The following is a 57,671-nucleotide window of genomic DNA, read 5'->3' on the forward strand; positions in this document are numbered from 1 at the left end:
GGCACTCAGTGCCTGGGCACTGCCCGCCAGACCAGCCATGCTCACTAGCAGACTGCCGGAGACAAGTAGGGTTTTCCACTTCATCTTGATGTCCTTTTTTGTTGATATTGTTATTAATACGTTGTTGATATTTTTGTTGATGTCTTTGTTGATAAAGCGATGCTCTTATTGGAACGGAAGGACGCAGATTCGTTCCGTCCTTTTGTACTTCATTCGCATTGGACTTACGGACTTACACAGAAACTAAAACCTCTCACCACAAATGTACGGAGACACAGAGAAAAGACAGGAGTAAGCGACTTCATGGAATACCGATTAAAGGGCTTTTAGAAATTCACAAAACGAATCCGCAAGCAGAATGCGCCTGTTGGCGCAAAAACCCTTGGAAAGCCCCATCCAGCCTACGGATTCAATGTATAGGGTGGCCAGCAAGCGGTCATTTTGCATAAATCCTCACCTGGTAAAGATTGCGTGTCTAGTCGTCAGTCATCCAAAAAAAAACCATGGTCAGGCGTTTGCTCTGGTCGTCATGACCAAAATAACGGGTCGCGCTGTGCACCAGATTGGCTTTGTACACGATCAGCCTGTTGTACACATTCCTGACACGCAAATCCTCTTTCCAGGCTTGTGGGGGTAAAAACCTGACGTTTAGGGCATCGACCAAGTTCCTGTGCGGTGCGGGACACAGATTACCGCTCAGAGTACCGTCGGGATAACGCAAGCGAAATACACTGGTACCAGCATCCTCCGGCGCATCGGGATTGAGATAAATGACCGCGGCATAGCGGCAAAATACCCGGCTATCCGTATGAGGACGGGCCACGCTCTCGGTCTCGCCGACCATTTGCGCGACATTGTGATCCAGCTTGAGTCCGCCCGGTGCTGTGGTGACCCACAATTTGTCTTTGCCTGTCGCGGCTTTCACCCAATTTTCGATGCCATTAATTTCATCCGGCAGCAGCGCCTCATGTACGCGTTTGCCCGGCCAGGTCTCTTGCGCGTAGGGTAAACCCAATTGCCAGTCATCGCGCGCCAGAATACGCGCCCTGACCGCGTCGGGATTAGCCAGCGCGTTGTCTAATATCCAGTAATCCCGCCCCTCTTCTAACTGGACATACGGTAAAGAAGGACGTGGGAGCAAAGAACTCATGTGCAGCATCTGCCTTACAAGTGAAGAAAGAAAACCATGTGGAGCACTTCCCACAATACGCAATTTGGTAACGCTGATGAAAATCCAGTGCCAGAGTGTCAGCGAGAGTGCGGACGATTATTTCAGAGCAGTAACTAAATGGCAATGTTTATCTTTATCTAGTTTAGGTAATTGATCCACGTTACCTGCACTTTCGCAACAATTCGCGTCTTTTATTCGACGTATTTGTTGCGACGCAACACATCTAGTTTCAGCCGCTTTTACCGGCATGTTAAGCTACGCGCCGAATTGACTCAATTCAACTCATTTACAAGCTTTTAATGAAAATATTTTTGCGAACAACGCAAATTCTTTATCCAAAATAAATCACGGAGAGCACTTTGAACAAAATTCAAACGCCAGGTGCGCACACTATCCTGGGGCATCCAGATAGTCTGTTTGTCCTGTTTTTCACAGAAATGTGGGAACGGTTTTCTTACTACGGTATGCGCGCTTTGCTCGTGCTGTTTCTGGTCACGGAAGTGGCAAAAGGCGGCTGGGGTTGGACCCGCGCTGATGCGACAGCCTTATATGGCTGGTACACTGGCCTGGTCTATCTGACACCGATTTTGGGCGGCTATATCGCCGATCGTATCCTCGGTAGCCGCAGAGCCGTCGTTTTGGGTGGCTTCGTGATTGCTGCCGGTCATGCGTGTTTGTTGTTTGATACACCGACCATGTTTTATACCGGTCTGGGTCTGGTGGTTGCCGGTACAGGTTTGTTTAAACCAAATATCTCGGCGATCGTTGGTCAGTTGTACACCAAGGACAATGAAGGCGGCCGCGACGGTGGTTACACACTGTTCTACATGGGCGTGAACTCCGGTGCATTCTTCGGTATTTTGTTGTGCGGTTATATTGGCGAAAAAATCTCCTGGCCACTGGGCTTCGGTCTCGCCGGTGCCTTCATGATGCTGGGCGCGGTACAGTTCTATTTTGCTCAGGGCATTTTCGGTCAGATCGGTTTATCCAAATCGCAAAAAACTGAAGAAGTCGTGCATGAAGAAGCCGCACCACATATCGTTGCCGATCGCCTGAAAGCTATTTGCGTCTTTTCATTCTTCACGATTTTCTTCTGGTTTGCGTTTGAGCAATCCGGCGGCTCGATGACGATTTTTGCGGCGGACTACACAGATCGTACGTTAGCCGGTACCAGCGGCATGACTTTTAAAATCATCAATACGCTGATCACGATCATCCCGACTTTCATCCTGTCCTGGTTACTGGTGAAACTATTCGGTGGTACCGCAAAAAAATACCTGATGTCCAACATATTGCTGGTGATCTGTATGGCCTTGATCTGGTCGCTGGTGATCTGGATGTTGTCACGTGAATTTTCTCTTGATCAGTCTAGCGTACCGGCCACCTGGTTCGGTGTACTGAATTCGTTCTTTATCGTGATTCTCGCGCCGATGTTTTCTAAAATCTGGGAAAAATACTGGAACCCTAGCGGTCCTGTTAAATTCGGTACTGGCTTGATTTTGCTAGGCTTAGGTTTCGCGGCTTTGTCCTACGGTTCTGCCAGCATTCCTGCCGGCGCGAAGACAGCGTCGGTAAGTATGGTGTTCCTGATCGTGGCTTATCTGTTCCATACCATGGGCGAATTGTGCATCTCCCCTGTCGGCCTGTCCTATATCAGTAAACTGGCACCGCCGCGTCTGCTGGGCCTGATGTTTGGCGTCTGGTATGTGAATACAGCCATCGCGAATAAACTTGCTGGTTTTACCGGCAGCTACATCGATCACATTTCTGAGACTTACTCCCTGTCGACGTTCTTCCTGATTTTTACCATCATCCCGATTACAGCGGGCCTGGTATTCATGCTGCTGAATAAATGGATGCATAAAAAAATGCACGGTATTCACTAACGCCATCTATCAGCTTTTGCGTTTGACATATCCTCGGAGATACCGTCTGACGCATAAAAAAATCCCCGCTTAGTTTATGGCGGGGATTTTTTTATGTCTGATCAGCATTCAGCTGACACTAAACAAGATACATAAGCAACGATAGGCTAAGCAATACTGAACCGTGTTGTACAAAATTCAGCTGCTGAAATCAACGCTCGATTGCCAATGCCACGCCCATGCCACCGCCGATACACAAACTTGCCAGGCCTTTTTTGGCGTCGCGACGTATCATTTCATGGATCAGGCTTACCAGAATACGGGCTCCTGATGCGCCGATAGGATGACCGATTGCAATTGCACCGCCGTTGACATTGATCTTACTGGTGTCCCAGCCCATTTCTTTGTTCACGCCGATTGCCTGTGCAGCGAAGGCTTCGTTAATTTCCATCAGATCGAGGTCTTGATGACTCCAGCCAGCCTTGCGCAGGCAGAGTTGTGCTGCGGGTACCGGGCCCATGCCCATGATGGTTGGATCGATACCGGCGGAGGAGTAGGCTTTGATACGCGCCAGCACTGGCAGACCCAGCTCTTCTGCTTTGCGTGCAGACATCATGATGACAGCGGCTGCGCCATCGTTGAGGCCGGAGGCATTGCCTGCGGTGACGGTGCCGTTCTTGTCGAATGCGGGGCGCAGCGCCGCCAGGGATTCCAGCGTTGCGCCGTGCTTGATGAACTCGTCGCTATCGAACACGGTCGCACCTTTTTTGCTGGCGATTTCCAGCGGAATAATTTCATCCGCAAACTTACCCGCTTTTTGTGCAGCTTCTGCCTTGTTTTGTGATGCCAGTGCGAACAGGTCTTGTTCTTCGCGAGTCACGCCATATTTCTTGGCGACGTTTTCGGCAGTGATACCCATGTGGTATTGGTTGTACACGTCCCACAAACCATCAACGATCATGGTGTCGACCAGTTTGGTGTCACCCATGCGGAAACCATCGCGCGAGCCATTCAGTACGTGTGGCGATGCGCTCATGTTTTCCTGTCCTCCGGCAATAATAATATCGGCGTCACCTGCCTTGATCGACTGGGCGGCGAGATGTGTCGCCTTGAGGCCGCTTCCACAGACTTTATTGATCGTAAATGCAGGCACCATATTCGGCAAACCCGCTTTGATGACGGCTTGACGCGCCGCGTTTTGCCCTACGCCCGCAGTCAGAACCTGACCCAGGATCACTTCGTTAATCAGATCAGCGCTCAAACCCGTTTTGGCTAACAAGCCTTTGATAACATGCGCGCCCAGATCGGATGCGGCGATTTTTGCCAGTGAACCACCAAATTTGCCTACTGCGGTGCGACCTGCAGCAACGATGACGACGTCTTGCATTTGATTCTCCTAGTTGAAATGCTCTTTTTAGAGCCTGATGTGTGACTGTATTTTAATGCCAGCGCGCAGATAGCGCCTGTAGGATCGGCGTTTTAGGCAAAAAAATAGGCCCGACGTTTCCGTGGGCCTATTTTTTGATGCAAGCTGTCAATGACGTAACGATAATTTGTGCTTACCTAGACTTGTGCTTAACTAGGTATCAGCAGTAATTAGCGCAACCAATTAACGCAGCACATTCACCTGACAGTCATGACTTGCGTCAGATTACTTCTTGCTGCGTGTAGTTTTTTCAGCAGCTTGCGTAAATTGCTGAGTGGCTTTCGCCAGATTGTCTTCCAGAGTCTGTACTGCTTGTTTGCTAGTTTTAGACAATTGCTCGTAACCTGCATTGATGTTACCGACAACGGCTTTCAGTGCAGTCACTGCCTGCTCGGAACCCGCTGGTGCATTTTTTGTGACTTCGTCGATCAAGGCGACAACTTTCGTGTTTGTTTCAGCAATATGCGCTTCAACTGCTTTGGTGAATTCCGCTTGAGTAGCAGAAGTGATCGATGCCAGGTGACGGCCATAAGCCAAGGCTTTTTCTGCACTCGGTTGTGCTTGAGCTGCTGTCAAAGAAAAGAATTCTTTTGGATCTTTTGCGCTGACGAGTTGCTTAGCAGCGGCAGTACCTTCTTCGATACTTGCTTTAGCCGCATTGACGTTCAAAGCAACGAGTTGCTCCAGACCTTCAAATGCTTTTTTGTTCAATGCTGTCAAAGAAGCGAATTGCGCTTCGAGGCTGGATTTAGTCGCAGCGATAAATTGTTCTGGTGTTGTAAACATGGTGTTCTCCTGAGGAAAAATGATAAAAAATGAGGATTTTCACAGCGCTTTCCATCTCATTTACCAAATGGTGCACCGCAACAATTCTTATTCTACACGCTTATTTTTAACGGTCAAGCAGTTTTTTGTGCACTGCACCAAAATATTTGTAACAGCGTCTTCTGACCGAAATCCCTGCTGACATGCGAAAATATTGCTATGAATACAAATACCTTACATAGTCCTGGCGATCACTCTGCCAGTACCTCTGCCACCTTATTCTCTACCCACTGCGCCGATCTACCCTGGGTGCGCTGGGCGATGCCTGGTGCACAATTCAAATTGCTCAGCGCTGATCCGGACAGCGGTCGTTTTTCGCTGATGATCAAAGTCGAAAAAAACAGCTTGGCTCCCTTACATCGCCATGTCGGTGCCGTAGAGGGCTATATTCTCGAAGGCGGCTTCCATTACCACGACGACCCGGCGACTTGCTTTATTGCAGGCGATTATCTGCTGGAAAAAGATGGCGCAATACACCGGCCTGTCAGTCCGGAAGGCGCGGTCATGTTTGCTGTATTTCATGGTCCTGTAGAGGGCATCGCCGAAACAGGCGAAGTCATCGGTACAATCGACTGTCAGTGGCATATGCGTACCTGGCAATCGGCACTAGATAAAATCACCAGTCAAGACGGGCAGAAAGCGCTCACCTCGCAGCCAGTCTAATCATTTTCTGAAACCAGAATCAGGCAGCTATGTTCTCAACCCGTAGCAAAATCACGACCGGTATTGCATGGCTGCTATTTACCCTGCTGATGGTGCTGGTCGCTATTCAAGACTATCGCCGCGAGGGCGGCAGCACCATCTGGCAACCTATCTTATGGGAAAGCTCCTCTGCAGTGGTCGGCCTGTCGCTGTGGCTGACGCAAAGATACTTCACGCAAAAGTATGACTATCTGCTGACGACGCCGTGGCGCTGGTTCGGCGTGCAATTACTGTGCATGCCACTGATGTGGCTAAGCTTTGTACCGCTGACGTTCGGGATACGCCATCTGGTGTATTACTGGATGTCCACCACGTATCGGCACGACTCCTGGCCGCAGTTATTTTTTTATGAGTCATTAAAACTGTCTATATTTCTTGGATTGTTTACGGTGATCCTGTTCGGGATTTTGTCTTACTTTACCCTGATCAAAGAAAAACTCGCCGCCGAACGCTCAAACGCTTTATTCCGCCAGGCGCAACTGCAAAGACTGTCGCAGCAGATGCAGCCGCATTTCTTATTCAATGCCCTCAACACGATCTCCTCCTTGATGCATACCGATGTCGAGCGAGCCGATGCGACCTTAATCCAGTTAGCCGATGTATTACGCGCTACGCTGGAAGTCAGTGAATTGCACGAGGCACCACTGGCTACAGAATTACGGCTGGTGCGCGGCTACGCTCAGGTGATGGCAGAACGCTATGCAGACAGAGTAGCTATCACGTGGCAGATCGACGAGGACACACTGGCCTGCACGTTGCCGGTCATGAGCCTGCAACCCTTGCTGGAAAATATTTTCAAACACACGGTAGAGCAATGCCGCCAGCTTACGCAAATTCAGATTGTGGTGCAGCGCGAAGATCAGTCGCTGCTAATCAGATTAAGTGACGATCAGGGCACGCTCAAAGCCAGCAGCGCCAATCCGGGATTTGGATTGCGCAATATACGTGAACGGCTGGCGCTGATGTACGGTGATGCCGCCAGCCTCGCCCTCGTGCAACTTGAGCCTGCAGGTGTGCAAGCGGAAATGCGTTTGCCATGCGCATACTGATCGTTGATGACGAGCGTCCGGCCAGAGAGAAACTGCGCAGACTATTGAATCAGGAAACTGATATCAGCGCCATACAAGAAGCTCGGGATGCCTATGAAGCGCTACACATCATTGCAGAATTTCAACCGGATGTCGCCTTCCTCGATATCCAGATGCCCGAAGTGACAGGCATTGAGCTGGCGGCATCTCTCCCCTCACCTGCACCGCTGATCGTCTTCGTCACGGCCTATGATCAATATGCGATCCGCGCATTTGATACCAATGCGATTGATTACCTGCTGAAGCCCTTTGATCAGGCACGTTTGCAGCGTGCCTTGCTGAGAGTGCGAACCCGGCTGCAAGAGCGTATGCCAGATGACAAGCTCGCTTTGAGCGCACCGCTAACACCCGCAACGGCGGCGGCATACCCGGTACAACAATTACTGATCACAGAGCGCGGCGTCACCCGTGTGGTCCGTACCGAACAGATACGCTGGATAGAAACTGCCGATAACTATGTGGTTCTACATTGTGAACATGAGCATCCCCTGATGCGCCAGACCCTGAGCAGCCTGCTCGACACTTTGGGTGCGCAGTTTGCCCGCTGCCATCGCCGCGCTGCAGTGCAGTTAGACTGGATAGACCGGATTATTTCGCTGGAAAAAGGCGATGCAGAAATCGTACTGCGCTCTGGTGAACATGTCGCTTGCAGCCGCCAGTACCGGCTAGAACTCATCGAAAAAATACAGGCGAATCCGTCTCGCCCCGGCTAGCACCCGTTTCGCCCCATTCCGCTAGATCAGACGCAACGTGTCACTTATTCTGAAATCCGTTCTCATCTTTCAGAAGTGATCACCATGGATCAACACACTACACCGTTATCGCCAACACCGGCATCCCGTCTGTACTTTCTGGACTGGGTGCGGATTTTCGCCTTTATGCTATTGATCGTGTATCACACAGGCATGTATTACGTGACCTGGGGTTTTCATATCAAAAGTGATTTTGCCAGTGACGCGATAGAGCCGCTGATGATGCTGTCGTCGCCGTGGCGGCTTAGCCTGCTGTTTATGATCTCAGGTGTGGCGTCGGCTTTTATGCTGAAAAAGCTGAGCGCCAGCCAGTTCATGCGACAACGCAGCAGCCGCCTGCTGATTCCGCTGCTGTTCGGCATGCTGGTGATTGTGCCGCCTCAATCCTATTTTGAAGTGGTAGAGAAAGTTGCATATCAGGGCAGCTATCTCGACTTCATGCAACTGTATCTGAAAGGCTATCACGGCTTTTGCGACAAAGACGGCTGTCTGCGCCTGCCCACCTGGAATCATCTCTGGTTCGTCGTCTACCTATGGACGTACAGCATATTACTTGGTGCACTGATGCTGAGCCTGGGTAAGCGCTTTGACGCGATCTCAGAGTTTCTCGGGCGCTGGCTGAGTGGCTGGAAAATTATTCTGATTCCACTGGCAATCCTGGCACTGGAACGGATCACCTTGTTTTCGCAATTCCCGTCTACCCATGCGCTGGTGAACGACTGGTATAACCATGCGAACTATTTTGTCGTGTATTTACTTGGCGCGCTCATGGCGACGCAGACCAAATTCTGGGCCAGTGTCGATCAGCAACGCTGGATAAATCTTGGTCTGGCCCTGAGCTGCTGGAGCTTGTTGATAGTGTATTACGCCATCGGTGACAAGATCATCCCCGCTGCGCAAATCGAATTCTGGCGTCATCTGCAACGTGTGGTGTATGCGCTATGCCAGTGGAGTGCCATCCTCGCCGTATGCGGCTTTGCCCACCGGCACCTGCAATTCGACAGCAGCAAACGCCGTTATTTAACCGAGGCTGTTTTCCCTGTGTACATCCTGCATCAGACGCTGATCATCGCGATGGCGCATTTCTTCAAACCAGCCAAACTCAATCCCGTACTTGAAGGCATGATCCTGATTACGCTGACGATAACGCTGAGTTTTGGCTTGTTTGAAATCGTACGCAGAATCGCGGTCTTGCGTCCGCTATTTGGTCTGGCAAAAATCAAACAAGCTCAGTCACAGGTGCAGGATGCGAACCAAGCGGTTAGCCATTCCGATCAAGCTGCTGTGCTCAACCTACCGCGAGTGCCTGATAGGCAAGGCGTTTAAACTCAAACGAAAACGGATGCCAGAAACTCATCTGACGCTGCGTCATCAGCAAACCCGCAATCTGATGATGCGGAGAAATCCACCAGTGTGTGCCAGCGATACCGCCCCACTCGAATTCTCCGGCAGAACCAGCGGGATCAATCGACGACGGTTGCAGAGTCACTGCGCCACCAAGGCCAAAACCTTTACCCGGGACATTGCCAACGCCGGGAAAAGCAATGCCACTGCCCTCCGGTAAATGATTCTGCATCATCAGCGCCATGGTCTCGTCACTTAAAAGACGCGGACCGCCTTTCATCAGGCTGCGCATCAGGGCGACCATATCGTGCAAACTGGAGACCAGTCCGCCGCCACCCGATAAGCGGGGTACGGACGTGACGAAAGCACCGGGGTAAGGCGACTTTTCCAGACGTTTCAGGCCACGCTGCAAAATATTGGCCGGATCGCTGCCAGCGTAATAAGCAGTCAGCCTGTCCAGCTTGTCGGCTGGAACGACAAAGCCCGTGTCATGCATACCCAGCGGGTCGAAAATAGATGCTTTCAGATACGCATCAAAACGCATACCACTGACCACCTCGACCAGACGCGACAAGACATCGGTTGCAATCGAATATTCCCATTTAGTACCAGGATGAAAAGTCAGAGGCAAATCTTCCAGCACATCAATCATCGCCGATAGCGGTGTCATCGCATTCATGACTTTACGCTCGACATACGCTTTATAAATCGTACTGCCGTGATCGAGTAAGCCGTAGCTCAAACCAGACGTATGGCTGAGTAACTGACGTATCGTGATCGAAGAGTGTGCCGGTTCCGTATCATCAATACTCGTAGCACCAGGACGCAATACGCGGCGGCGCGCTAATTGCGGCAGATAGTGCTCGATGGCGTCGTCCAACTGTAATTTGCCGTCCTCCATTAACTGCAGTACGGCAATTGAGGTCACCAGTTTACTGTTTGAAAACACCCGGAATAAATGATCCTCGCGCAAGGCAATCTGATTCTCTTTATCCGCCCATCCGGCGCAATGCACATCAAGCAGATCCTGTCCGGCCAGGATCGCCGTTGACACTCCTGCCAGAATGTCTTTATCGATGTAACGCTGCATGGCATGGTGCACTTTACTAAAATCGTGCTTAGTCTGATTTGTCATGGTTTGCCTTAATTTATCTCTCTTAAAATTTTTTGATTATTCTGATTGATCTAGATTCTTTGGGTTTTTTGATTCTTATTCTTATTTATCCTGCTCTCACAGAATTGAGTCCTTACTTGTGTCCTTACTTGCGTGCTTACTTAATTCATTCATCTCTTCGCCATCCTACCTTGTGCAGAAAAATCGTGTCCGATCCGCACGCTTGCAACCGCACGGCTTACGCATTACCACATCGCTGATCATGTTTAGAGGTGACACACTAAATCAACGCAGAGTGTTTGTGAATAAAGCTTTCGTCAAAAATAGTCCTTTTTTCTTCTGGTTTTTGTTGCATTGCAAATTGACAACATCGCTCTTTCGTTTCGATACTTGCCACCGATTAGAGACAAATGCACGTTCAATCAAATAAAAATTTCATCACTAAGAAGACGCATTTCCTGATCATTTTTCCTGTTTCTGTTCTACGGTTTTACCTGGTTTTTCTTTCCATGGTTTACACGCAGGAGCCTGATAATGAAGCTGATACGTCTTTTTACAAGAGCACTGTTCATCGTATTCCCGGTCACATCCAGTAAGGCCTGTGCAATTGCTCACCCGCCCGCAAGCGCTACACAAATTATCCCTGGCAAGAGCCTTTCTCCATAACGCGGACCACTAGCTACGTCGACGAGCCACGTCGACATGCAGCCGGTCTATATCACCGCGTTTCAAAAAAGTATTACCTAGCCAGATGCCGGATGATTGTCGTACTTATATCCGTCTCTGTAGAAAATTTTACCGCGCTACAGACATACTAAAAATTGAAAGGAGAGCATCTTCAACAACTAAACCGCCAGCAAAAAATCATACGACATAACGATAAAAATCCCCCCCAGAGATTCACTCAAAGGAGACACAACATGAATAGGAAATTCCGTACCGCACTACACACATGGTTGCCCGCACTTGCCTTGCCTGCCCTGCTTGCGTTTGGCTCAGACGCGATGGCCAGTACTCTGAACCAAAACGTTTCCTGGACCATTGACCGGGCTGGCACTACCTCCAAATACCGCGTAGTGGCCTATGGCGATTCTATCTACGCCGGTTACAACGGGTCGATCAGCAATGCGGCGAAATATTCCGCACCGACAGTCGACGCGGAATATCTCTCTGCCTTGTGGAACGCCGACATCGAGAGCGTACGCCGCACCAAGTCCGGAGCGATTGCTTCAGATGTTTATCAAAATAAGATCGTCGCAGAAAAGTCCTACATGCAGGCCAGTTCTACCCGCGTCGTCACGTTCGAAATGTGCGGCAACGACGGTTTGCAGGCACGCACCAGTTTCAAGGGCCAGACCGGCACCTGTGATTACACCGTGCTGACGACAGCGGAAAATAACTGCAAAGCGAATGTGGCGGCAGCAATGGATTACATCAACGCCAACGCCTATGCCGGTGTCAAGCTCAAGGTCGTCTCGAACCTGCATTATCCTGGCTATGCTGCGGACAATACACAGAGTTCATGCAAAGACGCGACAACCGGCGCAACGGTAAAAATGCAAGATAAATTCTTACCAGTGCTCGCGCGGATGAACTTCATGATGTGTGACACTGCACGTCAAAAAGGTTTCCAGTGTGCGGATAACTTTGCCCAATACATGGGTGCAGATTACGACAGCAATGGCGACGGACAGATCGACTCCGATGCACTGCGCTATGTGAATGGCGAAAGTCAGGCAAGTTACGTCACTCGTATTACCTCAACACTACGCTCTACTATCCGCGACGCCAACACACACTTTGTTTCGGCCAGCAGCAGCTACGACTACATCCAGTCTGACGACACCCATCCAACTTACAACGGCAGTACGGTCTCCGCCGGTCTGTTTAGCAGTACCACTGGCACGGGTGCGCCACGCTACACGACATTTACCGGCGGCAAAAATCCGATCTGGAACCAGTATGGGCATGAGCGTATGGGCTGGGCAGTATCGACGTTTAATCCGGCGACACCTTAATCAGCCGGAGCCAATCATCCCATGAACGCACCGCGCCGTTCTGGCCCGCCATCACCCAAACAGGGCGCTGGCGGGCGCACCTGGCGACCATCCGTCGCCTACCTCGCTATCGCCATTGCGCTGGCGCTGGTCGCTGGCGGACTGGTGTTTTTGCTGCTGTCGTCGCCAGAAGATCCCGCCGATCTTGCCGCCAGGATGGCCGCTCAGCCAAGCTCAGCAAGCGGCATGGCTAGCTGGCCGCCGCCGATGCCAGTAACCCCAATAACGTCGGCGCAAGATATGTCGAAAACTTTACCGGAAGGCGATGCCGATCCGACGCGTGATCTGTCCAGCTATGTAATGCGCGGTGAAAATCCGACCATGCCCGAAGTCATCGAACGTCTGCATCAGGCTGGCATCCATTCCGGTCTGGGTGCTTTTTCTTTGCCGGGCACCCGTCCACCGATGATCGGACTTGCGGTGCCGGAGGACTTCGTGCTGCCTGCTGGCTACGTGCGCCATCATCAGGCCACCGATGACGGACAGCGCATTGAAGCGATTCTGATGTTTGCGCCTGATCACCAGTTTTTTGACGCTAATAAACAACCCGTCGTGATTCCAGCGAATCGCGTGGTACCAGCCGAACTCGCACCGCCCGGCTTCCCTATCCGGCATATCGTTATCCCTGCACCTGTCGAACAACAAAAATCCGGACACTGAACTCCATGATCTTATTTTCGTCTCCCATCGTACGTATTGCCACAGGCATTTTCGCGAGCGCGCTTCTGTCTGGTCTGTATGCACTTGGCGGCGCTGGCTGGCTGCTTGGTTTTATTCTTTTCGTGCCATGGCTATTGACGCTAAACGGCCAGCAGACACTGACCGGTACGCTGGTGTCTGCCTATGTGATGTCGGTCGCCTATACCGCAGCAGTATTTGCCTGGTTTGGATTTGCTATCGGCAGTTATACGCAGCTCGGCGCGCTCACTGGCCTGTCGGTGCTATTACTGGCAGCGCCGCTATTTCAACCGCAGTTCCTGGCCTTTGCTGTAGTACGTTATCTGGCTGGCCGCCAGCATGGTCCGGTGCTCCGCGCGTTTGCAGCGGCCGCGGCGTGGGTAGCGACGGAATGGCTGGTGCCCAAGCTCCTCGGCGACACACTCGGATATGGACTTTATCCATCCCGGCTGCTGCGTCAGGCTGCCGATATTGGCGGTGCGGCAGGTCTTACGGTCATGCTCTTACTGGCGAATGAAGGCATCGCCGCCGCCATCGCAGGTCGTACGCAGGGCTGGCGCGCCATTGCTAAACCCCTCGCACTCAGCGCGCTGTTACCACTACTGCTGGCAGGCTACAGCCTGAGCATACTCTACGCAATATCCACCCCGGCAGCCACTAGCAAGCCGCTGCGCATGGGATTGATCCAGGCAAATATCGTGGATTACGAACGTCAGCGGCAGGAAAAAGGTGCTCATGCCGTGGTGAGAGAGGTACTCGATAAACATTTTGCGATGACTTACGACGCGGTGGTTCGCCAGCGCGCAGACGCGGTAATGTGGTCGGAGACCATTTATCCGACCACGTTCGGCCATCCCAAAAGTGAGGCGGGCGCCGAGCTGGATCAGGAAATTCTGGGCATCGTGAATGCGGCCGGGGTACCGTTCGTCTTCGGCACCTATGATCGTGATACTGCCGGAGAATACAATGCGGCGGCGTTCGTGGTACCCGGAACGGGACTGTTAGGTTTTTATCGGAAAACCCGGCTGTTTCCGCTTACCGAATACGTTCCTGCATGGCTTGACAGCACAGTGCTGCGGCGCTGGCTGCCATGGACGGGTAACTGGCGCCCTGGCAATGGTGCACGCGTCTTTCCGTTGCGTCTCGCTGATGGTCGAGATATTCCGGTATTGCCCTTGATCTGCCTTGATGATGTCGACACTGGCCTCGCCATCGACGGCGCACGGCTCGGAGCACAGGCCATCCTATCGATGTCCAACGATGCCTGGTTCACCAATTATCCACAGGGTGCAGAGCTGCATCAGTCGGTGGCGGCCTTCCGTAGTATCGAAACGCGGCTCCCCCAGTTTCGGGTTACCACCAACGGCTATAGCGCCGTGATCGATACCAGCGGCACCATCCTGGCCGGTGCACGCATGGGCGAGCGCACGCTAGTGATTGCCGATGTCCTGGTACCTGTGCCACCGCGCACGCTGATGGTGAAGTGGGGTAACTGGGTGGGATTGGCAGGCAGCGTTTTTCTCATGCTGCTGGCTGTGTTGGCGGCGTTCTCCTCATGGCTCAGGCACAGCACACAAGAGCTAGCAAGCGCATCCGACACGAACGAGGTTATGCGCTTTCCAGCGAGGGTGACGGTCTTGCCGCCTGCTGCTCGTGTGACCGCCGGAGTATTTCGCTGCATCGCGCGTGGTGGGTTGTTACTCATGGGCGCCGTAATGCTGTTCAGCGATACGTTGCAAGGAAATACCTTGGCACAAATTCGCGTTTTTACGGCGATCTTCCTGCTCCCCGAGGCCATTGCCTGGTGTGTCCTGTTCGCCTTTGCCGCACAGCTCACTATCGAAAACAGCATGCTGGTGATCACGCGCGGTGCACAGCGACTGGAGATCGCGGTTACCGATATTGCTAAAGCCGACGCCTGGCGCTTGCCCGTCCCCAGCGCGGGTATTTCGCTTTGGCTAATCTCCGGCCAGCGCTGGCATTACGGGCTTGCGCTTGCCAATCCATCTGCCTTTATTCGTGCCCTGCGGCTAGCTGGCAGTACCATGATGCAAGAGGACAAATCCTCACGCGGGACAATGTATGCACAAGCCCGGTTTGCGATGCGGCGCGGACGTCTGGATCAGACGCTGGTGAAATTCGTCCTGCTCCCGTTGGTGCTCGTGCTTCCGGCCTTTCATCTGCATCAGCACATCGCTTACGGCAGTGGTTTCGGCGAATACTATAGCTTCGGCATGAAAGCCTATCTCACAGGTTTCGCGCTTTGGTGGGCCGCCTGGACTATCGGCGTGGCGCTGGGCGGTGCCGCGCTGCGCACCTCGATTGAAGCGCTAGCGCTGCTCGGCGCATTTGTACGACCAGAGCAGGCAATCAGCGTCCGCCGCGTGCTCGAACGATGCGGGCTGGCGATACTCTATCTTGGCCTGCCAGCCTGGTTATTTCTGCGGATCTATAACAGCTAGGTGCAAAATTCAGTTGTTCAGCAACGTAGCGGCACTCACATATAATTTTTGTGGATTTACATATTGAATCCGCAGACTGGGTGCGGCTTTCCAAGGCATTTCAAGCCAGCAGGCGCATGTAGATTGCGGATTCGTTTTGGGAATTTCTATAAACCTCCAAATTAAAAATCACATGGATAACTTGATGCAAAAACCAAGACCTCTCACCACAGAGACACTAAGGAACTGAGGCACTGAGAAAAACAGGCGTTTTAGGAATCCTCTTTGGGAAGGCATATACACGCTTATTCCCGTTCATATTCACACCGGGATTCATCTCGCTGACAAAACACGCAGCAAGATGCTTGGCTTCAGGTACGTGACAGTTCATACCGGGTTTGGTTTATGATGCTTCGTCTGATGTTGTATTGAATTTTGACGCCACTGTTCATCCTGTTCTTGCCGTATTGAGCGTGCGCATCCGCCCCCACCCTGACCAAAGCCCGCGATGACGATTACCGATCCCGACTCTTTTTTACGCTCTCTGTACCAGGTTGCGGTTGACGCTGTCAGTGCAGAAAAATGCCTGCCTGCTTTTTTGCCCTCACCGCCCGTCAATGGCCGCACGCTAGTGATCGGCGCCGGTAAAGGTGCGGCGGCGATGGCGCGAGTCGTTGAACAGCACTGGCAGGGTCATGCATCGGAGCTGTCGGGCCTGGTCGTTACCCGCTATGGGCATGGTGCTGAATGCCAGTACATCGAGGTCATTGAAGCAGCGCATCCCGTGCCGGATGCCGCGGGTCAGCAGGCAGCCGCACGTATTTTGCAGATGGTGCAAGGCTTGACGGCAGACGATCTGGTGCTCTGCCTGATCTCCGGTGGCGGTTCGGCTTTACTCGCCTTGCCCGCCGCGGGGATTACACTGGAGCAGAAACAGCAGATCAATAAAGCCTTGTTAAAAAGCGGGGCCAGCATCAGTGAAATGAATTGTGTACGCAAACACCTGTCGGCAATCAAAGGCGGTAGACTGGGGCTGGCCTGTGGCGCCGCTACAGTCGTGACCCTGCTGATTTCGGATGTGCCAGGCGATGAGGCCGGCGTCATCGCCAGCGGCCCGACTCTGCCCGATGCGACCAGCTGCGAACAGGCGCTGGCGATCCTGCATAAATATGCGATTGCCATCCCCGACGCAGTTCAAATGCACTTACGCTCTGATCAAGCGGAGACACCGAAACCCGATAATCCCTTATTCGCCAGTCACCGGCATCACATCATCGCCACCGCCCAAGATGCGCTGGAGGCAGCGGCGGCGACGGCACGTGCTGCTGGTGTTGCTGCCTACATATTGTCAGACGGGATCGAGGGAGAAGCACGCGATGTCGGCATGGTGCATGCGGCACTGGCCAGGCAGATTGCCGATAAAAATCAGCCTTTCAGCAAACCTTGTGTGGTCCTGTCCGGCGGTGAAACCACCGTCACCGTGCGTGGCACAGGTCGCGGCGGGCGTAATGCCGAATTTTTGCTGAGTCTGGTCAACTCTCTCGACGGACATCCGGGAATTTATGCGCTGGCCTGCGACACCGACGGTATCGACGGTTCGGAAGATAATGCCGGTGCAATCTGCTCCCCAGATACTGCGAAACATGCAGCCAGTCTGGGTTTGCGGCCAGCAACGATGCTTGACAATAATGACGGCTATAGTTTTTTTGAAGCGCTTGGCGACCTGATTGTCAGCGGGCCAACGCTGACCAATGTGAATGATTTCAGAGCGATACTGATCACTTAATCATCCTATAGAACGACGCAGCTCAATGATGCTGCACAATGACGCTGCACGACGGAGAGCAGGATTGATTGACAGGCGACAGCGATGATCGCTCTGATTTTTCAGAGCAAACAATATCAGCGCGATATGCGCAGGTATTGTTCGCTGTTGGTGATGTTAACTACATCGGTGATGTGAACGATGCGGACCCTAATTATTTAGGTGCAGGCAAGTTGAATTTTGCACGGCAAGTGGTGCGCATTTGTTTTTCTTCTTTCATGCTCTGTTCCAGCGGCGGCGGATTGCCAGCGTTCTTGGCTGCGCGCGTCGCTCTCTCGGTGAACAACTCTGAAAAACATTCGCAATATTCCTGAAGCTTAGGATTTCCCTTCAGGTCCGCTTCGCCGCCATATTCAACAGGCATCTTGATCCCTTGTGTCATGCACATTTCTGCATAAGGACTAGGCGATTTTGGCGCAGGAGTGGCCGCTTGGGACGTAGTCGTTGCCAGTAATAAAGTCGCGAACAGCGTGGTAAGTAAAGAGATCTTCATAAGGGTCCGTGAGTGGTTAAAAAGGCCGTATCCGGCGGTTAAATAATATGAATGTGTCATTTTAGCAAAGATCATGTCTATTTATTATTTTTTACACTGTACTCACTGCGCTCATTAACATCTTGCATCGCATTCTGGCGCAGATCTTGCGTCAGCAATTCGTAGTTTCTGTCGATCAGCACTACTTGTTAGCACGGCTTATCAGCACTGTGTAGAGTACGAAAAACCTTAGCGGCAATTTATAATGCCAGCAACCGATTTTTGTTCATTCCCTTATTTCGCTTCAGAAAGCTCACCTTGATATTGCCTGAATCCGCTATCAGCACGCCGCCAGTAACACCGCTAAGGCTGGAACTGACGGGGATTTCCAAGCGCTACCCGGCGGTCATTGCCAACGATGATGTTAACCTGCAAGTCGCCCCCGGAGAAATCCATGCGGTACTCGGCGAAAACGGGGCAGGTAAATCAACACTGATGAAGATCATCTTTGGTGCAGTCAAACCCGACGCTGGTGTGATGCGCTGGAACGGGCAGGAAGTCCACATCCGTCATCCGCAAGAAGCCCGGCAGCTTGGCATCGCCATGGTGTTTCAGCATTTCTCCCTGTTTGATACCTTGACCGTAGCAGAAAATATCGCGCTCGGTTTGCCATCCGGTATCGATATGGCTGAACTCGCGATGCAAATACGCCAGACGGGCGACAACTATGGACTGGCGCTGGAGCCGCACCGGCATGTGCACACGCTGTCAGTTGGTGAAAGACAGCGCGTAGAAATCGTGCGTGCCTTGTTGACCAGGCCGCAGTTATTGATACTCGATGAACCGACCTCGGTACTGACACCTCAGGCCGTACAAAAATTATTTGTGACGCTGAGAAAAATTGCGGCCGAAGGATGCAGCATTTTGTATATCAGCCATAAGCTCGATGAAATTCGTGAACTTTGTCATCAAGCGACCGTCATGCGCGGCGGCAAAGTCACAGGCACTTGCAACCCGCGTCAGGAGAGCGCTGCCAGTCTGTCACGCCTGATGATCGGTGCGGAACCAGAACAGCATCCACGCAGCACCACCCAAAGTTTAGGTGAACTGCGCTTAAAAATCACTCAGCTCAGTTTGCCGAAAGCACATGCCTTCGCCACGGCATTAGACAATATTACGCTCGATCTGTTTGGTGGAGAAATCGTCGGCATCGCCGGGATATCCGGTAATGGTCAGCAAGAATTGCTAGCCGTGCTATCCGGTGAAGACCGACGCGCCAAGCCCGATATGGTGCGGCTAAAAGCTAAGGCTGTCGGGCATCTCGGCCCCAAAGCCCGCCGCTCATCAGGTCAAAGCCTGGTACCGGAAGAACGTCTGGGACGCGGTGCGGTACCTGAGATGAGCCTGGCCGACAATATGCTGCTATCGCATCAGACCGCACCGCTGGTCAGCCATGGAATGATCCAGTTCCGTCAGGTGACGCAGCTTGCGGCACAGATCATTGATCGCTTCCGCGTCAAGTCTTCCGGACCGAGTGCATTAGCAAAAAGTCTGTCCGGTGGCAACTTGCAAAAATTCATTGTCGGTCGCGAGATCATGCGCAAACCCGATGTATTTATCGTCGCCCAGCCTACCTGGGGCGTCGATGTTGGTGCCGCCGCACAAATTCATCAGGAGATCCGTCTACTCAGAGAATCGGGTTGCGCCGTTCTGATCATCTCGGAAGAACTCGACGAGTTGTTTGCCTTATGTGATCGCCTGCACGTGATCGCTAAAGGCAAGCTCTCTCCCTCGGTTCCGACAACGGACGCAACACGAGAACAAATAGGATTGTGGATGAGCGGTTTATGGAATGAACGAATCGATGCGACGAACAACAGACTAACGACGCATAGCGCCGGCGGGGACTCCGTATGAGCAAGCCTTTGTTCGCATTGGAATTACGCGCGACACCGTCCAGACCGTGGGCCTACTTATCGCCACTACTGGCGCTGACGTTGACACTGCTACTCGGCGCACTCTTGTTTATCGCTTTAGGTAAAGATCCTGTGAGCGGGTTACAGGTATTTTTGCTGGAGCCGATTAAAAGTAAAGCGGCGATTGCAGAACTCTTGCTCAAGACAACACCGCTGGTCTTATGCGCATTAGGTCTCTCAGTGTGTTACCGGGCCAACGTCTGGAATATCGGTGCAGAAGGTCAGTTGATCGCTGGTGGAATTGCAGCAGGCAGTACGATCCTGATGTTTGATAATGGCCTGCACACACTGTCCGGCGGCATGGTCTTGGTGTTGGCGACAGGTGCAGGAATTGTGGGCGGCGCATTATGGGCGTCTGTCACGGCCTTACTCAAGGACCGTTTTCATGCTAATGAGATTCTGGTATCGCTGATGCTGACTTACGTTGCGCAGCTCCTGCTGATGTATCTGGTGAACGGTCCGCTGAAAGATCCGCATGGTATGAATTTTCCGCAATCGAAGGTCTTTTCCAGCGACTACATTCTGCCGACCTTGTTTGCAGGAAGCCGTCTGCATATCGGCTTTATCGTGATGCTAGTCGCGACGGCGGGCATGACGATTTATATCTACCGTAGTTTTGCAGGCTATCGGCTGACCGTCGGCGGACTCGCGCCACTGGCGGCACGCTATGCCGGTTTTTCCGGCCGTAAAGCGCTGTGGACGTCGCTGCTGATCTCGGGCGGGTTTGCCGGACTGGCGGGGGCATTTGAAGTCGCCGGTCCTATCGGCCAGGTCTTGCCATCGATTTCTCCCGGTTACGGTTTTGCCGCGATCATCGTCGCCTTTATCGGGCGACTGAATCCCATCGGCACTGTTTTTGGCGGCATCATTTTGTCGCTGTTTTATCTTGGTGGTGAAATGGCGCAGTCACGTCTGGGTTTGCCGTCTGCGATCACTGGCTTATTCCAGGGGATGCTGCTGTTTTTATTGCTGGCTTGCGATACCTTGATTCACTATCGCCTGCGCTGGAAATAGGGCAGGCTCTCCCCTCGTCCGCTCACCGCTCAATGCGTACAAGAGCGGATGAAAAATAGAAACCACATAGAGGTAAGGATGGAAAATTTTGCTGCACTGATTGCTGCGTCAATCAACTCAGGCACACCGCTCTTAATCGCTGCGCTGGGCTTACTGATCAATGAGCGAGCCGGTGTCTTAAATCTAGGAGCCGAAGGCATGATGCTGGTCTCGGCCATCGTTGGTTTTGCGGTTGGTTACCAGACTCATAGCCCTGTCCTCGGGTTTATTACGGGTGCCATTGCTGGCATGGTGATGGCAAGTCTGTTCGCCTGGCTGGCACTGATGCTGGCGACAAACCAGGTAGCAACCGGACTCGCTTTATCGATTTTCGGTGCTGGTCTGTCGGCCTTCATCGGGCAGTCTTTTGTCGGGATGTCGATTACCAATCAAGTCACGCCTTTGCCGTATTTATCGGCACTGCCTTTTGTCGGTGTGGCTTTTTTCAGTCATCACTGGATGGTGTATTTCAGCTTCGCCTTATGCGTTGCGATTACCTGGTTCTTATATCGCAGTCGTGCTGGCTTGATCTTGCGCTCTATCGGTGAATCACCGGAGTCGGCTCATGCGCTCGGCTATCCGGTACGCACATTACGCTTCGCTGCACTGCTATTTGGCGGTGCATGTTGTGGCCTCGCCGGTGCATATTTATCGCTGGTCTACACGCCCATGTGGGTGGAAGGTCTGGTTGCCGGTCGCGGCTGGATCGCACTGGCGCTGACAACCTTTGCGACCTGGCGTCCGGCACGGGTCTTGCTCGGTGCTTTACTGTTTGGTAGTGTCACGATTTTGCAATTTCATTTTCAGGCAATCGGGATCGCCATCCCTTCGCAAATTTTATCGATGCTGCCTTACCTCGCAACGATTGTGGTGCTGGTGCTGATCTCGCGTAATCCTGACTGGATACGCTTGAACATGCCCGCCTCGCTAGGTAAACCGTTTCGCCCGGGATCTGCGTAACCCCCATTTTGAATTATTCTGTTATTTTTGATTTTTTAGTTTGTCGTTCACCTCATGTTATTCATGTCATTCACTTCACTAAGCAAGGAAAGCATCCATGAAATTTACACGTAGACATACACTGGCAGCCGCCTTGTCTGTGGCTATGCTGAGCCTGTTTGGCTGTGGCAAAAAGGCCGAAGTCGCCTCCGTTGCATCTGCGCCGGTACCTGCCGCAGAAGCCAAAGCCGAACCCTTAAAAGTCGCCTTCGTCTATGTCGGCCCGGTTGGCGATGCAGGCTGGACGTTTGCGCATGATGCGGGACGCAAAGCGATTGATGCCAAGTTTGGTGACAAAGTTAAAACTAGCTTTGTTGAAAGCATCCCAGAGAGCGCCGCCGATGCTGAACGTGTATTCCGTGATCTCGCAAGCCAGGGCAATAAGCTCATCTTCGGCACGACCTTTGGTTATATGGAAGCGATGCTGAAAGTCGCTAAAGATTTTCCTGATGTGAAGTTTGAACATGCAACTGGTTTTAAGACCGCCGACAATATGGCACAGTACGACGTCCGCACGTATGAAGGCGCGTATCTGGCAGGCGTAGTTGCGGGCAAATTGAGCAAGTCCGGCAAGCTCGGTGTCGTAGGCTCATTACCGATTCCTGAAGTCCTGAGAAATATCAATTCCTTCACGCTGGGTGCACGTTCGGTCAATCCCAAAGCGACAACTAAAGTCGTCTGGGTGAACAAGTGGTTTGATCCGGGCAAAGAACGTGAAGCTGCGATCACCCTGATCGGCCAGGGTGTTGATGTATTGATGCAAAATACCGACTCCGCCGCCGTCGTACAGACCGCTCAGGAAAAAGGTGTTCTGGCATTCGGCTGGGACAGCGATATGACGAAATTCGGTGAAAAAGCGCATCAGGCGGCGTCCGTCATTGACTGGGGCGTGTATTACACCAAGCGGGTCGGTGACGTACTGGAAGGCAAGTGGAAAACCGATACAACCTGGTGGGGTCTGAAAGAGAACATGATCGACCTGAAAAACTTCAACGCGACCTTATCTGACGAAGTGAAGAAACTCGTCGCAGATAAACGTCAGGGCGTCATCGATGGCAGCGCGCCGATCTGGAAAGGCCCTGTTAAAGATAATACTGGTAAAGAAGTATTAGGCAAAGATGCAGTCGGTGACGACAAATTCCTGCACGATGTTAATTATTATGTAGAAGGCGTTGAAGGCAAGGTACCGGGTTAAATCTCTGGCTGCTTAGTCCACAGAGTGCGCTGCTAGTTTTGATCTGTTGATCACTACGGCATCACATAAAAAATGGCTGAAAAAAGGCTGACACATGTGTCAGTCATTTTTTATCCGTGAACCGATTTGAATTAATTAATTAATTCAATTATTAAGGGAAACGTTACGGCACGATCGTCGTGAACAGATATACCGCAAAGATCACCAGATGAATGGTTCCCTGCATGATCGTGGTCCTGCCGGTGCCGAGCGAGATCGTCGTAATCATCAGTGACAACAGCAGCAGCACGGTAGATTTTGCATCGATACCGAGAGACAAAGACCATCCCGTTACCAGCGAAATCACGGCCACCACGGGAATCGTTAATCCAATACTGGCGAGCGCCGAACCCAAGGCCAGATTAATACTGGTCTGCAGGCGATTCGCCCGCGCCGCCCGAAAGGCCGCGACGCCTTCCGGCAACAACACCACCATCGCAATGATGATCCCCACCAGCGCTTTCGGTGCGCCTGCCGCGGCTACGGCGTGCTCCAGCGTCGGCGCCAGTGCCTTCGCCAGCAGAACCACAGCACCGAGGCACAGCAACAGAAGAACGGTACTCATCCATGCCATCTTGTTCGATGGCAAAGGCGCGTGGACGTCCTCATCACTGGCCGCGACTTCGGGTAAAAAATAGTCGCGGTGACGTACGGTTTGCACCAGCACAAAGGTACCGTACAACACCAGTGAAATCACGGCAATAAACGCTAACTGGCTAGGGCTGTAATACGGACCGGCAAGGGTCGATGTGAAGTTCGGCAATACCAGAGTCAGGATCGCCAACGCAGCCAAGGTTGCCAGTGACGTACTCGCTCCTTGCAAGCCAAAACTCTGTTCCCTATGCAAGCTGGCACCTGCCAGCAGACACAGTCCGATAATGCCGTTCAGGATCACCATGATCGCAGCAAACACCGTGTCGCGCGCCAGACCGGCGGTCACCTCGCCACCGGCGAGCATCAGCGACACAATCAACGCGACTTCGATCAGCGTCACTGCCAATGCCAGTAATAAGGTACCGAAGGGTTCGCCGATTCTGTGCGCAACCACCTCGGCATGATAGACCGCTGTCAGTACTCCACCGAATAAAGCCAGTGTCAAAAAAATTGCATAAAACGCGCCAAGATCCAACAGGCTGCCCGCCAAAAATAACCAGGCAACAACCGGTATCGCGATTGACCAGAGAGGCAAATTGGGAGGAATTTTCATGCGTGATCCTTACATAACTTACATAAGATGAATGGCAGCTGTCGGACATCATGTGATTTCACAATGAAGAACAGACCCTAAGCAGAAGCATACAGTTCCAGAGGCAAGCCGTCAGGATCGGCAAAAAATACAAACTCGCGTTTGGTGTACTCATCCGTCCTGATGGCTTCAACTGCGATACCCAGATGTTCAAGCCGGGCTTTCCAGTCATGAACACTATCGACCTCAAACGCCAGGTGCCGTAAGCCCTGCGCCTCGGGATAAGATGGTCGCGCTGGCGCATCGGAGAAAGAAAACAACTCAAGCTGAGACCCGTCCGGCAAGGCCAGATCCAGCTTATAAGAATCCCGTTCTATGCGGTAATGCTCTGCCAGCACGGATAAGCCCAGAATATCGGTATAAAAATATTTCGACCGCTGATAGTCAGCACAAATCAGGGCAACGTGATGGATGCGTTTAAGGATCATGGGCTTCACTACTTATGATGAGGATTTACACAAAACGACAAATGACCTACCTATCGCCATATTATCGCCATATAAATTGAAACCGCATATAGCATGCGGCCTCCAGAGGCATTTCGCGCCAGCAGGCGCATACCGCTTGCGGGTTCAATTTGGCTCTGATATCTCACGAAACTACTTATTCCTGTTTTTCTCCGTGTTTCTGTGTTTCTGTGGTGAGAGGTTTTAGTTTTTGCACAAACCCTAATGATCATAAAATCAGACTACGATCAAAACAGGAACGCGATTCTGTTTTTTACAAAAAGGGCAGTATGTCACCCAGCATATGCGCCACAACCGTAGGCCATAGCAAGCGCGTCCTGAGATAAAACAAGCTGACCACCAGACCAAATCCGACCACCGACATCACACCGAGCGGCCCCTGATAAATGTGATACAACAAGCGCACCAGCAGACTCAGGCCAATCGCAAATGAGCGGCTATAGGTGCTGAACCCACGCACCAGATAGCCGAGTAAAAACACTTCTTCATACGTACCGTTCACCAGCGCAACGGCAAAAATATACGGCAAGGTCGGTGTCGACTGATTCATGATCTCGGTAATCGGCTGCGTTGCATGACCCGCACTAAATGGCATCACAGCCATCCAGCTCGCCAGCACCGTGACGAAGTACAGCACCATCCCCATCATCGTTCCCTCAATCGAGGGCACGGGTAACAACGTCGACAAAGGATACGAGCGGCTGCGCAAAACCAGCAAGGCAACTGCAGCCATACTCAATTCCATCAGGATCAGATACACAAAGCTGGCGTCCGAAAATCCACCACCGCTGCTGCGCTCCTGAACATCAATACCTGCCGCCGCAACCGAGGAGTAAATAAACCACCCAAAACAGATCGTGATAATGCTGGCGACTTCAAACAAATTCGGGACAGGTTTATGTTGGCTGCTCACAAATAGATCAATCAGAGTTGTAGAGGACTAAGAGAAAACAAGGCTAAGGAATGGACAAGTTGACGACTTGACGACTTGACGACTTGACGACTTGACGACTTGACGACTTGACGACTTGACGACTTGACGACTTGACGACTTGACGACTTGACGACTTGATTTTAACTTAACCTTTAGGGAAATAAAAAAGCCAGTCAAGCGACTGGCTTTTGTGATCATGCTAGCGACGAATTACTTCGCAGAAGCCTCAGCAGATGCTGCTGCCGGAGCCGCTTTCACTTCTGGCTCTTTAAATTTCGCACCACCGGCATTCGCCATGTGAACAACCGCACGGGCAACTTCAACATCGTCCAGATCCGGGTTACCACCTTTAGCTGGCATCGCGCGGATACCCAGGATCGCATGTTCCACCACTTTGTCGTAGCCCTGTGCAATACGGGCAGACCAGGCACCTGCGTCACCGAACTTAGGCGCACCCGCCGCACCAGAATCATGACAAGCAGAGCAAATGGCTTTGTATACGGCTTCGCCAGATTGCAATTGCTTAGGACCGCTAGCGTCTTTGAATGTGAAACCGTCGTCAGCTACCGGATGAATACGGGCAGCAATCGCCTCAGGTGTCAGTGCATCAGAACCTGCGCCCACTTTGCTGTCACTGGAAACAAACTTCACCAGCAAAACGATGATGATGATCGGAACGATAAAACCTGCCGCAATCGCAACGATAAGTTGTTTTGGGGTCTTGATCGCTGATTCGTGGTCGTCGTGTGCGTTGCTCATGGTGTCCTCATTGCAATTTATAGTAACTGGCTGCGGGCTGAAAAGATTGCTTATTCAGCCTATCAAACCTGTGATTATAGAGGCAAAGCGTGCCGTTTGGAACGAAAAACCCACGCTTTCACCACAAGAATGACGTGACAATCGCCGAAATTCCGACAATTTTCGGGCATTTGCCAATAAGTGCACCGCTATTATGGGGTAACAAGCAGCCCTGTTTTGCGCTAGCCAAATGCAATTCATCCCACTTTGTGTTGTTCATTTCGGGAGTGGGGGTGCCGGGTATTTTCATGTTTGGCTTAACGTTGTAGCCATATACCGCAATGTGTCCGGTTAAGCGACGAGCTACGTCCGTTACTTTGGGCCAGCGGCTGGCGCTGTATCCCTGACGAGCAATAGGTGGCCCACCTGCTCGTTGGATGTATCGATCGGCCGATCAGCGAAACAACCATCGACGGCGAGCGCACGGTCACCTCGCTGAGTCCGGGTTGTGGAAATGTATAAGCGAGGCAGCAGACCCGGAAATACCACAGGCCGGAGTTGTGGTGGGTCTAGTGGCGGGCATGCTCCCTTGATTACCGAGAGAAGCTCATCAGCGGATGGCAACCGCCACCCGTCAGGGCTACTTTGTAGCTCTGCCAACGCTTGTCGCTGCGTCAGCCATTTTGGCGTCCCCGCGCAGGACTGCAGATCGCGATCCCAAGTTTGTCCATAGTTGCAGCGCGCCCATGTTTTTCCCGTGCGTCTGTCGAGCGCCAGATCATTTGCGAGAACGAAGTTTTCACCGTGGAACCTCCAGCCACTTCCCGATGGCACTAGCACCGGGATTGATGGGCGAGAGGTTTGGGCATGCGCGTCTTGAGCGATAGCTGCTAGGAATAACAACGAAATGATGAGCCGCATAGAGATAGAGATAGAGATACCTAACGCTGGAGTTTAGCTGCAGCCGAGGCTGTCCGCTGGAATGATGGAATGGACTCCTGCGCCTGGTTAGGGATCAATCTTGTATACAAGCGGAATCCTATCCAGCCACATCGTTGCACGAGATCCACAGTCCCAGTCGCAGCGGTCATCTGTTGATGCCAATCGCACTGAAGCTGTGTTCCCCGCGAATGAGATGATGACTTTGCAGCCCGGAGGGTCATCTGGCTTCTGCGGTAGCACCAGGTTGCCGCGCACCCAACTCGCAACTCCTTTTGCGTGACAGGAATGATCGTTATCGCCGCGCGTCCAAATCTCCACCCGTGCCGTCGTTGACGAGATCCGCCTGATGTCAATGGATTCGGTGGTCGTGAACTGGCCGCAGTTGGGGTCAGGATCATCTGTGCAGTCCATGGAATAGTCGCGATTCGGGACATCCTGAGCGTATCGCTCGAAAGAGCTCGGTCGCGCTGAATCGGCTATCGCAACGTGTCCAAGCAACATCAATCCTATGAGCGCGGTCCTCCGCATTTTCGTCACAGCAGTCATGATCCCTAACGCCGATTTGAAAGGCGCGCGCGCCGATCAGTAAATATTAAAAAAGCGCTTAATCGCGCGTCATTTTCGAAAGTCATGTTAAATCTTTTTTTCTGGTTATCGTCCGCTTCTTCCGCGGCACAAATGGCGCTACTTTAAACAAAGCAACGCCAAAGGGCACAAGAAGCAAGGGCAAAAGAAAGGTCACCCATCGAAATACTAAATCATCCGAAGGAATGCCGTTGACAAGTACCATTCCTCCCGGAAGGATATTTGAAACACTAAGAACAGCCATAACCGAACCGCCCACCACAAAACTGACTGCCATAACGCGTCGAGTCAAAAAATTGAACAATTTCCAGTGAACTTCTGAATAGGTCATGAGATTTAACGCAGAGGTGCCGGGATCGCCGTCACGATAAAATTTATAAATAGCGGGATCGCTTTTGGCGATTCCCTGCCGACCGTCCTGTTAAAGCTCACGTACATTTTCTATCCATATCATTTCGTTTGGATGATGATCTTCAATTGTTTCAAGTGCTCCATCTAGTACATTTTGCGTCTCACCGCCAAGGGGATAAATGAAACGCGAAACATTGCGGCCTTTTAGATTGCCATAGTCAACTTCAGAAATTGCGTCGGAGCCGCACCAAATTGCCGATATGCTCGCATCAGCAACTTGCAATGCATTCATTAGTCCAGTTGGTGTAATCGCGAGGAAAATCATATGAGTTTTAACGTGATTTAATTTTCATTTTGCAAAATTAACCTGCAACAAAAAAAGGGATCGTCAGTTTCTCTCCCCTTGAAACCCTTATGGTTCCTAGTTCAAATCGGTTTTAGCTTAAAAACATTAGTGATAACCAAATCGTGAAAAAGTGCATAACGTAGAGATATTATTTTATCAGTGAAATTAACAAAATCGCATTTTTTTGACCGACAGCTAACGCCCCAACGTTGGCGTTAAAAAAATTGCCTATGTTGAGATGAAATCGACATTATCTTGTGCATCGACGGGGAAACTGGTTTTGAATAGCGCAAAAAATAACAAAAAAATTGATTAGTCGCTGCTCAAACAAAGATTTAGTCCATTTTCTACCAACACAGTAGAACCCAAACGGCTACAATGGCGGTCTGCAAATATTTGCGCATGTGACCGTCTTCCAACGGATAGGATGCTAGCCTCCGAAGCTGGCGATACAGGTTCGATTCCTGTCGGTCGCACCAAATTCCCTTACCTCGTCTTTTGCCCCTCACCCCGACTTCTGTCCTTGTCACGCTTTGTGCACAAGATGTCTGGTGTATCGTCACATTCGCAAGGACAAATTATTTTGTCTATCTGCTAATATCCAAGTCTGACTCTTTATCGACCTTCCACATAGGCCAGACTTCTTATGACATCGTCACGTTTGCAGCTATCTACCCTGAGCTTGTCCATCGCAATCGCTTTTATGAGCGCCAGTCCGGCGACTTGGGCGGCCGGGGTCGCCGCCCCCACGGCGGCTAAAGCAGCCAATACTGCCAGCGTGCCGGCAGGTATGAGCTTTGTGCGGGATGTTGAAGGTATTAAGGAATACCTGATGCCGAATGGCTTGCGCGTGTTGCTGGTGCCGGATGCGAGTAAGCCGACTACCACGGTGAACATCACTTATCGTGTCGGTTCACGACATGAGAACTATGGCGAAACAGGGATGGCGCATTTGCTGGAACATCTGATGTTCAAAGGAAGCAAAGCACATCCGCGTTTGTGGGAGGAGATGTCGCAGCGTGGCGTCAACTTTAATGGTACGACCTGGCTGGACCGCACCAATTATTACGAAACGTTTGCCGCGAAACCCGAGACTCTGGCATGGGCCATTGCGATGGAAGCGGATCGTATGGTGAATTCGCGTATTTCGGGGGAAGATCTGAAAACGGAATTTTCTGTCGTGCGTAATGAGATGGAAAAAAACGAAAATTCGCCGACTTCCGTATTGATGCAGCGCGTTATGTCAGCCGCGCATCAGTGGCATAACTATGGCAAAGACACGATAGGTGCGCGCAGCGACGTAGAGAATGTCAGCATCCCGCATCTGCAAGCCTTCTGGCGTAAATACTACCAGCCCGATAATGCGATCCTGATTGTCTCCGGTGCGTTTGATCACCAGGCTACGCTGAAATTAATCAGCCAGCAATTCGGCAAAATCCCAAAACCCAAGCGCGTCATCGAGTCGACCTACACATTGGACCCGGTACAAGATGGTGAACGCGACGTCGTCGTACGCCGTGTTGGTGAGTCGCCGTCCGTGATGGCGCTGTACCACACGATGCCTGCCGCTCATCCTGATTATGCAGCGACCGAAGCGCTGGCAGTGATCTTGGGTGATTCGCCCAACGGGCGTTTATACAAAGCGCTGGTCGAGAGTAAAAAAGCCGCCGACGTATTCCCATGGGCAGCCAATCTCGAAGAGCCGGGATTCATGCTGCTAGGAGCGAATTTACGTAGCGAGCAAGATCTCGATGAAGCGAAAAAAATCCTGATCAACACGGTTGAAGGATTTGCCAGAGAGCCGGTCACCGCCGATGAATTAAAGCGTGCCAAAGCCAATCTGGAAAACAATCTTGCGCAGGTGTTTAACGATCCTGAAAAATTTGCCGTCTCGTTGTCTGACAGCATAGGGAATGGCGACTGGCGCTTGTTCTTTTTATTCCGCGACCGCATGCGCGCGTTGACGCTGGACGATGTGCAACGCGTGGCGACAACCTGGCTCAAATCAAGCAACCGCACCACGGGTCGCTTCATTCCTGAAGCCCAGCCAGTACGTGCCCCCGCGCCCGCCAAGGTCGCATTGCAAGAGCAAATCAACACCTTCAAACCTGGTGTCGCAATGGCGCAGGCGGAGAACTTTGTCACGACGCCGGAGAATATCGATAAGCGCACCCAGACCGGCGCTCTGAGCAATGGATTGAAATACGCCTTGCTGCCGAAAACCACACGCGGCAACACCGTGGTTCTGACGATGGAAATCAATCTCGGTGATGAAGTCAGTCTAAAAGGCAAAGCGAATGATGCCGGACTTGCGGCAGCCATGCTGAGCCGCGGCACCGAGAGCTTAAGCCATCAGCAGTTCTCAGAACAGCTCGACCAGCTCAAAGCCAAGCTGCAAATTTCCGGAGCGGCGAGTTCTGCCAGTATCACTCTGGAAACGACACGGGAAAATCTGACCCGAGCCCTTGAACTGGTACGCGATGCCTTGCGCAAACCTGCTTTTGGCGAGGCGGAATTTACTCAGCTGATCACCGCACAGTTAGCCCAGCTGGAAGAATCACGTAAAGATCCGCAAGCCATTGCGATCGATATGGCACGCAGGGCAACCAACACTTGGCCTGCCGATGATGCGCGCTACTACCGCAGTACCGATGAAAAAATCGCGCAGCTCAAGGCCGCAAAATTAGCGGATGCCAAAGCATTCTGGCAAGCGTTTTACGGTGCGAATAATGCACAGCTTGCGGTGGTTGGTGACTTCGATGCGAGCGCGATCAAAGCTCAGCTTCAACGCGATTTCGGTGACTGGCAAGCCCGGCAAAAATTTACCCGCCTGGCGAAACCTTTTGTGGCAGTGAAACCGGCGGCCTTGAGCCAGATCACGCCGGATAAAGCAAATGCGTTTTTCTTCGGTACGCTGAGTCTGCCTGTCAGCGATCAGCATCCTGATTATGCGGCGCTCACACTGGGAAATTATCTGCTCGGCGGTAGTGCAAATTCACGCATACTGGATCGTATCCGTCAAAAAGACGGGATCAGTTATGGCGGCGGCTCGTTCTTCAATGCGTCGTCCATCGATGAGGCCGCCAGCTTCACCGCTGGTGCGATTTTTGCGCCACAAAACCGCGCTAAACTCGAAGCAGGCTTCCGGGAAGAAATCGCCCGCGTACTCAAAGACGGTTTTACCGCGGTGGAACTGGCAGAGGGTAAAAAGAGCCTGATCCAGCAATCGCAGCTAGGTCGCAGCCAGGACTCAGGACTGGCGCAAGAACTGGTGCAAAACCTGTACCTCGGCCGCACCATGCAATTCGATGCGGCGCTGGAGAAAAAAATCATGGCGCTGACTAATGCCGATGTCAAAGCAGCCATGAATAAATATCTGGCCTACGACAAGATGCTGACGGTTTTTGCCGGTGATTTCAAATAACGCAATAAATTCACGGCAGACAATGCGATTCGCTTGGCGGATCGCATAAGCGCCACAAAAATCCGGCAAAAATTACATGGTCAGTCTGACGTAGTTTTCGGGCCGGTCGCCCAGAGTAGTCGAGAGGAGTTCCGGTCTGTTGATATTCACACATCCTGCAGGCGATGTGTGGTGTCAACAGAGCTGACGATGGTCAAGTAAATTACGCTACACTGCACTATCGTTTTTACTTGATTCCCCCATGAAAACCCGGGCGTTCTCTCTCTTTATCGCCATGACCGGAATGATTGCGCTGACAGCCATGTCACCAGCAATCGCCGACGACACGGTGATGCGTCTGGCCAGTCTGGAATGGTCACCGTACGTCGGCTCACAGTTACGTGACGAAGGCCTGACGGCGTCGATTGTGAAAGTCACTGCCCGTCAGATCGGTATCGATACAAAAATCAGTTATGCGCCCTGGAGCCGCACCGTACAAGTCGGTGGCACCGATCCCGCCTATGCCGGATATTTTCCGGCTTTTTATACCAAAGAGCGAGAGAGTAGCTGTTATTTTTCGGGGATATTGGGTCGTAGTATTGTCGGCTTTGCTTACCTGAAAAAGCGACCGTTTGACTGGTTAAGATTGAGTGATTTACAAGCGTACAAAATCGGTATCGTACAAGACTATGCGAATGGCGAAGAGTTTGACGCCATGATCAAAAAAGGATTACTGAAAACCGACACCGCACCGTCTGATGTCAGCAATCTGCGCAAACTGCTGGCACAAAGAATCGACGTGATCGTGATTGATAAAAACGTCTTACGCCAGCTACTGATCACCGAACCGGGCTTGCAGGCCAATCGGGATCAGATCGAGTTCCACCCTCAGGAACTGACAAACTTCTCCATGCATATCTGCTTTCAGCATACCGAGCGTGGATTGGCGATGCGCAAAAGCTTTAATGCTGCGCTGGAAAAAGTCGATATCAAAAAATTTGAGAATACCTATTTTAAGCTAACAGACGCTGCGGGCAGTCGCTGATCGTCGTACATTAAACATATACTCCCCCATTTTTTTGAATAAATACCCATAATCCGCATTATTTCATTAGTGCTTGTAAATATACTATGGGGCAGTATGTATATTTATAGCCGCGTAGCATTACCAGCAATCATCCACGCTAAACAAGGGAATCTGCTCCGCCCTCAGCGCCGCCTGCTGCGTACTCACAACAGCTCCCAGGCCAACACCCAGCCCTAACAAACGCACTGGCAAGTTACGGCGCAAGAATCCGGTTTCCATCAGTTGCCGGAACAGTTGCTCGTTCAGTTCATGACTGCGGCACTCGACGGTGGTTTGCCGGAAATCGCTGAAACGGATTTTGATATTTAACTTTTGTATCGACTCTTCAGGCTGCACTCGCTGCACCCTGGCAACCAGCGACGCATAGAGCAAAGGTAGCTCTGTCATACAAGCCGCCAGATCGGGCAAATCGTTTGTATAGGTTTCTTCGACGCTGATGGATTTGCGTTCTGAATGAGCGATCACCTCACGCCGGTCAATCCCGCGACATAGCATGTAGAGGCTATTGCCCAGCTTACCGAACTGTTGCACCAGGTCCTGCACGGACCAGGCACGCAGATCACGGCATTCTTGTATGCCAAGCGCATGTAATTTGGCTGCGGTGACCTTGCCAACGCCAAACAGGCGGGCGACCGGCAAGGCAGCAACAAAGTCCTCAACCTGATCCGGCAAAATCACGAACAAGCCGTCTGGCTTATTCCAGTCACTGGCGATTTTGGCGAGGAACTTATTGCTGGCGACACCCGCTGATGCCGTGATGCCGACGGTGGCGGCAATGCGTGCGCGTATCTCTTGCGCAATCAACGTGGCACTACCTTTGTGCTGGGTACAGTCGCTGACATCGAGATAAGCCTCATCAAGCGACAAAGGCTCAACCAGATCGGTGTAATCACGATAAATCGATAAGATGGCTTTGGAGGCGACACGGTATTTTTCCATGGCCGGCGGCATGACCACCAAATCAGGGCAGCGGCGCAGCGCCAGCGAAGTTGGCATAGCAGAGCGCACACCGTAACGTCGCGCTTCATAATTGCAGGTAGCAACGACGCCGCGCTGATCGGCACGGCCACCGACTGCCAGAGGTTTATCACGCAAACGCGGATCATCCCGCATCTCGATGGCAGCGTAAAAGCAATCACAATCGCAGTGGATAATTTTTCGAGAAACAGGAGGCACGGTAATGACACGCTAGGCTGTGCGAGACAATCGATATTTTACCCTATCAACTGTATATATGATCAGTAAATACATCTGTCATATTACTTCGTAATATTGCTTAGCCGTGTCACTTAACATCGCACCTCCGGGCTGCCCGCAGAAAAGCGATCAGGTCCGGGAGAGCGACGTGAGATGGCTTTGCTTCGGTTTGAATTGCTGCGGACTGATACGGAATTTACTGCGTCGGTCGCCCATGAAGGCACGTAAGTCCTTGATGCTGTAATTCGAAATCTCATGCATGCGTATCAGCAAGGATGCACCAACGGACAAACGGCGGTGGCGGATTTTGCTGATCACTGGCGGAGCCACTTCGAGCGCACGCGACAAGGCGGCGTCATTTTTGAAATGTAATTGGTGGATCAGGGTATCCAGCAAGTTATCTGGATCATAGTGAAATTCTCTGGTTTGAAGTTCTGATAGATTGTTCATGATTCCCTCGGTTTTATGGTGTTTTAATGAGTTTTAATGGATTTGATTGGCTTGCGGATACAAGTACGTCGTTAAACAACCGGGTCAAGATGGATTAAATTCTTATGTCTGAGAAATACTTGACCATAAGTCAGTTTATAAACTGCAATCCGGCATCGCTCTGTGCGGTTCACCACAGAGCGTAGCGGCTCATGACAAATTCCGGTAATTGCGTCATCATGTAAAAACCGGGCAAGAGCATTGCTCCGGTGTTTTTTCCACTCATCTATGCTGGCAGCAAGACAGGAGTGCTGCGAGCGCATCATGCAAAGAGAATTCTCATGAAACAATTAATCGCTATCTGCCTCAGCCTGTTTTTCACGGCAGCACTTGCCAATCCCGCCCAGCCTTATGATGAGGCCGCCGATGCTCAGGCAGAATTGACTAAGGCTTTGTCAGCAGCGCAAGCCGCAAATAAAAAAGTGCTGGTGATCTTTGGTGCCAACTGGTGCAAAGATTGTCTGGAACTCGATAAGTCAATCAAAGGACAAAGTGCCGCATTGATTGCCAGCAAATTTATTGTGGTCAAAATCGATGTTGGTCAATTTGACCGCAATCTCGGCATCGCGAACCGCTACGAAAATCCCATCAAAAAAGGCATCCCTGCTGCTGTCGTACTAAAGCCGGATAACAGCCTGCTGTATGCGACCAAAGCGGGTGAATTGTCGAACGCGCGCAAGATGAGCGATCAGGGAATTTATGATTTCTTCAGCCAGGTTGCAAGTCAGCATCCCTAAGCCTCTCTGATCATGCCATCCAGACTGCCAGATGCTGGCGCCACCGGTTCCAGCGACGCTGCGAGTCCGCTGGTGCAGGCTGGCGAGCGTGCTGCGGGCCGTAGTTTGCGCGCTTTGCTGGAGGCCATCGGAGATAGTTTATGGGACTGGAATCTGATCACTAACGAGACTTTTTTTTCTCGTCGCTATAAAAAAATTCTGGGATATGCCGAACATGAAATGGGTCAGCATATCGACGACTGGCTGTCTCATGTGCACCCGGATGATGTTGGTCATGCAATGGCGGCCACCAGACGACATCTGGAAGGTCAAACACCCGATTATGAGGACGAGCACCGCATGCGGTGCCGTGACGGTAGCTGGAAATGGGTACGTTCACGCGGTGCCGTTGTTGAACGTAATGCCGATGGGCAGCCGATCAGGATGATGGGTCTGATTACCGACATCACGCAAAACCGTCAACTGACCGACCAGCTCAAAGAGAGTCATACGCTGCTCTCGAATTTTTCGCGCTACCTGCCCGGCGTGTTTTATCAGTTTCAACGTTTCCCGGACGGACGCTTTTGCTTCCCTTATGCAAGTCAGGCTGTCGTCGATGTATTCGGCATCCAGCCTGAGCAATTACGTGAAGATGCGAGTGCGCTGTTCAGCAAAATTCATCCCGACGATGTACCGGCAATGGTGAATGGCGTCAGGATCTCTGCGATGGAACTATCGCAATGGCATCATGAATACCGGGTCTTGCAAACTGATGGTACAGCACGCTGGTATGTGGGTAATGCAACACCGGAACACATGACTGACGGTAGCATTTTATGGCATGGTTTTTTAAGCGACATCACCGAGCGCAAGCAGGCGGAAGAGCGTGCATATAAAGCCGAACAGCAAATCCGCCTGATTTTAAAAGCCTCGAATCAGGGGCTGTATGACATCAATATTCTGACTGGCGAAGGTCAATACAGTCCCGAGTACGCCAGGATGCTGGGCTACGATGCCGATGAATTCGCCAGCCAGCCGGAGTTTTGGAATAATTTTTGGAAGTCAGGTATTCACCCGGATGACATACCGCGTCTGAAGACCGCGTTACGCAACCATATCAAGGCCGAAGACGGTAGCGACTACCAGGCGGAATTCCGGCAAAAAACCAAATCCGGCGAATGGATCTGGATCATGTCACGCGGCCGGATTGTCGAACGCGATAGTCAAGGCAGAGCCGTGCGCATGCAAGGCACACACATCGACATCACCGAGCGCAAAGTCAGTGAGGAGATGTTGCGCGTCAATCAGGAATTGCTACAGGCAAGCAAAGATCGCTACAAACTATTGGCGCGGGAACTCGATATCCTAATTAATAATGCGCCGGTAGGGATTATGTTTGTCAGTGACGGCGTGATCATCCGCGCCAATAAAGTGCTGGCCGATTTATGCAGATTCGACGACGTGCAGGCGATGATAGGCAAAAAAACGACGTTCTTGTATGCAGACGAGAACGATTATCACGCCTTTGGCGCACAGGTTATTCCGCAACTGCAAAGAGATGAACCGGTTGAGATCGAATGGCAGGTAAAACGGATTAGCGGCGAACCGTTTTTGGCACGGATCGCCGGTCGTGCCTTACCTCCGGAGAATTATGTACGCGGCACGGTCTGGATGATGGAAGATATCACCGACCAGAGGCGCACCATGGATGCCTTGAAACAAAGCGAGCAGCGCTTGCAGCGCCTGATCAATTCCAGTCTGATCGGTATTGCGCAAGGTGGTGAGAACGGCCAGCTAAATGATGTCAACGATGTCTTTGCCCAGCTCTGCGGTCATACACGTGAGCATTTATTGAGCCGGCAACGAGTCTGGGAATTTCTCTTATCAGAAGCGGATATCCTGGTGTGTCAGCACGCCTACGCCGAGTTGTTAAGTGCCGGGACAACTGCGCCGTTTGAAGTAACCCTGAAACATCCCGGCGGTCACGATATACCGATTCTGGTCGGCCTGAGTCATCTGGAAAACTCCCGCAGCGAGTGGGTCGTTTTTGCCATGGATATCAGCGAACGTCATCGTATCAACCAATTGAAATCTGAATTCATCTCGGTAGTCAGCCATGAATTACGTACCCCGCTGACCTCAATACGCGGCTCCCTGGGAATCCTCGACTCCGGCATCGCCGGCGTACTTCCCGAAAAAGTCGGGCAACTCATCAAAATCGCCCATCACAATAGTCTGCGCCTGATCGATCTGGTCAACGATATCCTTGATATGGATAAGCTGGTTTCCGGAAAAATGCGCTTTAAATCCGAACCCGTCGATCTGGTCAGCCTGGTGGCGGGCGCCGTCGAGGCCAATCAAGCCTATGCACAGACCTTAAAAGTCAGTCTGCGATTTGTTGCCAGCATTGAGACTGCGTGGGTGCTGGCAGACTCTGACCGCCTGATGCAAGTCATGGCTAATTTGCTGTCCAATGCAGCAAAATTCTCACCGGAAGGCGAGGTAGTTGATATTGAGATCGCCGGAATCTCCCGCGACGAACATTCAAGCTATCGCATCACCGTCAGCGATAAAGGCCCCGGTATTCCACCCGAATTCCAGAGCCATCTTTATGAACCGTTTACTCAGGCAGACGGCACCGACACCCGCCGTCAGGGCGGTACCGGCCTCGGCTTGCCGATTACCAAAACTCTGGTGGAAAAGATGAATGGTCAACTGGGTTTTACGACCGGATCTGGGAGTGGCACTCAGTTTTGGTGTGAGTTCTTTTGCAGTACCGGTACCAAGACCGATCAAATCAAATAAATAGTAACTTAGCAGAGTTACTACTTCCATTTTATTTCAGCAATAAAGTCAACTGATCAAGCTGTCGAGCTTTTTTACAAGAACTCATGTTGCATTGAAATAACATCTATAACCATATGATTTATAAAGATATTTTTAATTGGCACAGTGTTTGCTTATAAGGCTGCGTTGTTAGTTTTTTCACATCACAATTTTATCGTTATAGGAATAAATATCATGAAAAAAATAGTATTGGCCTTAGGTCTTGCAATGATGGCTGCTAGTAGCGCATATGCAACTGGTTTTACAAATGGTGGTTTCGAAGCTGGTGACGTATCTGGCTGGACTGGCGGCGGCGGTACATGGCACGGCTCTCCAGTTGCACCGGCAAATCCATCGATTTTCAATGGTGGCCCTTCAAACAACACGATCATGAGTGGCGGCGTTGATCCTATCACTGGTGCAAACCGTGTGTACTCAGGCAATTACTCTGTTCGCGCAAACGATAATATCAGTAACTATTCGGTTTCTACTTTGCGTCAAACAGTAACTAATTACACAGACAGCGCTATTTACTTCGCATGGAATGCTGTGTTACAAGGTTCACATGGTTTGACAGATTCTGACTACTTTTCTCTGACTCTGACAGATGACACAACGAACACAACGATCGTTAACCGCGCTTATAGCTCTGCTGGTGCAATCGGTGGCGGTGCCTCTGGTGTGAACTGGACTAGTTTTGGCTCTTGGTTATCAAGCGGTTGGGTTGTTGAAAGTATTAATCTGGCTGATTTGAATGCCATTGGTCATGATTTCACACTGACTCTGTTAGCATCTGATTGCCCATACGGTGGTCACGCTGGCTATGTTTACCTCGATGGTTTCGGCGCACGTATTCCGCCTAATGACGTTCCAGAACCAGGCAGCCTGGCTCTGTTGGGCTTGGGCATCGCTGGTTTGGCATCTCTGCGCAAACGCAAAAACGCTGCATAAGCAACACAACATTAGTCTCGACAGAAAGAACCCGGCATCGCAAGATGTCGGGTTTTTTCTTTCTGTGTTCAGTTTCCGGACTCATAGCGCCTGAGGCGAAACTCGGAGGGTGTGAGCGAAGTCCAGCGCTGAAAAGCACGACGAAAACTGCGCGCATCGGAGTATCCGAGCTTCTCTGCAATATCTTCCATGCTTAATGTCGTGATCAATAAGCGCTTTGCCCGTTCCATTCTGACGGTCTCGGTCACATGTTGATAAGAAGTACCTTCCCGTACTAACAAACGATGTAAGGACCGCGGACTTAATCCCAGCGCAAATGCCATGTCCTGCACATTAAAAAATTCACACTGCATGGCAACCAGTTTGCGTATCAGACTTTGTTTACCCAAGACGCCAATGTCGGCCAACTCTCTGTCGCAAGCATCTTGAATGCGCTGTGCGTGATCGCTACACCCTGATAATGGAATATCGAGCATCGCGCTTGAAAACACGATACGGCTGCTATCTGCACCGAGTATCACCGGACAAGCAAAAAAAGCGTCCAGCATGGACCGGCTCGCATGTAAATTACCGCGTAATTCAACACGGCTGAGAAGGAGCTTTTTGCAAGGCAACTGACGTGCAGCATTCAGCGCAGTCGCCAGATGGTCAACATCCAGAAAATCTTGTAATTCCTGATCATCAAACAGGGCATGCGATACCAGTGCAGCCTGCCACACTTCACGTACCTCACGTACCTCATGCACCTCACTCATATCATTCGCCTCAGTCTCCAGGGTGAGTTGCAACATAGATCCGGCGATCAACTGATATTCCAGGCCAAATGCCAATGCACGTCCCAGATTAGGCTGAGCCAGCATGCCCGCCCCCATGTCGCCAAGATGCGCGATGGACTTACGGCTGCCGGACAATAACGCGATATCTGCACCACCACGTCGTCTCGCCTGCAGTAATCCCTCCCGTGCCTGGGTATAACTGACTCTTGCGGCAACGGGTAATTGCGTGTTGTCGTTCGTAAAAAAAGCAGGAAACATCTCATGCAAACGCCACTGCTGTTCGCGACCGATCGCAAACAAGCCAGAAAACGGATGCATAGGAAAAATCACATCCTGTACTGACAATAGTGATGACTCGCGCCTTGCCACCCTGTCTTGTGGAACAGGCGCATCACCAGATTGGGGTTGATATTGATACTGATGTTGATGTATTAACAGACCCAGGTTCCCGAGATTAAAAATCAATACCACAGTCGTTGGCAGCAAATGTCCTTACCACCATTATCGTTTAGAAATAAGATAGGCTCTAACGTACACGGCTTTCGCTGAAGCATCAATATTGCGACGCAACAAGTCCGCTGACGAAGCATGCGCACAAGACGCCATCATTGACACATCAATTGATCCAAAGGACGAGACAACATGAGTGAAGCAACAGCAGATTACATCGTCGTTGGCGGTGGGGCGGGAGGTTGTGCCGTTGCAGGCCGGCTAACAGAGGATCCAGATACTACCGTCACCGTATTAGAAGCTGGCAACGACGGTGATAGCTGGGTGGTAAAAACGCCCTTCGCAGTAGTCGCAATGCTACCCACCAAGCTGAATAACTGGGCATTTGAAACGCTGCCTCAGCCAGGCTTAAATAATCGCCGTGGCTATCAACCGCGTGGCAAAACATTAGGCGGGTCCTCTGCAATTAACGCCATGGTATATATCCGCGGCCATCGCTGGGATTATGATCACTGGGCATCGCTGGGAAATACCGGCTGGTCATTTGATGAGGTACTGCCCTACTTCAAACGCTCAGAAAATAACGCCAGTCTCGGCGGTGCCCTGCATGGCCAGTCTGGCCCTTTACGCGTCAGCGATCTGCGCTCTGACAACCCGTTTCAGCAGTTATATCTGGAGGCAGCGAAGCAAGCGGGTTTTAAGATTAACCATGATTTCAACGGAGAAGACCAGGAAGGCGTCGGCATTTATCAGGTGACCCAACACGAAGGTGAACGCTGGAGTGCCGCTCGCGGCTATCTGCATCCGCACATGGGCAAACGCCCGAACCTCCATGTGGAAACCGGCTGTCATGTAACACGGATTCTGTTTGAAGGAAAACGAGCCGTGGGTGTTGAATTTATCCAGCATGGTCAGCGACGCAGCCTGCGTGCCAGGCGCGAGATTCTGCTGGCTGCGGGTGCGTTGCAAACCCCGCAAATTCTGATGCTGTCCGGTGTCGGTGATGGTAAAGCCCTGCAGGCAATGGGAATTCCTGTGGTCCACGACTTGCCAGGTGTAGGGCAAAATCTGCAAGACCATCCTGACTTTGTCTTCAAGTACCGCTCCCGCAGCACGGACCTGGTCGGCATCTCACTCGGTGGCTCAGCGCATTTAGCCAAAGAAGCCTGGCGATACAAGACCCAGCGCCGCGGCATGATTACTTCCAATGCTGCCGAGGGCGGCGGCTTTTTGAAAACAGATCCCGGCCTACCCGCGCCGGACATACAGCTACATTTTGTCATGGCAATGATTGATGACCATGCCCGCAAGCTCCATCTGGGGCATGGCTACTCCTGTCATGTTTGTCTGTTACGTCCCAAGAGCATTGGCGAATTAAGCCTGGCAAATACAGATCCCCTGGCAGCTCCACTAATCAATCCGCGCTTTTTGGAACATCCGGACGACATCGAGACCTTATTGAAAGGCTTTAAACTCACTCGCCAGCTCATGGATGCGCCTGCACTCGCGTCCATGCGTACCAGCGATTTTCAAACTGCCAAGGTCAAAACCGATGACGATATCCGCGCCGCCTTGCGGCAATACAGCGACACGGTTTATCACCCGGTAGGCACCTGCAAAATGGGAATTGATGCAATGGCCGTCGTCGACCCCGAGTTGCGGGTGCACGGTTTAATGGGGCTGCGTGTCGTGGACGCTTCCATTATGCCGACCCTGATTGGCGGAAATACCAATGCACCGACAATGATGATAGGAGAAAAAGCAGCCGATCTGCTACGCCAGCAACCGGCTTAACAGGCGATGTACTGAACAGGCTTTTTACTACTTGGAAAGACCAGTTTTTTCTGAAAAAATTCTGGTCAGTTCTCCGCTGGACCTGCCGCGCAAAATTGCCGCATTCAGTTTAGCCATTACGCCGTGGTCTGCATCTGCTCGTATCGCAAAATGAATATCCACCGACGTAATCGGTTTCGGTAACACACAAAAAGCCTTGCCCGTGGCCTGATCCGCTCCCAGCGTTGTATAAGCAATCGCATTAATTTCGGCGACCAGACGTTGAGCCGCGACTGATCTGCTATAAAAAACAATCGCGTCCATGCGCCGGGTATAGAGTTTTCTCAAACGCGCTGCGTTCGAATTGGTATCGTATTCCACCTTGAATACTGTATTGGCTGCCTGATCAAACTCGTTGCCATAACTCGCCCCACGGGCAACGCCGATGACTTTGCCACGCAGATCGGCAAGAGTCGCATACGGAAAAACGCTATCGCAACGGCTGATCAATACGACCTGGTCAGCAAACAACGGCTCAGAAAAGCTGAGTAGCTTTTGTCGCTCCGGTGTTTTTGAAATACCAAAAATCACCCCATCGCCGCGATAAGCATTCTCTAGCGCACGCAACCAAGGGTAGCGCTGGACGTCAAATTGCAAACCGCTGTTTTTTTCCAGATACGAAAACAAATGCAAAATATCGGGAGACAATGGAACCACCTTATTCTTTTCGTCCAGCTCCTCGCTCATCAAGACAGTAACTGCTACTTTCTCGACCGCTACGGCATGATTGCATACAGCGAGCATGCTGGCGTAAGTACAGAGCAGGAAAAAAAAGCGCATATGAGTTAATGTGAAAAACCAGATCCACAAAGATAATGTCATTAGCAACAGCTTATGCCTATTTCTGTCCTATATCTAAGAAAATACGAAAAAATTTCGTGGCGAATTATGGTGGCGGCACATTGTGGCAAACAAGCCAATTCCCCGCGCTGTAAGGTTTTACTTAGCGATCTTAGGTGCGGGCAAAGCGGGTCTTGCCTGCTCATAGGCATACGCCAGTTTCAATAATTTAGCGTCACTCCAGGCCTCGGCGAAGAATGAAAGTCCCACCGGTAATTGTTTACTGAGGCCCATCGGTACCGTGATATGAGGATAGCCGGCAATCGCCGCGGGTGAACTGGCGCTGCCCTCGATCACGTCACCTGCCTTGTAATCAATCGCCCAGGCCGTGCCGGTAGTTGGTGCGATCAAAGCATCCAGTTGATATTTTTTGAGTGTGGCATCAATTCCCTCACTACCCGCGCGTTGTTTCAGGCGGGTACTTGCCTCGCGGTATTCCGGTGTGTTCAGATCGCCTTTTGCCTGTGCCTGCTCCATCAGCTCCTGGCCGAAATAAGGCATCAGCTTATCCGCATACTGCTTGTTGTAAGCGATCACCTGTTCCATCGAGCGCGTTTGTACACTCGTTGGTGTGTGAGCCAGATAGGCATTCAGGTCGGCCTTAAATTCATATAAAAGCACCGTCAATTCATCTTTTTCCATATCATCGAGATAAGGTAATTCCACTTGATCGACAATGATCGCACCGCGCGACTTCAGCGTCTTTAATGCCCGCTCAAATACCGCCTTAGTCTCTGCATCGTAGCTATCGACTAATTTACGCACCACACCCAGCCGCTTGCCTTGCAAGCCGGTCTTACTGAAGCCCATCGTGTAGTCGTAAGTACGCAAACGATCAGCATCCCTGGTCGCCACGTCTGCCGGATCGCTACCCGCCATGACATTCAATAACAATGCAGCGTCACGTACCGTCAAGGTCATCGGCCCAGCGGTATCCTGACTATGGCTGAGAGGCACAATCCCTGAGCGGCTCACCAGTCCCAGAGTCGGCTTCACGCCGACCAGGCCATTGACAGCAGCAGGACAAACAATAGAGCCGTCGGTTTCGGTGCCAATCGCCGCAGGGATCAAACGTGCCGCAACCGCAGCACCTGAGCCAGAGCTGGAGCCGCAAGGACTACGATCGGTCGCATAAGGATTGCGCGCTTGTCCGCCAACACTGCTCCAGCCACTGGTCGCCGTCGTCGAGCGAAAATTCGCCCATTCGCTGAGATTCGTTTTACCTGCGATCACGACACCGGCTGCGCGCAAACGTGCGACCAGCGGTGCATCTGCTATTGCAACATTCTCTGCCAGTGCCAGAGAGCCCGCTGTGGTGGCCATACCTGCCGCATCGATATTATCTTTGATCAGAATCGGGATACCGTGCAAAGGCGAGCGATGTGATTTTTTCTGGTCTGCCGTTTGCGCCTGCGATCTGGCCTCAGGATTGATGGCAATGACCGCGTGCAATGCCGGATTCAGGTGCTGAATACGCTGCGTGTAGCGATCCAATAAACCAACTGCCGTTTGCTTACCCTGCTGCATTTGCTGAGACAGGCTCACCAGATCATCTTGCTCAGGTAGCGCCGCACACACTGATTGCATGACACAAAACCCCATAACACCAGCTGCCGCGTGCCAGCTATATCTGCGATTCATCACACCAGTTTCTCCTCACGTGATGGTGGAAATAATATCCCGCCATTTGGATTGTATTGATAAGACAAACTATCTACTCCAAAACCGTATCCGCAAACCCGATGCGCCTGCTGGCGTGAAATGCCTCGGCAAGCCGCATACAGCTTAGGGATTTAATATGGGATTTCTAAAAAACCTTGTAATCCATATCTCATGGAAGCACTTACTCCTGCTACTCCTGCTTTTCCTCAGTGTCTCCGTGCCTTTGTGGTGAGAGGTCTCGGTTTTTGCAATACTGGCCAAACTCAGTCACGATTGCGAAATGCCAGCCATCCGGCAATCACCGTAAAACTCGCGACGATCGCCACCACGATCCAGAATCCGTCCTCGTGCTGCGCCAGCGGGATACCGCCGACATTCATCCCCAGCAAACCCGCGATAATATTAATCGGCAAGGCCAGCACGGTCACGATCGTCAGGACAAACAGGGAACGGTTATTCTGTTCATTGACGCTGGCGGCAATTTCTTCCTGCAGTAATTTAATGCGCTCTTGCAGGGATGCCATATCGCTGAGTACCACGGCAAACTCTTCGGTTGATTGGCGCAATTCCTGGACATCGCTTTCTGCAACCCAAGCCGGTGGTTTTTGTAGCAGACGAAATAAAGCCGCAGGCTCTGGCGCTAATAAGCGTTGTAAGCGAACCAGCACCCTGCGCAATTCGCCCAGATTGGCACGCTTGTGGTTAAGCCGGTCGGCCAGCAAATTGTCTTCGATGTCATCAACTTTTTTGATCGCGTTGCGCACGATGCCAGTCAACACATCGGCCTGATCACGCAGCAGATGTGTCAGTAATTCGGTCGGCGAGTGAAAGAGTTCTCCGTGATTTACTGCATTGCGCAGCCGGTCCACGGACTGCAAGGGTTTGCGACGGGCGCTGATCAATACGTTATTGGTCAGGCTCAGCCACAAGGTAGCAATGTCCGATGCCTCAAATGCAAAGTCATGCAATACATCATTGACCACCGCGACCAGACTGGCATCTGTACGCTCGATCCGGGTCGAGCGTGAGCCCTCATGCAAGGTCTCATAAAATTCTTCGGGCAATTGTGTATGCTCATGCAGCCATTTTTCGGCAGCCGCATTACTGAGATTGAAATGCAGCCAGACAAATGCGTTCTCCTGCTCCGCCGGTGATTTTTTTAACCACGCCAACGCCTCCGGCGTATGAATCACCTGCCCCGCCTGCCCCTGCACAAACACATAACCACAAATCAGTCCAGATAGATCGGACCCGTAAGACAAATGATCAATTTGCATCTTGCTTCCCTGGCGGACAAATGCGCTTATTGTAACCGTGCACGTCGTCATTTTTTGGAAAACAAACAGCGACCTAAATGAACTTTACATGCATTTTTTTGTACGGTGCCAGGCCGATGATCAATTCAGGGACACGATGCATTATTATTGCAGGCAGAGAACAATTTTTTCGAGCACACCACTGGAGACAGTATGTCCCGTTGCATGACGTCGATATTACAATCAAGCTTCATCCATCACTGCCGTTCTGCTGCCCTGCGTTCTGGTCGCCATTACCTTCGTGCTCTCTTTGCTGTCTTGGTCGGTACCGTATTTATTGGCCATGCCGTTCAGGCACAAGAGCCGACGCTGATACTGACCACCGAGGACTATCCCTCGTTTAACATCATCAATCCTGATACACAAGAAATCAACGGCATCTCTACCGAAAAACTCATCGAGCTGATGCACCGCGCCGGTGAACGCATCACCATCAGTGCCTATCCCTGGGCACGGTCTTACCAGATGGGGCAAAAGGATCCGAACACCTGCGTCTTCTCTACCACCAGAACGCCGCAGCGCGAAAACCTGTTCAAATGGGTGGGGCCGCTGGTAAAAAATAACTGGGTCATTTTTGCCCGGGCCGACGACAAGCGCCGTCCCAAAAAACTTGATGACTTACGCAGCTATGTCATCGGTGCCTACCGCAAAGGTGCGGTCAGCGAATACCTGACCTACAACGGATTTAACATCGATATTGCGAACTACGATGCAGAAAATCCTCGCAAACTCCTGTATGGGCGCTTCGATTTCTGGGCGACCGGAGGGCGCCTTGGTCTGACTTTGATCAAAAATCAGGGGCTGACGGGGAAAATTGTCCCGCTATTTCAGTTCAATCAGGTGGAACTTTATCTGGCCTGTAACCCTGCCATAGAACAAAGCCGGATTGATCGCTTCAATCACATCCTGCGTGAAATGGAGAAGGACGGGACTGTCGCTGCGATAGAGAATAAGTATAAATAAGACCGGCCATTAAGCTTAGTGGTCAACGCCGACAAAACGTTTGTGTGCATGACTTTCCAATTGTTTTCCAACTAGCGTTTATCGCAAAAATTTCCCAGGTGATCGCGCGTTCCCCCTCACTCATCGCACGGATGTTACGCCAGTCATCTCTTTTGCCTAAGCTCACGGTTCCCATCACTGAACGAGAGAATTCCATGAAACACGCGAAAATCATTCTTACGCCTGCATGGCAGCAAGGACTGGATGAGTGTATCGCAAGCCTATCAGCATCAGTTCAGGCAAATGTAATCTAATCACCAGCTAGCGACGATTGCAGCGATTACAGCAATTCATCCATGGCACCCATGAACGTTTGCTGCGGGATGCTGTTTCAGCGCAGGCGATGTCAGGTACGCTTGACCGTCAGCGATTGATTCCCTGACCAGGATGCTCCGGGCGCTAACACCACCGGCTGCATAATCGCTGCCGCCTCGATGCAGAGCATGCGCTGGTCACCACCTGGCTCCAGGTCTGGCAGAGTCGCGGCTTTTTCTATCCCTGGGTTCCAGACCACGGCATCAGCGAAGCCGTTTTGTTGTATCAAGGTTGTCTGTTTCGGCTGACACAGCAACAGACGAGGCGCATTCGCATAAATGCGGTCAATCTCACCATGAATGCGCAGCACAGGATCGCGATCGACACAGCCCGTAGCACCAGTAACAGAGTCACGATACTGCAAACCCTCCAGCCCATGCACCGTCACATCGGCAATCTGCTCAACCGCAAAATAAGTATGCAGCGCTGCGGTAAAACTAAATCCGGTGTCGCCGGTATTTTGTATCGATAAGCGTATATCCAGACTAGAGCCGACCACCGTCACCACCAGCTCTGCACGGAAGACATAGGGCCAGATTTGCAGTCTGGCGATATTTTCGTGTAACTCAAACTCAGCCCGCGCAACACCGCTGGCGGTCTGCCCGGCCTTGACCAGACGCCACATGGCCGTGCGGGCAAATCCGTGTTTCGGCAAAGCGCCCAAATTAGCAAATTGCGGAAAAACGACCGGCACACCGCCACGCATTGCCACACCTTCGCGGATCTCGGAAGTTTTACTGAAAAATAGCTGCTCCTCGCCACCGGCCGGGATCCAGGAACAGATGTGCGCACCATGCGCGGTGATGGCAACTTGAGCACCATCCTGAGCTTGCAAGATTATTGGATTCATCAGACTGAATGCGACCCGGTTAGCGGTAATGAGCCGTAGTGAACGGTAGGGATAAAAAACGTTTAGCAGTATAGGGGATTGTGCAACAGTCAGTAAAAATTTCAAGCAAATTATCGCCAGACTCGCGGCACGCCTATAATCTGCTCAGCCACTCAACAACGAGTAGCAATGCTAGGACTGACGCAAAAACCAACATCTCTCACCACAGAGGTACAAAGAAAAAGCGGGAGTATGCGGCTCCATGAAATATCGATGAAAGGGTTTTTAGAAAATCCCCAAAACCCATCCGCAAGCTGGGTGCGCCTGTTGGCATGAAAAGCTTCTAAAAGCCGCATCCAGCCTGCGGATTCAATGTGCCTGGTGGTAATTAGAGTATCGTTTTGCGTCAGTTCTGAACTATTCGACTGTCCCTATTTTTCCGGTTTTATTTCAATGACATCTACTCACAACAAGCTATTAAGACAACGTCATGGTCATGCCAAAGTGACCAATATCGAATTGTTTTTTGATCTGGTGTTTGTCTTTGCGGTGACGCAACTATCACATCGTTTGCTAAAAGATCTCAGCCTCATGGGCGCCGTACAAACCAGCTTGTTATTCCTGGCGGTATGGTGGGTCTGGGTCTACACCTCGTGGGTCACAAACTGGCTGGATCCGGAAAAAACTCCGGTGCGGATCTTGTTGTTTGCGATGATGCTGGCAGGGCTGTTATTGTCGGCGTCGCTGCCGCAAGCGTTTGGCAACAAGGGACTTGCGTTTGCGCTGGTCTTTGTCGCGATGCAGGTAGGCCGGTCTGTCTTCATGCTTTGGGCATTGCGTCATGAGGACGGCGCGGTCATCCGCAACTTCCAGCGCATCACAACATGGTTAGTCTTGTCGGGCATCTTCTGGATCTCGGGTGGCCTGGCGGATGACGCGTATCGCTTATTGCTCTGGACCATCGCCTTAGGCATCGAATATATCTCGCCGAGCCTGGGCTTCTGGACACCCGGGCTGGGACGCTCCCTGACCTCTGACTGGAACGTTGAGGGCGCGCATCTGGCGGAGCGCTGCTCCTTGTTTATCATCATCGCCCTTGGTGAATCGATCCTGGTCACCGGTGCTACATTCGCTGAACTTGATTGGACTACCAGCAACGCACTCGCCTTTTTCTTTGCCTTTATCGGCAGCGTTGCCATGTGGTGGATCTATTTCAACATCGGTGCAGAACGCGGCAGCGAACACATTGCTCAATCAGCGGATCCTGGCCATCTGGCTCGTCTCGTCTATACCTACATCCATCTGTTAATTGTCGGGGGCATCATCGTTGGCGCGGTTGGTGACGAGCTGGCACTGGCACATCCGCATGCCACACTCGATCCGGCTCACAGCATTGCCATGATTGCCGGTCCGCTGTTATTTTTACTGGGAAATTTACCGTTTAAATGGATCAGCTCAGGAAAGCAACATGCGCCACTATCCCACTTAGCCGGACTGGGACTAATGGCGGCGTTGAGCGTGCTGGCATTCGTGTGGCCAGCGATGACGGCGACCGGACTGGCAGGCGGCATGTCCGCGATTCTGTTGCTGGTCGCCATCTGGGAAACCTGTTCACTCAGAGCCTGATCACCGAGCCAAATCACAATACACACGCCCCGTTCAGCCGCCATCACCCACTATCACCCACAACGCCGGCAACCGCATATCCCAAAGATTCGCATTTTAGTCACCGGGTTTTGCGGTCTGTCGCATCCTGATTCCATTTGACAGAATGCTAACGTATGCTAGCGGCATATTGAATAAAACGAGGAATATCATGTTAAAACACAGCAGCCTTATTTTGTTACTCGCCCTGAGCGCCTGTAACGTCGAGTTCCATGACGGTGACTCGACCGTTAATTATGGTCCGGTTATTCAGGAAAAACGCGATGTGACCGAATTTACTGAAATCGATATGACAGGTCCTTACGATGTCGTCATCACCGGCGAAGGCGGTCCTTCATTAGAAATCGTCGGCAACGAAAAACTCGTCAAAGAAGTTGAGACCGTCGTTACCGGCAATACCCTGCATATCCGTTCAAGAAGTAAAACGATCATCCATCTCTCGACCAATTTCAATTCTCGCCAGCTGACCGTCAAGGTCGCCGCCAGCAAACTCAATCGCATCAACGTCAACGGCTCCGGTGATCTGGAACTGAATAAGTTCAAAGGCGATAAGCTCGAATTATCCGTCAACGGCTCCGGCGATGTTCACGCCAATGGAGTAAGCAAAGAACTCCAAACCAATGTCAATGGCAGCGGCGACATAGACCTGAGTCAATGGCAAACCACCAAAGCGACCGTGCAGATTAATGGCTCCGGCAATCTGAATCTGGGTATCGTCAGCGACAGTCTCGACAGCGATATCAACGGCTCAGGCGACCTCAGCGTCAAAGAACTCAAGGCAGCGCAAGTCAAATCAACCATACGCGGATCTGGCAATGTCAAACTCGCGGGTGAGATCAAACAATTAGGTGCGCAGCTTGATGGCTCCGGCGACATGGAAGCGCGCGGCCTGAAAGCAGGCAGCACAACCGTACGCATGAACGGCAGCGGCGACCTGAGCTTGGCAGGTGACACCAGCGAACTCGATGTGCAGGTCAATGGTTCCGGCGATTTTGATGGCAAGAGTCTGCACGCGGGCAAAGCACAATTTAAAACACACGGCACAGGTGGCATCAGCAGCAATACCATCCGCGACAAACTCAGTATTGAGCTGCATGGCTCTGGCGATATGCAGGCAAACGATATCCAGAGTCCGCAGATTGACGTGCTAATCACAGGCACATCGAATCTTGATTTATCCGGCAAAGGTCAATTGCTGGTTGCAAAACTCAGTGGCAGCGGTGACCTGAATGCCAGCGGATTATTAGTCGAACGTGCCAAAGTCAATGCGACCGGCAGCGGCGTAGCAGAAGTCAACGTCAAACAAAATCCCGCTGCAGGTAGCAAAACCGGCGATGGCGGCTCACGTATCGTTAAAATTGATAGAAATGGTTTAGTCAATTAACCCGGGAATTTTTATTTGATTTGGCAGAATTGACGCAAAAGCGCAAAACGCATCCGCAAGCAGAGTGCGGCTGCTGGCACGCCCCCCCCCTGAAAGCCGCATCCAGCCTGCGGATTCGACTTGTAGCGAGCCACTTGTCGCTTAAGTAAGTTCTATTTGACTAGGGAATGCGGATGGGGATGTTTGCTTTGTTTGTTACGTTTGCCGTAACAGTTTTGGTATGGATGAGTTGTTCACGGCAAGCCGTGAACAACGAAGGACATCCACCATAAACGACCATGCGCTGTCAGCGCATAAACATCATTACCTCATCCGAAAGCGATGTCCCAATACCAGCCAGCTAGAGTCAATCAGGCTATTCAAACCCAAAACCAATTGCGTCAGTACATGCGCAGGTAAAATCCAGACCTGACCACGTGGCACATCAACCTGCGTCACCGCACTGATCACGGGTATCACCCAGGCGGCCTCCGGCGTCACATCCAGCAACACATCGCCATCCGAATTGGTATGCATAAACAGATCGCCGCCCAGCGCCAGGCGAAACGCAATCCCCTGCCCGAGACTTTGCCCGTATTGCTGAGTATTACCCGGCAACTTCGCCATCGCTTCCTGTAATTCACGATTCTGTAAATCCATCCAGCCCTCTACATCTTGCGGAGTTTCTAGCGAGATCCAGGGATGGTCGGGAAATTCTGGGGTCAATTCGGTTGTCATTTCTGGTATTCCAATTACTCTTTAGGCCGGCTTAACAAAGCCTTCAAATTCGCCAGGCGATTTTGTGGCGTGATCGCTTCTTCTTCGGTGGGTACTGCTGTGCCTTCGTCTAACTTCATTTCTTTGATAAAACGCGAGACATCGCAATGTACCGGTGCGCCGGCGCGTTTGCGTTTTTTGCACCAGGTGATGTGCAGGCTGCGCTGGGCGCGGGTGATGCCGACGTACATCAGGCGGCGCTCTTCCTCGATACGGGCGGCGATGGTTTCGACTGGTGCATCGGGATCGCCTTTGTGCGGCAGGATGCCTTCCTCGACACCGACCAGAAACACGTGGGGAAATTCTAGTCCTTTGGATGCGTGCAAGGTCGACATGCGCACGGCGTCTGGCTCTTCATCCTTGCCTTCCATCATGGTCATCAGCGCGACCATCTGCGTCAGGTCGAGCAGGCTGCGGTGATCGTCAGTGCCTTCTTTGCCGCCACTGCCTTTTTCTTTTAACCAGTTCGTAAAGTCCAGTACGTTTTGCCATTTGGCCTGCGCTGCACGGTCATCAAAACTGTCGTACAAATACCCTTCGTAATTGATCTCTTTCATCAGGTCGTCCAGCAATGAACTCGCATGCCCTTCGCGGTGCGCGTGGGCCTCGACCTGATTAATAAAATTGCAAAAACCGCGCAAAGGCGTGAGCTGGCGATCGGTGAGTTTGGCTTCGATGCCGCCTTTAAACACGGCCTCAAACAGCGAGCATTGCCATTGCCCGGCGAAGGCTCCCAGCACTTCGAGCGTAGCCTGACCGACGCCGCGCTTGGGCGTGGTAATCGCGCGAATGAACGCCGGATCGTCGTCCTCGTTGGCAATCAAGCGCAGATACGAAATGATGTCCTTGATCTCGGCTTTATCGAAAAAACTCTGCCCGCCGGAAATCGTGTACGGAATACGTTCTTTACGCAATGCCTTCTCGATTACCCGCGCCTGATGATTGCCGCGATACAGGATCGCATAATCCGACCATTTGGCACGGCGTTCGAAGCGATGTGCCGAAATCATGATCGCGACCTGATCCGCCTCTTGTTCATCATCCTGCATCCCCAGCACTTTGACTGGATCACCGAGCCCGTGTTCGGACCACAAGGATTTTTCGAATAACTTGGGATTGTTGCCGATCACCGCATTTGCGGCTTGCAGAATACGGGTGCTGGAACGGTAGTTTTGTTCGAGCTTGATCAATTTCAGATCAGGAAAATCGATGCCCAGAGTTTTTAAATTCTCGATGGTCGCACCACGCCAAGCGTAGATCGCCTGATCGTCATCGCCCACCGCGGTGAACATCGGCTTCTTGCCGATACCGGTGACTAGCAGCTTTACCAGTTCGTACTGACAGGTATTAGTATCCTGATACTCATCCACCAGCAGATAACGCAGACGACGTTGCCATTTGTCGCGCACGGCTTCGTTGCTACGAAACAGTTCAACCGGCAAGCGGATCAGGTCATCGAAATCGACCGCCTGATACGCCGATAAAGTCGCCACATAACTGCGATAAATCCGCGCTGCCGTCGCCTCTTCTTCATCTTTGGCTTGCTGGATCGCATTTTCCGGATCGATCAGACCGTTCTTCCACAAAGACATTGCGGTCTGGATACGGCGTATCAACTGCTTATCGGTGGTGATCGCCAGATCCTGCACCAGTGAAAAACAATCGTCGCTATCCATGATGGAAAAACGATCCTTCAAGCCCAGTGCCTGCGCTTCTTGGCGCAAGATTTTGACGCCCAGCGAGTGGAAGGTAGAGACCGTCAGTTGCTTGGCTTTTTTCGGCTCTTGCAATAACTTCGCAATTCGCTCCTGCATCTCTAGCGCTGCCTTATTGGTAAAAGTCAGCGCCGCGATATGCCTGGCGTCGTAGCCGTGCTTCTCGATCAGATTTGCAATTTTTTGCGTAATCACCCGCGTCTTACCCGACCCTGCACCGGCCAGCACCAGACAAGGGCCGTCCATATAATTCACTGCATCGCGTTGAGGTTGGTTCAGACCGTGGGACATATTGGAGCTTCAGGGGATAAACAGCAGGGGGTGACGTAGTAGCAGGCGCTATTGTAGCCGCAATCCGCCCGGTCACCGTGATTGTCACCGTTCTGTACTGATACGCAAAAAGACCCCTGCCAATGCGCACTGTTCATGCGGGTTTTCAGCGCATTGCCCTGAGAGCCGCACCAGCACTGGTGCGTAGGGGAGTGGATTCTCCGTTTTCACTCCGCCCCTTGGTAATTGCGACGGAAGCGGAGTAAACTAAGCGCCATCTAATAGGGATGTGCGTATGAAATTTGAACATTTAATTGAAATTAACGACCTGACTAATCCGCTGAACGATTTCATCACACGCGAGCAACTCTGGCGCGGTCTGGTGATGCGGGCAGAATCACCGAAACTGTTCGTGCCGTATCTGGATGAATGCCACATCACCGAGCGCACCGAAGCACGTATGACACGGACCTTGCGCTACGGCGATCTGGTGATTAATGATCAGGTAAATTTTGTACATCTAGAACATATACATTACGACGTCGCGGCGCAAAACGATATTCCGCAATCCTCACTGCGCATGACGATTGAAGAGCCGGTACCTGAGGCTTTTTTTGTACGTTTTGCGTATGACGACGGCCATAGCGAGGCGGAAGATGCGGCAAACGAAATGTACAACGAATATCGCCGCTCGGCCTATCAGGAGTCAGATATAGACACTATCCGCATCATCCGCGAGATGGCTGAGGCTGGCCGTTTGAATGCCTTGCCTTCGTAAAGAGACGAGATATTTTTTAGGACAGACGCGAAAATCAAGACCTCTCACCACAGAGACACCGAGACACAGAAAAAAGCTGGATTGGTTCCCATGAAATATCGGTTACAAGTTGATTGGACGTTTCTAATCTCGAATCTGCAGGCTGGGCGCGTCTTCCCGAGGCAATTGGTGCCAACAGCCGCACTCTGCTTGCGGAGTGGTTTGGGGGAATGTCTAAAAATCCTTTAATCGGTGTCCCATGGAGCAGCTTACTCCTGCTGTTCTCCGTGTCTCGGTATCTCTGTGGTGAGCGGTCTTGGTTTTTACGTCAGTTCGATCAAGCACCGGATCTGCGGCCTAGCACGATATGCAGTATCAGCAATAGGGGTAAAGCCAGGCCGATGCTCCAATGGCCCACAGACCATATCACCCTGCTCTCTTCACTGGCGAGGTAATACAGGGCATAACCGCTTAACACCAGCCAACCGAGTACGCTAATCATGCTCCAGCCGCTCCAGCGGTTACGGTGCGCTCGGTGTGCCCGGCGTATATGCATCTGCAGCAGTGTACCGATGGCAAAACAAGTCAGCATCGCCAGCGCACCGTGTACTTGCATCGCGGGATGTTCAAGCGGGTGCACGCTGTCGCCAAACTCGTTACGGTGCTTCAGCAGAAAATGCGCAATCAGCCAGACCAAGCCTGACGCACTCAGCAAACTTCCCAGAAGATACAGAGAAATCCGGTGCCAGCGCTCCAGCCGAAAATGCTGGTGGCGATTTTTCGGTAATACGGGATGGTGCAGGCTGTGTTTGTGGGTGCGCATAGGGCAAGCTTGTGGGATGAGGCGACGGCGGATTTAATGTAGATTAAATGTGGATTAGACGTAGATTATAAAAGCATTCGCGGCAAAGGCGTCTAAGCACGGGTGCTGCGCGTCGCCACTTGCTGCGACGACCTTAGTCAGCGCATCGGCCCAGAGGCAACTGGCGGCTCTGACCGAGACGCTGCCAGGATTGGCTAAAGGCGCACCACTGATGCCGTGCACCAGGGCGCTGACGATCTCTTCCTGAGGCATGGCGGTTTGTGCGCCGGCTCTCTCTCGGTCATACGAGCTGCACTGACGTTGAGAAAAATAGATGCCGGAGGTCGCCATCGCCGCATTCTGCAAACCGATTGTGTATGCCAAGCGCGCCGGATCAGCAGGGTGACGGATCGCGATCTCCATCACCTGATCACCGATCACCCGCAGGTCACCACCAGCATTGACGCAGGCCTCACGCACTCCGTATTCCTGCAATACGGCGATGGCCTGGTCAACCGCATAGCCTTTGGCAATACCGCCCAGATCCAGCCAATCTGGGCTGAGTTTTTTTAAGCGGTAGTCCGGCAATAATTCATAGGCAATTACCTGCGGCAGGTAGGGCTGCACAGAGGCTGGTGCAGCAGCCTGATGTGGCAATAAACCCCATGCCATCAAGCGACTGGCAATGCGCACATCAAACAATCCCTGGCTGAGCTGCGTTACATGCAGCGCGGCCTCAAGTACGGCATACGTATGCGGATGAATCGCCAGCACACTACCGGTCGCCGCCCGGTTAATACGCGTCAGCTCACTGTCTGCCGCGTGAAAACTCATGAGCTGGTGAATGAAGGCAATGCGCTGAAAGGCGGCATGAAAAGCTTCATGCAAAACGCTGTCCTGCAGCGCATCGGCGATACGGATATCGACCAGCGTCCCCAACCAGGGTTGGGCACGGCGGTTCATTTTTTTGTCGGAAGTAGTGCGATTTGCGCGATCGCGGCGATGCGTCGCACGCCGTCCGTGACGTGGCTGCATGACAGCGTAGCGCCGCTGATATTAGCGATCCCGTCGCCGGGTGCGAGATTGCTGCTAGCGTTCTTGCCAGCGAATTGCTTGCGCCAGTTAGCATTTTTGATTTCCATGCCGTGGCTTTCGCGGTAGGTCATGATCTCGATCTGACGAATGCTGGCATCAGCCTGCAAACCCACTGCGTAGGAGATCAGTTCAAATTTACCGATCACTTCGTCAAAAACGACATGCCCCAATAATTTATCGTCCTTATACACCGCCACGACCCGCCAGGCGACAGAGCGTGCCGGCAGGCCAGCCAACTTCTCTACCTGGCGCATCTGCTCCAGACTGAGTTGCAGAGTGACTGGTTTAAAACTGGTCGCTTCGGGGAAGATGGTTTGCTGCGCTTGCTCGGCGCTCAGGTACTGAGTGGCAAACGCCGTGCTGCTGACGCCCGCAAGCGCGCTGAGGATAAGGGGGGCAAAGGTATTTTGATTCATACTGTAATTTTATCAGCCCCCATGTCAATAGCGCTTAGAACGAATAACCGACACCCAGGTTCAGGCGGTCACGGTTGTTATCGAGTTTAAATTTCTGGTAGTCGGCTTTCAATACGACACCTTCACCAATCTTGAAGCTCGCGCCCAATGTCGTGACTTTCTCGGTACCTGCAGGGACGACGCCCAGACCTTGCGGTACCGCGGCATAACTGTTCGCGGTATTGAATTGCTCATAGCGCAGGAAAGGAGTCAGACTATAGTCATTCGATTTCCACAATTGATAGGCGGCCTGAGTGTACCAACCGTAGAATGAGGACGGTACCGGTGTCGGCTGGCCGATAAAAGTCAGGTTCAGCGCCTCTGTGTTGCTGATCGTGCCGCGGCTATACAGGGCGGACAAATCCCAGCGACCAGGCGTGAAGCGGGCATGCATATCCCACAACGTGACCCGGGCATCGTTGCCAGCAAAATCAGTCGTTGCATGACCG

The 57,671-nt window shown here is 51.8% G+C and carries 49 protein-coding genes and 1 tRNA gene (2 of these 50 cut by a window edge); 24 read left to right on the top strand and 26 right to left on the bottom strand.

The genetic code is table 11. The annotated features are described in order from the left end of the window. Nucleotides 1–84 carry the 5' portion of a M16 family metallopeptidase gene (locus ACO0K3_RS16575; RefSeq protein WP_422986492.1) on the bottom strand. It extends 1,245 nt beyond the left edge of the window, so 84 of the gene's 1,329 nt are visible here — the first part of the coding sequence; the start codon lies at nt 82–84; the stop codon falls past the left edge of the window. 391 nt (nt 85–475) lie between these two features. Then, nucleotides 476–1,150 (bottom strand): hypothetical protein, encoded by a 675-nt coding sequence (locus ACO0K3_RS16580; RefSeq protein ID WP_422986494.1) that lies wholly within the window; start codon nt 1,148–1,150, stop codon nt 476–478. Nucleotides 1,151–1,530: 380 nt separating this feature from the next. Between ACO0K3_RS16580 and ACO0K3_RS16585 the strand changes: the two genes are divergently transcribed. Beyond that, a complete protein-coding gene (locus ACO0K3_RS16585; RefSeq protein WP_422986496.1) occupies nt 1,531–3,057 on the top strand; it encodes a peptide MFS transporter in 1,527 nt (508 codons plus the stop codon). Nucleotides 3,058–3,247: 190 nt separating this feature from the next. Here ACO0K3_RS16585 and ACO0K3_RS16590 read toward each other — a convergent pair whose 3' ends face one another. Continuing rightward, nucleotides 3,248–4,423, bottom strand: coding sequence for an acetyl-CoA C-acetyltransferase (locus ACO0K3_RS16590; RefSeq protein WP_422986498.1), 1,176 nt, complete (start codon nt 4,421–4,423; stop codon nt 3,248–3,250). Between the two features lie 264 nt (nt 4,424–4,687). Next, complete coding sequence (locus tag ACO0K3_RS16595; protein WP_422955348.1) at nt 4,688–5,248, bottom strand: phasin family protein; 561 nt, start codon at nt 5,246–5,248, stop codon at nt 4,688–4,690. Between the two features lie 198 nt (nt 5,249–5,446). On the opposite strand from ACO0K3_RS16595, the gene ACO0K3_RS16600 reads away from it, so the two are divergent. From ACO0K3_RS16600 to ACO0K3_RS16615, 4 genes are all read left to right on the top strand, one after another. Beyond that, the gene (locus ACO0K3_RS16600; protein WP_422986500.1) at nt 5,447–5,950 is read left to right on the top strand and encodes a 2,4'-dihydroxyacetophenone dioxygenase family protein; all 504 of its coding nucleotides are present in this window, start codon (nt 5,447–5,449) and stop codon (nt 5,948–5,950) included. A gap of 29 nt (nt 5,951–5,979) precedes the next feature. Then, entirely contained in the window at nt 5,980–7,038 is a 1,059-nt protein-coding gene (locus tag ACO0K3_RS16605) for a sensor histidine kinase (protein ID WP_422986502.1), read from the top strand. Beyond that, the gene (locus ACO0K3_RS16610) at nt 7,026–7,790 is read left to right on the top strand and encodes a LytR/AlgR family response regulator transcription factor (RefSeq protein WP_422986504.1); all 765 of its coding nucleotides are present in this window, start codon (nt 7,026–7,028) and stop codon (nt 7,788–7,790) included. The genes ACO0K3_RS16605 and ACO0K3_RS16610 overlap by 13 nt, the downstream gene beginning before the upstream one ends. Before the next feature lie 84 nt (nt 7,791–7,874). After that, a complete protein-coding gene (locus ACO0K3_RS16615) occupies nt 7,875–9,155 on the top strand; it encodes an acyltransferase family protein (protein ID WP_422986506.1) in 1,281 nt (426 codons plus the stop codon). Here the strand turns inward: ACO0K3_RS16615 and ACO0K3_RS16620 are convergent. Continuing rightward, nucleotides 9,118–10,308 carry a serine hydrolase domain-containing protein gene (locus ACO0K3_RS16620; protein ID WP_422986508.1) on the bottom strand — a complete coding sequence of 397 codons (1,191 nt, stop codon included), beginning with the start codon at nt 10,306–10,308 and terminating at the stop codon, nt 9,118–9,120. The genes ACO0K3_RS16615 and ACO0K3_RS16620 overlap by 38 nt on opposite strands. A gap of 899 nt (nt 10,309–11,207) precedes the next feature. Here ACO0K3_RS16620 and ACO0K3_RS16625 point away from each other — a divergent pair. The 4 genes from ACO0K3_RS16625 to ACO0K3_RS16640 all read left to right on the top strand — a co-directional run bounded on the left by ACO0K3_RS16625 (nt 11,208) and on the right by ACO0K3_RS16640 (nt 17,249). Next, on the top strand, nt 11,208–12,305 hold the full coding sequence (locus tag ACO0K3_RS16625) for an SGNH/GDSL hydrolase family protein (protein WP_422986510.1): 1,098 nt from the start codon (nt 11,208–11,210) through the stop codon (nt 12,303–12,305). Between the two features lie 21 nt (nt 12,306–12,326). Further along, nucleotides 12,327–13,004 carry a hypothetical protein gene (locus ACO0K3_RS16630; RefSeq protein ID WP_422986512.1) on the top strand — a complete coding sequence of 226 codons (678 nt, stop codon included), beginning with the start codon at nt 12,327–12,329 and terminating at the stop codon, nt 13,002–13,004. 5 nt (nt 13,005–13,009) lie between these two features. Next, a complete protein-coding gene (gene lnt / locus ACO0K3_RS16635) occupies nt 13,010–15,484 on the top strand; it encodes an apolipoprotein N-acyltransferase (RefSeq protein ID WP_422986514.1) in 2,475 nt (824 codons plus the stop codon). A 487-nt stretch (nt 15,485–15,971) separates the two neighbouring features. Continuing rightward, nucleotides 15,972–17,249 (top strand): glycerate kinase type-2 family protein, encoded by a 1,278-nt coding sequence (locus tag ACO0K3_RS16640; protein ID WP_422986516.1) that lies wholly within the window; start codon nt 15,972–15,974, stop codon nt 17,247–17,249. Nucleotides 17,250–17,442: 193 nt separating this feature from the next. Here ACO0K3_RS16640 and ACO0K3_RS16645 read toward each other — a convergent pair whose 3' ends face one another. Further along, nucleotides 17,443–17,781, bottom strand: coding sequence for a hypothetical protein (locus ACO0K3_RS16645; protein WP_422986518.1), 339 nt, complete (start codon nt 17,779–17,781; stop codon nt 17,443–17,445). Between the two features lie 363 nt (nt 17,782–18,144). On the opposite strand from ACO0K3_RS16645, the gene ACO0K3_RS16650 reads away from it, so the two are divergent. From ACO0K3_RS16650 to ACO0K3_RS16665, 4 genes are all read left to right on the top strand, one after another. Next, nucleotides 18,145–19,677: an ABC transporter ATP-binding protein gene (locus ACO0K3_RS16650; protein WP_422986752.1), complete on the top strand. Its 1,533-nt coding sequence runs from the start codon at nt 18,145–18,147 to the stop codon at nt 19,675–19,677. Continuing rightward, nucleotides 19,674–20,750, top strand: coding sequence for an ABC transporter permease (locus tag ACO0K3_RS16655; protein WP_422986520.1), 1,077 nt, complete (start codon nt 19,674–19,676; stop codon nt 20,748–20,750). The genes ACO0K3_RS16650 and ACO0K3_RS16655 overlap by 4 nt, the downstream gene beginning before the upstream one ends. Nucleotides 20,751–20,828: 78 nt before the next feature. Continuing rightward, a complete protein-coding gene (locus tag ACO0K3_RS16660) occupies nt 20,829–21,749 on the top strand; it encodes an ABC transporter permease (protein WP_422986522.1) in 921 nt (306 codons plus the stop codon). A 97-nt stretch (nt 21,750–21,846) separates the two neighbouring features. Continuing rightward, nucleotides 21,847–22,983 carry a BMP family ABC transporter substrate-binding protein gene (locus tag ACO0K3_RS16665; protein ID WP_422986524.1) on the top strand — a complete coding sequence of 379 codons (1,137 nt, stop codon included), beginning with the start codon at nt 21,847–21,849 and terminating at the stop codon, nt 22,981–22,983. A 163-nt stretch (nt 22,984–23,146) separates the two neighbouring features. Here the strand turns inward: ACO0K3_RS16665 and ACO0K3_RS16670 are convergent, their stop codons facing one another. The 7 genes from ACO0K3_RS16670 to ACO0K3_RS16700 form a co-directional block, all read right to left on the bottom strand. Further along, a complete protein-coding gene (locus ACO0K3_RS16670; protein WP_422986526.1) occupies nt 23,147–24,229 on the bottom strand; it encodes a calcium:proton antiporter in 1,083 nt (360 codons plus the stop codon). A gap of 77 nt (nt 24,230–24,306) precedes the next feature. Then, nucleotides 24,307–24,696 carry a VOC family protein gene (locus ACO0K3_RS16675; protein WP_422986528.1) on the bottom strand — a complete coding sequence of 130 codons (390 nt, stop codon included), beginning with the start codon at nt 24,694–24,696 and terminating at the stop codon, nt 24,307–24,309. 292 nt (nt 24,697–24,988) lie between these two features. Further along, entirely contained in the window at nt 24,989–25,648 is a 660-nt protein-coding gene (locus tag ACO0K3_RS16680) for a CPBP family intramembrane glutamic endopeptidase (protein ID WP_422986530.1), read from the bottom strand. A 231-nt stretch (nt 25,649–25,879) separates the two neighbouring features. Continuing rightward, a complete protein-coding gene (locus ACO0K3_RS16685; RefSeq protein ID WP_422959476.1) occupies nt 25,880–26,428 on the bottom strand; it encodes a c-type cytochrome in 549 nt (182 codons plus the stop codon). A 351-nt stretch (nt 26,429–26,779) separates the two neighbouring features. Continuing rightward, complete coding sequence (locus tag ACO0K3_RS16690; protein ID WP_422986532.1) at nt 26,780–27,328, bottom strand: DUF1566 domain-containing protein; 549 nt, start codon at nt 27,326–27,328, stop codon at nt 26,780–26,782. A 649-nt stretch (nt 27,329–27,977) separates the two neighbouring features. Next, nucleotides 27,978–28,265, bottom strand: coding sequence for a hypothetical protein (locus tag ACO0K3_RS16695; protein ID WP_422986534.1), 288 nt, complete (start codon nt 28,263–28,265; stop codon nt 27,978–27,980). A gap of 90 nt (nt 28,266–28,355) precedes the next feature. Further along, nucleotides 28,356–28,577: a hypothetical protein gene (locus ACO0K3_RS16700; RefSeq protein WP_422986536.1), complete on the bottom strand. Its 222-nt coding sequence runs from the start codon at nt 28,575–28,577 to the stop codon at nt 28,356–28,358. Nucleotides 28,578–29,035: 458 nt separating this feature from the next. On the opposite strand from ACO0K3_RS16700, the gene ACO0K3_RS16705 reads away from it, so the two are divergent. From ACO0K3_RS16705 to ACO0K3_RS16715, 3 genes are all read left to right on the top strand, one after another. After that, nucleotides 29,036–29,110: transfer RNA gene (locus ACO0K3_RS16705), tRNA-Arg, on the top strand. Between the two features lie 167 nt (nt 29,111–29,277). Further along, on the top strand, nt 29,278–32,055 hold the full coding sequence (locus ACO0K3_RS16710) for a M16 family metallopeptidase (protein ID WP_422986538.1): 2,778 nt from the start codon (nt 29,278–29,280) through the stop codon (nt 32,053–32,055). Between the two features lie 241 nt (nt 32,056–32,296). Beyond that, complete coding sequence (locus ACO0K3_RS16715; RefSeq protein WP_422986540.1) at nt 32,297–33,079, top strand: substrate-binding periplasmic protein; 783 nt, start codon at nt 32,297–32,299, stop codon at nt 33,077–33,079. 120 nt (nt 33,080–33,199) lie between these two features. Here the strand turns inward: ACO0K3_RS16715 and dinB are convergent, their stop codons facing one another. Together dinB and ACO0K3_RS16725 are read right to left on the bottom strand one after the other, a co-directional pair. After that, on the bottom strand, nt 33,200–34,297 hold the full coding sequence (gene dinB / locus ACO0K3_RS16720) for a DNA polymerase IV (RefSeq protein WP_422986542.1): 1,098 nt from the start codon (nt 34,295–34,297) through the stop codon (nt 33,200–33,202). Between the two features lie 150 nt (nt 34,298–34,447). Next, nucleotides 34,448–34,768 carry a hypothetical protein gene (locus tag ACO0K3_RS16725; RefSeq protein WP_422986544.1) on the bottom strand — a complete coding sequence of 107 codons (321 nt, stop codon included), beginning with the start codon at nt 34,766–34,768 and terminating at the stop codon, nt 34,448–34,450. Nucleotides 34,769–35,088: 320 nt separating this feature from the next. Here ACO0K3_RS16725 and ACO0K3_RS16730 point away from each other — a divergent pair, with 320 nt between their 5' ends. From ACO0K3_RS16730 to ACO0K3_RS16740, 3 genes are all read left to right on the top strand, one after another. Further along, on the top strand, nt 35,089–35,544 hold the full coding sequence (locus tag ACO0K3_RS16730; RefSeq protein WP_422986546.1) for a thioredoxin family protein: 456 nt from the start codon (nt 35,089–35,091) through the stop codon (nt 35,542–35,544). 12 nt (nt 35,545–35,556) lie between these two features. Then, nucleotides 35,557–38,328 (top strand): PAS domain-containing protein, encoded by a 2,772-nt coding sequence (locus ACO0K3_RS16735; RefSeq protein WP_422986548.1) that lies wholly within the window; start codon nt 35,557–35,559, stop codon nt 38,326–38,328. A 216-nt stretch (nt 38,329–38,544) separates the two neighbouring features. After that, nucleotides 38,545–39,300 (top strand): PEP-CTERM sorting domain-containing protein, encoded by a 756-nt coding sequence (locus ACO0K3_RS16740; protein ID WP_422986550.1) that lies wholly within the window; start codon nt 38,545–38,547, stop codon nt 39,298–39,300. A 68-nt stretch (nt 39,301–39,368) separates the two neighbouring features. Here ACO0K3_RS16740 and ACO0K3_RS16745 read toward each other — a convergent pair whose 3' ends face one another. After that, nucleotides 39,369–40,562, bottom strand: coding sequence for a helix-turn-helix domain-containing protein (locus ACO0K3_RS16745; RefSeq protein WP_422986552.1), 1,194 nt, complete (start codon nt 40,560–40,562; stop codon nt 39,369–39,371). A 156-nt stretch (nt 40,563–40,718) separates the two neighbouring features. Here ACO0K3_RS16745 and ACO0K3_RS16750 point away from each other — a divergent pair, with 156 nt between their 5' ends. Then, on the top strand, nt 40,719–42,320 hold the full coding sequence (locus ACO0K3_RS16750; RefSeq protein WP_422986553.1) for a GMC family oxidoreductase: 1,602 nt from the start codon (nt 40,719–40,721) through the stop codon (nt 42,318–42,320). A gap of 27 nt (nt 42,321–42,347) precedes the next feature. Here the strand turns inward: ACO0K3_RS16750 and ACO0K3_RS16755 are convergent, their stop codons facing one another. The 3 genes from ACO0K3_RS16755 to ACO0K3_RS16765 all read right to left on the bottom strand — a co-directional run bounded on the left by ACO0K3_RS16755 (nt 42,348) and on the right by ACO0K3_RS16765 (nt 46,138). Continuing rightward, on the bottom strand, nt 42,348–43,181 hold the full coding sequence (locus ACO0K3_RS16755; protein ID WP_422986555.1) for a substrate-binding periplasmic protein: 834 nt from the start codon (nt 43,179–43,181) through the stop codon (nt 42,348–42,350). Nucleotides 43,182–43,298: 117 nt separating this feature from the next. Continuing rightward, nucleotides 43,299–44,840 carry an amidase gene (locus ACO0K3_RS16760; RefSeq protein ID WP_422986754.1) on the bottom strand — a complete coding sequence of 514 codons (1,542 nt, stop codon included), beginning with the start codon at nt 44,838–44,840 and terminating at the stop codon, nt 43,299–43,301. Nucleotides 44,841–45,124: 284 nt separating this feature from the next. After that, entirely contained in the window at nt 45,125–46,138 is a 1,014-nt protein-coding gene (locus ACO0K3_RS16765) for a transporter (RefSeq protein WP_422986557.1), read from the bottom strand. A gap of 192 nt (nt 46,139–46,330) precedes the next feature. On the opposite strand from ACO0K3_RS16765, the gene ACO0K3_RS16770 reads away from it, so the two are divergent. After that, nucleotides 46,331–47,140 carry a substrate-binding periplasmic protein gene (locus tag ACO0K3_RS16770; protein ID WP_422986559.1) on the top strand — a complete coding sequence of 270 codons (810 nt, stop codon included), beginning with the start codon at nt 46,331–46,333 and terminating at the stop codon, nt 47,138–47,140. A gap of 385 nt (nt 47,141–47,525) precedes the next feature. On the opposite strand, the gene ACO0K3_RS16775 is transcribed toward ACO0K3_RS16770, so the two are convergent. Then, on the bottom strand, nt 47,526–48,344 hold the full coding sequence (locus ACO0K3_RS16775) for a D-hexose-6-phosphate mutarotase (RefSeq protein WP_422986561.1): 819 nt from the start codon (nt 48,342–48,344) through the stop codon (nt 47,526–47,528). 432 nt (nt 48,345–48,776) lie between these two features. Between ACO0K3_RS16775 and ACO0K3_RS16780 the strand changes: the two genes are divergently transcribed. Together ACO0K3_RS16780 and ACO0K3_RS16785 are read left to right on the top strand one after the other, a co-directional pair. Beyond that, nucleotides 48,777–49,949 (top strand): low temperature requirement protein A, encoded by a 1,173-nt coding sequence (locus ACO0K3_RS16780; RefSeq protein ID WP_422986563.1) that lies wholly within the window; start codon nt 48,777–48,779, stop codon nt 49,947–49,949. A gap of 190 nt (nt 49,950–50,139) precedes the next feature. Further along, on the top strand, nt 50,140–51,372 hold the full coding sequence (locus ACO0K3_RS16785) for a GIN domain-containing protein (protein ID WP_422986565.1): 1,233 nt from the start codon (nt 50,140–50,142) through the stop codon (nt 51,370–51,372). A gap of 303 nt (nt 51,373–51,675) precedes the next feature. Here the strand turns inward: ACO0K3_RS16785 and ACO0K3_RS16790 are convergent, their stop codons facing one another. Further along, the gene (locus tag ACO0K3_RS16790; protein WP_422986567.1) at nt 51,676–52,089 is read right to left on the bottom strand and encodes a hypothetical protein; all 414 of its coding nucleotides are present in this window, start codon (nt 52,087–52,089) and stop codon (nt 51,676–51,678) included. Between the two features lie 14 nt (nt 52,090–52,103). After that, nucleotides 52,104–54,134, bottom strand: a complete 2,031-nt coding sequence (locus ACO0K3_RS16795) for a UvrD-helicase domain-containing protein (RefSeq protein ID WP_422986569.1) — start codon at nt 54,132–54,134, stop codon at nt 52,104–52,106. Between the two features lie 274 nt (nt 54,135–54,408). Here ACO0K3_RS16795 and ACO0K3_RS16800 point away from each other — a divergent pair, with 274 nt between their 5' ends. Further along, the gene (locus tag ACO0K3_RS16800) at nt 54,409–54,891 is read left to right on the top strand and encodes an SRPBCC family protein (RefSeq protein ID WP_422986571.1); all 483 of its coding nucleotides are present in this window, start codon (nt 54,409–54,411) and stop codon (nt 54,889–54,891) included. Nucleotides 54,892–55,207: 316 nt separating this feature from the next. On the opposite strand, the gene ACO0K3_RS16805 is transcribed toward ACO0K3_RS16800, so the two are convergent. The 4 genes in view from ACO0K3_RS16805 to ACO0K3_RS16820 are tightly spaced (at most 54 nt apart) and all read right to left on the bottom strand, a layout consistent with a single transcriptional unit that may run on beyond the window. Then, nucleotides 55,208–55,693, bottom strand: a complete 486-nt coding sequence (locus ACO0K3_RS16805) for a DUF4405 domain-containing protein (protein ID WP_422986573.1) — start codon at nt 55,691–55,693, stop codon at nt 55,208–55,210. Between the two features lie 54 nt (nt 55,694–55,747). Beyond that, nucleotides 55,748–56,635, bottom strand: coding sequence for an FAD:protein FMN transferase (locus tag ACO0K3_RS16810; RefSeq protein WP_422986575.1), 888 nt, complete (start codon nt 56,633–56,635; stop codon nt 55,748–55,750). Next, nucleotides 56,632–57,183 (bottom strand): FMN-binding protein, encoded by a 552-nt coding sequence (locus ACO0K3_RS16815; protein ID WP_422986577.1) that lies wholly within the window; start codon nt 57,181–57,183, stop codon nt 56,632–56,634. The genes ACO0K3_RS16810 and ACO0K3_RS16815 overlap by 4 nt, the downstream gene beginning before the upstream one ends. Nucleotides 57,184–57,217: 34 nt before the next feature. Further along, nucleotides 57,218–57,671 carry the final stretch of a hypothetical protein gene (locus tag ACO0K3_RS16820; protein ID WP_422986579.1) on the bottom strand. It continues 884 nt past the right edge of the window, so only the last 454 of its 1,338 coding nucleotides appear in the window; its start codon lies beyond the right edge, outside the window; it ends in the stop codon at nt 57,218–57,220.

Source organism: Undibacterium sp. Rencai35W (assembly GCF_049340185.1).
In the GTDB taxonomy this organism is placed as follows: Bacteria; Pseudomonadota; Gammaproteobacteria; order Burkholderiales; family Burkholderiaceae_D; genus Undibacterium.

Coding starts and splice junctions, on each gene's coding strand:
- ACO0K3_RS16645 (WP_422986518.1), bottom strand. CDS start 17,781: ATGAAGATCTCTTTACTTACCACGCTGTTCGCGACTTTATTACTGGCA.
- ACO0K3_RS16620 (WP_422986508.1), bottom strand. CDS start 10,308: ATGACAAATCAGACTAAGCACGATTTTAGTAAAGTGCACCATGCCATG.
- ACO0K3_RS16790 (WP_422986567.1), bottom strand. CDS start 52,089: ATGACAACCGAATTGACCCCAGAATTTCCCGACCATCCCTGGATCTCG.
- ACO0K3_RS16580 (WP_422986494.1), bottom strand. CDS start 1,150: ATGAGTTCTTTGCTCCCACGTCCTTCTTTACCGTATGTCCAGTTAGAA.
- ACO0K3_RS16715 (WP_422986540.1), top strand. CDS start 32,297: ATGAAAACCCGGGCGTTCTCTCTCTTTATCGCCATGACCGGAATGATT.
- ACO0K3_RS16710 (WP_422986538.1), top strand. CDS start 29,278: ATGACATCGTCACGTTTGCAGCTATCTACCCTGAGCTTGTCCATCGCA.
- ACO0K3_RS16630 (WP_422986512.1), top strand. CDS start 12,327: ATGAACGCACCGCGCCGTTCTGGCCCGCCATCACCCAAACAGGGCGCT.
- ACO0K3_RS16795 (WP_422986569.1), bottom strand. CDS start 54,134: ATGTCCCACGGTCTGAACCAACCTCAACGCGATGCAGTGAATTATATG.
- ACO0K3_RS16665 (WP_422986524.1), top strand. CDS start 21,847: ATGAAATTTACACGTAGACATACACTGGCAGCCGCCTTGTCTGTGGCT.
- ACO0K3_RS16760 (WP_422986754.1), bottom strand. CDS start 44,840: ATGAATCGCAGATATAGCTGGCACGCGGCAGCTGGTGTTATGGGGTTT.
- ACO0K3_RS16810 (WP_422986575.1), bottom strand. CDS start 56,635: ATGAACCGCCGTGCCCAACCCTGGTTGGGGACGCTGGTCGATATCCGT.
- ACO0K3_RS16615 (WP_422986506.1), top strand. CDS start 7,875: ATGGATCAACACACTACACCGTTATCGCCAACACCGGCATCCCGTCTG.
- ACO0K3_RS16590 (WP_422986498.1), bottom strand. CDS start 4,423: ATGCAAGACGTCGTCATCGTTGCTGCAGGTCGCACCGCAGTAGGCAAA.
- ACO0K3_RS16730 (WP_422986546.1), top strand. CDS start 35,089: ATGAAACAATTAATCGCTATCTGCCTCAGCCTGTTTTTCACGGCAGCA.
- ACO0K3_RS16690 (WP_422986532.1), bottom strand. CDS start 27,328: ATGCGGCTCATCATTTCGTTGTTATTCCTAGCAGCTATCGCTCAAGAC.
- ACO0K3_RS16610 (WP_422986504.1), top strand. CDS start 7,026: ATGCGCATACTGATCGTTGATGACGAGCGTCCGGCCAGAGAGAAACTG.
- ACO0K3_RS16605 (WP_422986502.1), top strand. CDS start 5,980: ATGTTCTCAACCCGTAGCAAAATCACGACCGGTATTGCATGGCTGCTA.
- ACO0K3_RS16700 (WP_422986536.1), bottom strand. CDS start 28,577: ATGAATGCATTGCAAGTTGCTGATGCGAGCATATCGGCAATTTGGTGC.
- ACO0K3_RS16655 (WP_422986520.1), top strand. CDS start 19,674: ATGAGCAAGCCTTTGTTCGCATTGGAATTACGCGCGACACCGTCCAGA.
- ACO0K3_RS16815 (WP_422986577.1), bottom strand. CDS start 57,183: ATGAATCAAAATACCTTTGCCCCCCTTATCCTCAGCGCGCTTGCGGGC.
- ACO0K3_RS16675 (WP_422986528.1), bottom strand. CDS start 24,696: ATGATCCTTAAACGCATCCATCACGTTGCCCTGATTTGTGCTGACTAT.
- ACO0K3_RS16660 (WP_422986522.1), top strand. CDS start 20,829: ATGGAAAATTTTGCTGCACTGATTGCTGCGTCAATCAACTCAGGCACA.
- ACO0K3_RS16780 (WP_422986563.1), top strand. CDS start 48,777: ATGACATCTACTCACAACAAGCTATTAAGACAACGTCATGGTCATGCC.
- ACO0K3_RS16725 (WP_422986544.1), bottom strand. CDS start 34,768: ATGAACAATCTATCAGAACTTCAAACCAGAGAATTTCACTATGATCCA.
- ACO0K3_RS16785 (WP_422986565.1), top strand. CDS start 50,140: ATGTTAAAACACAGCAGCCTTATTTTGTTACTCGCCCTGAGCGCCTGT.
- ACO0K3_RS16685 (WP_422959476.1), bottom strand. CDS start 26,428: ATGAGCAACGCACACGACGACCACGAATCAGCGATCAAGACCCCAAAA.
- ACO0K3_RS16770 (WP_422986559.1), top strand. CDS start 46,331: ATGTCCCGTTGCATGACGTCGATATTACAATCAAGCTTCATCCATCAC.
- ACO0K3_RS16800 (WP_422986571.1), top strand. CDS start 54,409: ATGAAATTTGAACATTTAATTGAAATTAACGACCTGACTAATCCGCTG.
- ACO0K3_RS16735 (WP_422986548.1), top strand. CDS start 35,557: ATGCCATCCAGACTGCCAGATGCTGGCGCCACCGGTTCCAGCGACGCT.
- ACO0K3_RS16740 (WP_422986550.1), top strand. CDS start 38,545: ATGAAAAAAATAGTATTGGCCTTAGGTCTTGCAATGATGGCTGCTAGT.
- lnt (WP_422986514.1), top strand. CDS start 13,010: ATGATCTTATTTTCGTCTCCCATCGTACGTATTGCCACAGGCATTTTC.
- ACO0K3_RS16695 (WP_422986534.1), bottom strand. CDS start 28,265: ATGACCTATTCAGAAGTTCACTGGAAATTGTTCAATTTTTTGACTCGA.
- ACO0K3_RS16595 (WP_422955348.1), bottom strand. CDS start 5,248: ATGTTTACAACACCAGAACAATTTATCGCTGCGACTAAATCCAGCCTC.
- ACO0K3_RS16625 (WP_422986510.1), top strand. CDS start 11,208: ATGAATAGGAAATTCCGTACCGCACTACACACATGGTTGCCCGCACTT.
- ACO0K3_RS16755 (WP_422986555.1), bottom strand. CDS start 43,181: ATGACATTATCTTTGTGGATCTGGTTTTTCACATTAACTCATATGCGC.
- ACO0K3_RS16775 (WP_422986561.1), bottom strand. CDS start 48,344: ATGAATCCAATAATCTTGCAAGCTCAGGATGGTGCTCAAGTTGCCATC.
- ACO0K3_RS16765 (WP_422986557.1), bottom strand. CDS start 46,138: ATGCAAATTGATCATTTGTCTTACGGGTCCGATCTATCTGGACTGATT.
- ACO0K3_RS16600 (WP_422986500.1), top strand. CDS start 5,447: ATGAATACAAATACCTTACATAGTCCTGGCGATCACTCTGCCAGTACC.
- ACO0K3_RS16805 (WP_422986573.1), bottom strand. CDS start 55,693: ATGCGCACCCACAAACACAGCCTGCACCATCCCGTATTACCGAAAAAT.
- ACO0K3_RS16750 (WP_422986553.1), top strand. CDS start 40,719: ATGAGTGAAGCAACAGCAGATTACATCGTCGTTGGCGGTGGGGCGGGA.
- ACO0K3_RS16670 (WP_422986526.1), bottom strand. CDS start 24,229: ATGAAAATTCCTCCCAATTTGCCTCTCTGGTCAATCGCGATACCGGTT.
- ACO0K3_RS16640 (WP_422986516.1), top strand. CDS start 15,972: ATGACGATTACCGATCCCGACTCTTTTTTACGCTCTCTGTACCAGGTT.